Raw genomic sequence first — 56,423 nt, 5'->3', positions numbered from 1 at the left:
TAAGCATGCCCGTTGGTGATATCCAGCCACGCGTCGCGGAATACAAATTCGACACCGCCACAGATCAGCACCAGAACGGCGATCGCCACCACATAGGGCGTCACCCGGATCCGGTGGTTCGCGGCGGCGAGCAGCGCGAGCTGAAACAACAGTACCGGCAGCGCGATGTTGCGAAGATAGATCGCGGCCGCCTTCGGCTCACGAGCGAGCCCGATGACGAAATAGATGCCCATCACGGCGAGCACCGCGGTGCTCGTCAGCAGAAGCCGGTTCAGCGCAGGCGGTCGCTGCGACACCACGGCGCGCGCGAAAGCGACCAGCCACAGCACCGCACAGATCAGGAAGTTGTAGCCCTTCAGGAATTCCAGTTCAGACGGCCCGGTCAAGAGAGGCGAGAACAGCGACACAAACACGTTCTGAAACATCATCAGAAAGATCGCGATCACCGGCCCCTGCGCCGGCATCGCGATCGCGATCGCGATCGCAATCAGCGTTTCCACTCCGATCGCCAGCATCGGACTGGCGACGTGCAGCAGCGGCGAACACGCCGTGGCCGTAACCGCGACCACGAAGGTCAGAACGATCCTGGCGAGCGGTTCGCCGGCGTGGTCGGCATCGGCGTTCGGAAGCGCTGCAGGTCGCGCATCACGAACAGCGGACGTATCGGCGAGCCGCATGATTCGTGCCTCTGTTGCGCTGGACGGACGAGCCCTCATCGATAGCAGGCAACGCCAAAGAACCGGTTAACCATCGCGGGTTCAACTCCACTCGGTGGGTGCGGGTGGCGGCCACGTTAATCATTCGGCAAGAAACGCGGGGTGTGAGCCGCCCGCTCGCGGCCGTTGCGCTTGATTCGCGGCACACGCGCATACTACGAAAATGGCTCAATCGAAGGCGTCACCGAACAAGGCGTCACTGAACCAGACTGGAGCGCGCGATCATGCGGAGCATCGGACAGATCATCGGCGACTACGACAATCCGAAGAGCCTCGGTTCGAAGTTTCGACGTCGTCGCAGCGCGCCGTTGCGACGAATGATCGAGAGCGTTCACGCCGAAAAGGGCGAGGTGCGAATTCTCGACGTCGGCGGCATGGAATACTATTGGGACATGCTCGGCCCGGACTACCTCGCCCAGCACAAGGTCACGATCGACCTGCTCAACCTGAAAGACGACATCCGCCCGGTGAAGAATCCGGAGTTCTTCCGGGCGATCGAAGGCAACGGCTGCGACTTGCCGTTCCCCGACAACGCCTATGACATCTGTCATTCGAATTCGGTGATCGAGCACGTCGGCAACTGGCACAACAAGCTGTCGTTCGCCCGCGAGACGACGCGTGTGGCGCCACGTTATTTTCATCAGACCCCGAATTTCTGGTTTCCCTGGGAGCCGCATCAGAGCATGGCGTTCTACCACTGGCTGCCTGCGCCGATGCAGCTCTGGATCGCGCGGCATCACCGGCTCGGCTGGGCCAAGACCAAGGCGCAGACGGTGACCGACGGGATGTGGGCGGTGGAACACGCCAGCATGCTCGACCGCGCCATGGTCGACAGCCTGTTCCCCAACGCCAAGATCATCGTCGAGTACTTCGTCGGTCTACCGAAATCGTTCGTCGCGATGCGCGCTTGAAATCCTCGAGTTCTGGCTGCCTCGGAACCGAAGATCGGCATGCGATCGGCCGCGGCGAGCTGATCGTTCCTAGTTGAGTATTTTCGCGCGAAGTTGAAACGGGTTCGCGTGAAAAGGAGCTGTCAAAAAGCAGTAGCTCGAATTCCAATTCGATCGAGGTTGGAAACGTTCCGGTCCGCGTCGGCTAGGCGTAGGCTGGACGAAAGAGCTACTGCTTTTTGAGCGCGTCGCCAACCGAGGTGTATTTGGCGGTCACGCTGGTGCCGAGTGCGGTGACAGCGCCGACGATCACGATGCTAAGACCCGCGGCGATCAGGGCGTATTCGATCGCGGTGGCGCCACTGGTATCGGCTCGAAAACGCTCAATCAGTCGTCGCACCGAACTCTCCTGTGTTCGCACGTCACCCTGTCCCGACTTCGGCGGAACCTGGCGGAACACTAGCGGTGACAGGTTACAGGATTCTTGATGGCAATCCGACAAAGCTGCCTTACGGATCGGCGGCCGGGTGCGCCGCGGGCTGCGCCGGCACCAGTTCGGGCCCTGCCGCGGTCAGGGCCGCACGACGATCCAGCACCGCATGATGGAATTGCTCCAGCACCAGACCGAAGGGCTCGAGATCCTCGATCGCGCCGTCGTCATAACAATCCAATGTGTGGCGCAAGATCTGGTCGATCTCGTGCTGAAGCGCTTCGAGCGCCTCCAGCGACTCCGCCTTGCGCGCCTTCGCGACCATGGCCAACGCGTGATCGCGCATCTTGGCGCCGGCTTCGCGTTCGTCGCGGGTCAAGTAACTGCGGAACCAGGCGCCGGCCGAGCCGAGGCCGGACAGCAGCAACACCAATCCCCAGATGTAGTCGCTGTTGCGCTCCATGAACGTGCGGTCGGTGCCGTCGATGAATGCGGCGGCGCCGCGATGCGCCGGGATCGCCGCGTCCTTCTCGGTGTCGGGCGCTTCGATCTTGCCGGCGAGCGGCATCTCGCGTGCAATCTGCTGGCGGGCGGCGAAGATCTGCCGCGCCAGCTTGGTCACGGTCACCGACGACAGCGACTGCCGCGCGATGATCAGATGATTAACGCTCACGGTGTCGACCTTGTCCTCGGGCCGCGCCGGCTTGGTAGAGAAGATGCTGCCCGGGATCTCTTCGGACTCGTAGATGGGATATTTCTTGGCGATCGCATCGCCGATGTCGATCGGCAGAAACCGCAGATCGCCGCGTGCTTTGGCGGTGGCGGCGATGGCTTCGCCGGTGATCTTGCTGTCGAGCGGGCCGACAGCCAGAAACGCATCGAGCGAAGGATCGCGCGCCATCTCGGCGAGTTGCCCGGTGGCGAACTGCTCCTTCTGCACCTTGTCGGACGCTACGCCGGATTCGGCCAGAATGATGTCGAATAGTTTGACGTTAGCAGGCGTCCGCCCGATCACACCGACCCGGCGGCCGGCCAAATCCGCGATGGTCTTGACCGACTTCTTGCCCTTCCCGGCCGACGACGGCGCCCACAGCACGACAACGTTCTTGCGCAGCACCGCCACCGCCTGCGCGTCAGCCGGCAGATCGAGATCGGCACGGGTCACCGCGAGGTCGGCCTTGTGGTCGCGAAACGCTTCGATACTCGGCGTCGCCCCACCGGTGACCAGCGGCACCAGCCGGACCGCGGCGCGGTCCCGGGCAAAGGTTTGGGCCAGCGCCTGCACCAGCTTCAGATCATCGCCGCCGCCCGGTCCGACCGCGATCTTCAAGCTCACCGGCCGCAATTCATAGAACACCAGGGCCAGCACACCGACCGCGACCAGGATGAAAGTCAGCACTGCCGCCAGCGCAAAACGGGCGCGATTGCGGCGGCGCCGATTCCGGAAAGTGTCGCTGCGACTGCCGTCCGGGGATGCCATCCCGTCACCCGCTTCTCGCGCCCGAGCGGCGCCAGCCAACGCCCTGCGCCGAGCTTACGGCCGTTGTGCGGCAGAGTACTGAATTTTCAGTTGCGGGCTAACGGCAAATGCCAGGGCCTTTGGGCTCCCTATTCCGAAAGCGAGAGCGTCGGTTCGGGGCCGGCGAGCTTCCGCTCTTCCATCGCCACAATGCACAACGCCGACGCAGCCAACATCAGCGCCGCCGCACCGAACACCCAGCGGAATGCCGCCACCATGTCGGCAGCAGCAACGTTGCCGGTGACGTGGCGATGCTCGCCGCCGCCGAGCTGGATGTCACCGCCCAGCGCGATCAGCAGGATCGCCGTGAACGCCGCGACCGTAAACGAGGCCATCAGCGCCCGAAAGAAGTTCATCGCGCCCGTCGCGGTGCCGATCTGCGGCCGCGGCACTGCATTCTGGATCGAGACGACGCTGACCGGAAACACCGTGCCGAGTCCGAGCGAACACAGCGACAACAGCGCCAGGAACAGCCATAGCGGCAGCGGCGTCAGAATCGCGATCGCCGAGGCCATCAGCGCCGCGAAGCCCGTGCCGAGAATCGCGATCCGCTTGTAGCGCTCGACATGCACCATCGCCCGACCGGTGAACGCCGCGCCGAACACCGAGACAGCCGCGATCGGGATCAGCGCCAAGCCGGATTGGCTCGCGGTCAGGTGGTACACCGCCTCGTAATACAGCGGCATGTGCACGGTGAGCGCGATCATCGCGCCCATGGTGAAGGCGCCGCCGGCCATCGCCCATGGCACCACGCTCCCGCTCATCAATGGCAGCGGCAGGAACGGCTCGCGCGCCCGAAGCGCATGCCAGACGAAGCTCGCCGCCAACAGCACCGCTGCGCCGGACAGCGCCAGGATCGTCGGCGACAGCCATGAAAAGCGGTTGCCTCCCCAGGTCAGCACCAGCATCACCGCCATTGCCGACGCCATCAGCAGCACACCGCCGAGCCAGTCGACCTTGCGGCGGCGATGATACACCGGGATCTTCGCCATCTTCGGCAGCAACAGCGCCAGCGCGCCGATGGCGAGCGGCAGATTGATCCAGAAGATCATCGACCAGTGCAGGTGTTCGGCGAAGAAGCCGCCGAGGATCGGCCCACCGATCCCGGCCGACACCCAGACACCGGAGAAGTAGGCCTGATACTGGCCCCGCTCGCGCGGCGTGACGACATCAGAAATCACGGTCTGCACGATCGGCATAATGCCGCCGCCGCCCAGCCCTTGCAGGGCGCGGCCGAGGATCAGCACGAGCAAGCTCGGCGCCAGCGCGCACATCACCGATCCGGCGACGAACAGGCTCAGCGAGACGATGATCATCACCCGCCGGCCATAGATGTCGGCCAAGCTGCCGAACACCGGAGCCACCGCCGTCGACGACAACAGATAGGCAGTGATCACCCAGGACAGGCTCTCGACGTCGCCGAATTGCCGCCCGATCGTCGGCAGAGCAGTGGCGACGATGGTCTGATCGAGCGCGGCAAGAAACATCGCCAGCAGCAAGCTCAACAAGATCGCGCGAACTTCGCCCTGCGTCAGCGCGCCGGCCGGCGCCAGCGGCGGTGCGTCGCCGAGATTGATCACTTCGGTGGGAATGCTGGAGAGTTCGGCGGCAGCTTCGTCGGACAGGAGATGATGTGTCGTGTCCGCAGACGTGCGGCTCTGGCGTTCGGACATGCTCATGCGGGCGCGGAATCTCGTCGGGCTGAAACGATGCGGGAATTTCGCCAGTGCATCCCACTAGCGCATCCTCGGCTGGAACGACAGCAACGTCAGCGCATGGGTGCGCCGCGTACCGCTGTCGGCGCGCGGAATCAGCGTATGATAGCCGCATCGGAGGAATGTTCCGCATAGCAGAATACACCCACGCTCGGTGGGGTCGGAGGTCCAGCATGATCGGCTTCAAGCGACGTCTCCTCATCACCTGCGCCGGCGCACTGGCAATCGCCGGATCGTTACTGCCGCCAGTCGCAGACGCCTGCACCCGCCTGGTCTATCTCGGCGCTGACAATCAGGTGATCACGGCGCGGTCGATGGATTGGGCGCGTGACATCGGCACCAATCTCTGGATCTTCCCGCGAGGCATCAAGCGCTTCGGCGAAGCCGGCCCCAATTCGGCCCAATGGACCGCGCGCTACGGCAGCGTTATCGCGTCGGCCTACGACGTCGCGACCTCGGACGGCATCAATGAAGCGGGTCTCGTCGCCAACGTGCTGTGGCTGGCGGAATCGCAGTATCCGCCGCTCGGCGGCTCCAAGCCGGGCCTGGCGCTGTCGCTTTGGCCGCAATATGCGCTCGATAACTTCGCCACCGTCGCCGAAGCGGTCGATGCGCTGGCGAAGGAACCGTTCACGGTCGTCACCGATAATATGCCGGGCGAGCAACGCCTTGCCACGGTACACCTGTCGCTGTCGGATGCCTCCGGCGACAGCGCCATCATCGAATACATCGACGGCAAGCAGGTGATCCACCACGGCCGGCAATTCCAAGTGATGACCAATTCGCCGACCTTCGATCAACAGCTCGCGCTGGCTTCGTACTGGCGGCAGATCGGCGGCACAGTGATGCTGCCGGGCACCAATCGCGCGGCCGACCGCTTCGCGCGCGCATCCTTCTATGTCGGCGCTATTCCGAAGACGCCCGACCCGGTGGAATCGATCGCCGCCGCCTTCAGCGTGATCCGCAATGTGTCGGTGCCGTTCGGGATCTCGACGCCCGATCAGCCGAACATCTCCTCGACCCGCTGGCGCAGCGTCGCCGACCACAAGCGCAAACTGTACTTCTTCGAATCCGCGCTGACGCCGAACGTGTTCTGGGTCGATCTGACCAAGATCGAGTTTGCCGCCGACAAGGGCATGGTGAAAAAACTCGACCTCGGCCCCGGTCAGCGCAACACCTTCGCCGGCGAGGTGCACGATCGCTTCAAGCCGGCGGAACCGTTCAAGTTTCAGGGACTGTGAGGTCGGTCGACAGCGCAACAACAGGGACGAACTGCAGTCTCCGAGAGCTTCTCCCGGAGACGAAACGTCGGGGTCGTTTGATCTTGTTGATGCGACGCAGATCGGCGTCGATCCGCGACTGCCAGCCGGGGCCTCCGGCCTTGTAGGTGTCGATCACCTCTGGCGCCAGCCGCAGCGACACCAGCCGCTTGGTCAGCGCCTTGTTCGGTCCCGGTGAGATCGGGAAGCACTTCGGCGAACGGCTTTGCTTTTTGGCGAAGCCGCCAGCATGGACCATCGGCGGGCGAGCGCCTACATCATCCGGGCCCCCACCTGGAGTTCGCATGCCCCGTTCCGATCCCGCCGCGCCGGAGGACGCATCCGGCGCAACGCTCGCCAACTGGCGCGAGCTGCCGTTCAGCCGCTGGTCGTTCCGTAACATTGATGCCCTGATCCCGACCGAGACGATCCTCAACGCGCCGGACGATATCTGGCCCCTTGCTACTGCACCGCGCGAACTCACGGGGTTTCGCGTTCGCGCCCAGGGCGGAGAAATGCTCGACCTCGACCGCTTTCTGGCCGCCACCGACACCGATGCGCTGGTCGTGCTCAAGGACGGCACGATCGCCTTTGAAGCTTACGCCAACGGCACGACAGCAGCGACACCGCACATCATCATGTCGGCGTCGAAATCGATCACTGGGCTGATCGCCGGCATCCTCAGCGAGCGTGGACATCTGCAGCTCGAAGCCGAAGTGACGGCGCTGATACCGGAAGTGGCCGGCACCGCCTATCAGGGCGCAACACTGCGGCAGATGCTCGACATGCGGACCGGCATCCTGATCGACCTCGACGCCCAGCGGGCCTATGCGGCCGCCGCAGGCTGGGATCCGGTGCCGCCGAACGAGCCTCCGAGCGATTTGAAGACGTTCTATCGCAACTTGGCGATCAAGCCGCAGCCGCATGGCGGGCCGTTCCGCTACGTCTCCGCCAACACCGATCTGCTCGGCTGGGCGATCGAGCGCGCCACCGGCAGCCGCTTCGCCACGTTGGTATCCGACCTGTTGTGGCGCCCGCTCGGCGCCGAGCAGCCGGCCTCGATCACCACCGACAGGCAGGGCCAAGCTCGCACCACCGGCGGCTTCAGCATGGTGGCGCGCGATTTCGCGCGTATTGGACAGATGGTGCTCGACGACGGCCTGCGCGACGAGCGGTCGATCGTCCCGTCGTCATGGATCGACGATCTGTGGAGCGGAGGCGATCGGGCTGCCTGGCAGCAAGGCGAGTGGCAAAAATTGTTTCCGTACCGGAATTTCAGCTATCGCGGCGGCTGGTACGTGATCCACGACGAACCGAAGACGATGTTCGCGATGGGCATCCACGGGCAGAACCTGTTCGTCGATCGGGCCAGCCGGCTGGTGATCGCTAAGCTGTCGTCGCAGGGGGCGGCGGTCGATAACGCCGCTTGGGCGGTGACGCATCGCGCGCTGCCGGAATTCCGTCGCTGCCTCGGTTGAGCGGCGATGCAGGATCCAAACAGCAAACCAACTACAAATGAAGAATAAAGAAAGGCCCGGTCGCCATTCGGCGCCCGGGCCCAAGTCTAGGGAGGAAACGCCCCAAGGAAGGGGACCGCGACGAACCGCATCGCGGATGTTCAGTATGTGACACACTTCCCGCGTGTATTCTATTTAGGCAAATCCCGAGTCCGGGAATGCCCTATTGGTAGTTCTACGGAGGCCCCGCGCAGCCTCTGCCAGCTCAGAGCATCACCTTGTCGAGCAGATCGATCAGATGCGGCTGGCCGTCCGCGACGATCTTCACCTTGGCCGCCAGTTCCGGATTGTCGGCGAAGAATGCCGCCAACCCCTGCTCCTCGGCCGACCAATCCGCCCGCACGCCGCCCTTCGGCGGCGTGGCCCGGTTCGCCTCCTTCGCTTGCTGTTTGACCCAATCTGCCTCGCGCCCCGCATCGATCTCTTCGATCGGATAAGTCAGGTGGATCGTGTAGGCGTTGTCGGCTCCGCGCGCATCGAGCAGCATCTGCAGGGTGGCCCGCTCCGGGTTGCCGTAGTCGCCATTGCCGGAGAACACGTAGTGATCGGCGGTGATGCGCTCGAAGAACGAGGTCTCCAGGTTGTTGTCGCTGCCGTGATGCGGCACTTTGAGAATGTCGACGTGCAGCGTCTGGCCTTTGGCCAGCTTACCGGCCATCTCTAACCCCTCGATGATCTTGTCGCCGCGGGCGTCGCCGGTCAGCAGCATGGTCTTGCCGTCGCATTCGGCGAGCAGCACGATGCTCGACAAGTTCGGCACCGATTTGTCGACGAAGGCGGCCAGCATCGCCGACGCGGTCGGTCTGGTGCCGTCGTTCTTGCGCTGCCGCAACCACTGATCGTGCATGTCCTGCAAAGCCTGGAGTTCTTTTTGCATCGGGCCGGCAACGGTGATGGCAACGCCGCTGAGATCGACCGGCGCGAGGTCCGGCGAAGTCAGGATCAGCTTGCCCTTGAATTTGTGGTTCGGCTTCCAGCCGAGATCGGCAGCGTCGTCGCGCAGCGTGCGCCCTTGCGGCACGCTGGCCAGCACGGCTTGTGCCGCAGCCTCCTCCTCGCTGTCGCCGATCTCGACGCCGGCAAACAGATTGGCATCGGTGCCGGCCAAAATCGAGGCCGTGCCGAATCCGCTCGTCAGTTCGTCGGGCTTGGTCGACAGCAGGTCGTCGAAGCTGTTGTGCCATAGACTGGTGACGGCGAGTCGCAGGCCCGCCGCCCGCCTGCGCTGCTCATGGGTCAAATCGAGAATGCCGCGAATATGATCGTCGTCGATATGGCTGACCAGCACGACGTCGACCGGCAGCGGATCGGCGGTATCGAGCAGTCCGACGCGTTCGCGGGCGGCGCGCAGCCTCTGCAGCCGCGGTTCGAGAGACTTGGCGTACACCGTCGCCGGGCCGCCATCGATCAGCATCAGGCGCGGCCCGTCCTCGGTGCCGTAATGCAGCATCAGGCAGTCGCCCTGCCTTGCTCGCAGCACATCGAGACTGAAATACATCGCCATACTCCCCGTGCACTCATGTGCCTTCAGATCGACTGGAACGCACGCAAGACGTCCAGCATGCCGTGCCCCTGGAAACTGCGTTCGCGTCCTAGATCCGTCGCGCTGGCGCAGAGGATCTGCTTCACCCGCCGCGGCTGGCCGACCAGTTCTTCGTAGCGCGCCAGAAGCATCGCCGCCGCGCCGCTGACATGCGGCGCCGCCATGCTGGTGCCGGACTCCGGCGCCCATCCGTGGTTCAGCACGGTGGAGTAAACCCGCTCGCCCGGCGCCACCAGATCGGGCTTCAGGCGACCGTCCCCGGTCGGCCCGCGGCTGGAGAAGAAGCTGATGCCGTAAGTCTGCGGCCAGTTGCCGTGGGTGGAGCCGACGGTAATGACCCCGTCGCCGTTGCCGGGATCGGTGATGCTGAAGGCGGCGTAGTTCTCGAACGGACCGTCGACGGTCTGGAATTTCTGAAAACCACGATTGCCAGCCGCAGCGACCACCACGACGCCGCTCTCCACCAGCCGTTCGCATTCGTTGCACACCGGCGTCCGGCCGCAGGCGTAGTTGCGGACATTGTGCGGAATCGACAGGCTGAGATTGACGCCGTGCACGGTGATGTAGTTGTGCCGCTCGTTGATGTAGCGGATGTATTGCAGCGCCGCGATCACCGCGAATTCGGTGTCGGCGGCGGTCTTGCCGAGCACCCGGAAATCGTACAACCGGATATCCGGACACATGCCGTCGTACGCCGCGCCGGCACTTTTGCCGTCTGCGCCAATGATCCCGGCAACGTGGGTGCCGTGCGGATTGCTCGGCGGCGGCGGATCTTTCAGCGTGATCAGCTTCTCGACGTCGGCCCAATTGATTGGACGCCGGTTCTCTGCGTCCGCCGCGACCTGTTTGAGATATTTCTGCGTCGCCTCGAACGACAGACCGGTGGTTCGCGCGATGCGATCGACCTCGGTAGGCCCGACATCGTCGACCTCGCTGGTGACGATCTCGCGGATCCGGGTGAAGTCGAAGGTCTTCTTCACCCGGCCCGCAAGCGCCGGATGACTTCCGTCGATCCCAGAATCGATCACGCCCCAGACGATCCGGTCGCAGGCCACACGAAACAACGACTGTGCCGCGTCGGCCTTCACCGCGGGGACCGAGCGATCCAGCGCGGTATCGGCACGGCGGTTCAGCGACACCTGGAAGATGAAGCCGCTGGCCAGCGCCTCGTCGTCGAGCTCGCCCATTTCGGCACTCTTGCGGACCAGTTCGTCCCGGTTTTCCTCGACCTTGGGATAGGCGCTGAAAATCTCATTGACGATCTCGGCCGCATACGGCGCATACAGCGCGAAGGCCAGATCCTCGTCGAGCTCGGGCAAGGCCGGTAGCGTCACCGTGCTGCTTGCGTCCTGCGCCGGCAGATGGTCTTCGACGCGACGCGCCCGCTTACTGATCCAGAAGATCAGCCCGGCGAGCGCGATGTAGCGCTCGAGCGAGGAGTAATTCTCGCGATCGATGCTGATCCCTGCTTTGCGGGTCGCGCCGGGCGGCGTCTGCAGCAGCTTGACCAGCGCGGCCCGGCGCTCCTCGACCTGCTTGATCCGGCCGGCTCCTTGCTGCTGCCGCCACCACAATGTCAGCGGCACCAGGATGCACAGCACCTCGTCGAAATACAGCTCGGCCGCGACCAGCCCCTGCAGATAGGCGATCTTGGCGGACGCGAGCCGGCGCGACAGATGCCCATCGATCATCTGGTCGCGCGATCTGTTCCAGATCGGCCGGCCAAGCCGGATCATGCCGGCGACGTCGGCGGCCGTCGCCTTGAAGTGCGGGGTGATCAGCACATCCTGGCGTGCGCCGGGATCGAGCGCATAGGCGGCCCAGACATCGCCGAGCAGCGGCGAATCCTGCAGTACCCGGCGATCGTCGGCGGGACCGAGCAGGATCGTCTCGACGATCTCGCCCGGCAGCGAGAACTGCTTCGGCCGGCCGTCGTCGCCGCTCGGCCAGGAGGACACGTCGCGCCCCGCCATTGCTTCACTCCTCGATCACGAGGCGACCAGCACCTGTCCGGTCGCGGAGTCGGCGCGACCGCGCCGGTGTCACACGCCCGATTGCGGATAAGGAAACTGTTTCGGCGTCGGCAACCCGGCATCGACATGCTTGCGCAGCGCCGCATCGCAGACCGCGTAGCCCCAATTGATCAGCCGATCCTGGGTGACGTCGTCGAGCCGCTTCAGCCGGGTGGCGATCTCGGCGAGCTGCATGGTGCGGAGGTGCGGACACGGCAGCGCATCGGCGAGCTGATAGTCGGTGATGTCGGTGCGGATGCCCCAATAGGCGCCACGGCGCACATGCGATTTGAACGAATCGATCAGTTGCCGCTTGCGCAGCGAGCGCACCTGATTGTCGACCAGATTGAGCACCCGATAGGCGTGCTGCGCCCAGTCGGTCGCGGGCTCCTCCTCGGCAGCCACATGGCCGCCGGCATCGCTGACCAGGACGGTGGTGTAACGTTTCCACACGGTCTCCAAGCCGAGATTGTCGTACACTCCGCCGTCGGTCAGAAACACGCGGCTGGTGAACGGCTCGCGTTGCAGATCGTCGCCCGAGTTCGGTGTGAATTTGCTGGGGTCGAGCCGAATCTGGAACGGCGACAGCACCGGCGGAAATGCTGACGAAGCGGTTACCGCCTGCGCCAACGTCACCGTCGGATTTCGCACCTCGCCGACCCGATAGTCGCGCATATAGGGCTTGGCGAACCGCCACAGCACGCCCGACTGCACATTGGTGGCGTTGATGACGAAACGCGGTGCGTCCGGCAGATCCTGCAGCGTGGCGCCGTGAAACAGTCCGTTGTCGTAGGCCTTGGCGATCTCGTCGCCAATCGACACGCCCGGCAGCGCAATGCCCCACAGGATCGAGCCGGCATCGATCGTCTCGCCGGCGAAGGCGCGCAGCGGCGCCACCACCTCGCGCACGAACTCGGTCGTGGTGCTGCCCGACGCGAAACTCAATGCCGGCCATTTCAGTGCCAGCAGGCCGGCAGTGATCGAGCCGCCCGAAACGCTGGAAATCCGTTTGACGGTCTTCAGGACGCCGGCCTCGTGCAGCCGCCACAGCACGCCGATATGAAATACCATCGCGCGATAGCCGCCACCGGAGAGGCACAGCGCGATGCCGTCCTCGAGTTTCGGAGCGACGATTTCGGTCGGAACACGCCCTACGGGTGAATCGGTCATGCCCTTGCCCTCGCAAATCGGCTGGACGACCTGTGGATTCAAATCACGATACGGCGCCCCAACGTGCGCCAGCAACATTACTACCAATCAAGCAGCGGAATATGACTTATGATTGGAGATTAGCATTGGCCATCCCAACTGTAAAGTAATCGACAGATACACCCGGTGTCATCGGCAGAAGGACAGCAAGTGCACAGGCTGGACTTGACGGCTACCAGCGCACCGGCAAAGCTGTCGGCGGGAGGATGCGTCATCCTGCGTCGCGATCGATCAGCGTGCAGGCTGTACGGGTGGTCCCCATCGACCGACTTCAATCGTGCCGATCAATCCGGGAAGCCGCCTGATGACGACTATCGCGCCCCGATCCATCGTCTCCGCAGCACTGCTGTCGGCCGTGCTGGCTTTCTCCGCATTGCCACAACTCGCCGCCGCCCAATCCGGTAGTGCCGGCGGCAGCATCGGCAACACCGACAAGACAATGTCCGGCTCACGCAAAGCCGTCCGCGAGTCCGCCCCGGCGCGCCCGTCCCGCGCCGGCCGGTCCGAGTCCCGCGAGCGACGCAGCACAAGACGCAGCAGCGGTGGTGGCAGCGGCGATCATTTCGACGGCGCTTGGCTGGTCGCCAGCGTCGGCCGGCCGTGCGGCGCGGCATCGGAAGCCGTGCTGATCAGCAGCGGGCGGATCGTCGGACAATACACCTCGGGCCGGGTCTCAGCGGGCGGTCAGGCCAGCGGCTCCGGCTCGTCGGGCGGGGTGAGCTGGACTTCGACCGGCCGCTTCTCCGGCCGCCACGGCTCCGGCACGTTCCGACGCTCGGACGGATGCGTCGGCACCTGGACCGCGTCGAAACAGTAACGTCTCGTCGCCTCAGCGACCTGAGCCGTCGGCACAGACTGCGCCGATGATGCGGCATCCTTTTCCGGATTTTGCGCAGGAGCTCAGCGCCGCGTCCTTGGCGAGCTGAAGGCTCTCGCGATCGAGCAGCGCCCAGGAGTCGCGCGAGACCGCAAACGCGCCGCATCGCGAGCCATAGAAGCTGAGCTCGACCGCGCACGGCGCGGGACCACAGTTGGAGCGTGCATCCGTCACCGCATCCTTGCGGCTGCGATGATTCCAGGAGATGCCCCATTTCTCCTTGTCGGGATCGTAGACGATCGAGCCCCATGGCCGCAAATCCACCGTCTGGCGCAACCGTTCGAGCAATCCCTCGGTCGGCTCCCCGGTCTGCGGCAGCTCGGCTTTCTGCTGATACTTGGTGATGGCGCGGCGCAGGCCGTTGCTCGGGTCGGGCTGGTCGGGATCGAAATTCAGCTCGTACAGTCGCTCGCGCAATTCGCGCAGCTCGACCGCGCCAGCCAGCGGCGTCCGATCACGGTCGGTATGTGGCTCGCTCAGCCGCGCTTCCTGCGTGGCTGAAGGGCCAGACGGTTGCGGCGCGACGAAATAGAAGGTGCCGTCGATCGGCGACGACGACACCCATGGCTGCTGCGCGCCGGCATTCGCCCGCATCACCGCCAGGCCGACCTGGTTGAAGGTCTGAAAGATGTCGAGCCCCGAGCGCCGCACCGTCATCGACAGCGCACGCGTGTACGGGCTGTGGCCGTCCGCGCCGTCGAGCGCGACGCTGCCGGGCTGGGTCGCATAGGAGATCAGCGTGCCGTCGGGTGCGCGCATCTGCGCCAACCCGCCGCCGCCGGAGCGCAGCCCGCGCGCGCCGAACGGGTTGTTGCGGCAGGCATCGAGGATCACGATCTTCAGCCGCGTCCCCGCCCCCTGCATCTGCCGCAGCACGACGTTGACATCGACCATCTGGAAATCGACGTCGACCTCCCGCACCGGGTTGGCTGCGACCGGCACCAGATAATTGGCGCCGCCGACCTGCACGCCATGGCCCGCATAATAGAACAGAGCGACGTCGGCGCCCTCGCTCTGCCGGCCGAACGCCTGAATCGCGATGTCGAGCGCCGGTTTGTCGAGATCGAGCTGGGCGCGACCGCCGACCAGATCGAATCCGATCGCCCGCAACGTGTCCGCCATCAGCGCCGCATCGTGCTTTGGATTGTCGAGCCGGGCGACGTGCTGGTAGCCGGAATTGCCGATCACCACGGCAACGCGTTTGTCAGCGGCCGCCGGCGAATGCCACAGCGCCCCCAGCACCATCAGCGCAAGTCCGGTCGCGATCCGCCCCATGCCAGATCCGTTCAGTCTAGCTGCGACCGCTAGCCTAACCGGATTCCACGACGCGGCAAACGTCAGTTTCGTACGCATGGTACAAGACGCGGCTTCCAGAACGACCTCACAGGCTCGGACGCGTGTCGTTATCCCCGGCTTGCGGCGCTTGATTGGAGCGATTCAAAGAAGGACCGCTTCGTCGACTCGCTGTCGTCACGCGCCAGCCGGTTCAATGGAATCAACGCGATGATCCGCCGTGCCGATCCCTGCGGCGCTTTGGTTCAATGAGCTTTGATCAATTCCAAACCGACTTCGCGCAATAGCTTTGTAGCAGCGTTGATACACGTAACGGCATTCGATTACTCCCCTGGATCGACTTGGGGGTGAGCGATGAAATTCATCAATGCTGGCGCCAATGCCGGTCGCAATTCTGTGGCCAACGCACTGTTGCTGACCAGCGCGTTGATTGCACCATTGGTGTGGCCGTCGGCGCAGGCCGCCGCGCAAACCTCCAAGCCGCAAGCGACCGAGCTGCCGGCGGTCGAGGTCGCGGCACCGGAGGCCAGTCGGCGCCAGGCGCAACCCGCACGCGACAGAAGCCGCTCCGCAGCCGGCCGTTCGCGCCGCAACGCGCAGCGTGCCACGCAAGCGCCGCAGCCGGTGCAGCCCGTGCAGCGCGCTGTGTTCGAACGCGGCACCGATCCGGTGCCGGGCTTCGTGCCGAGCGTCAGCGCCAGCGGCACCAAGACCGACACCAAACTGATCGAGACGCCACAATCGGTTTCCGTGATCAGCCGCGACAATCTCGACGCGCGCGGCATCGACACCGTCGCGCAGGCGCTGCAGTACACCGCCGGCGTCGCGGTGCAGACCGGCGGCGCCGATCCGCGCTACGATCAGGCCCGCATCCGCGGCTTCGAGACCAACGGCTTCTCCAATTTCCGCGACGGCCTTCGCGACACCGCCAACGGCTCGGCGTACTTCTCGGTGTTCCGCAACGAGCCCTATGGCGTGCAGCGCATCGACGTCGTCAAGGGACCGAGCTCGGTAATGTATGGCCAGAGCCCGCCCGGCGGTCTGATCGACCTGATCAGCAAGCGTCCGACCGATCAGGCGTTCGGCGAGGTGGTCGGTCTGGTCGGCAGCGCCGACCGGCTGCAGGGCGCGTTCGACGTCGGCGGCCCGATCGACAAGGACAAGTCCCTGCTCTATCGGCTGACCGGCGTGCTGCGGGATTCCGACGCGCAGATCGCCAAATTCTCCGACAAGGTCAAGGACGACCGCGCCTATATCGCGCCGGCGGTGACTTGGCGGCCGACCAACGATACCACGCTGACGATCCTCAGCGACTTTCAGCACGACGTGTTCGGCAATGCGTTTCCGGTTTCGGTCGGCGTCGTGCGCGGCGGCAAGATCGTCGACGTCAAGGCGCTGCCGTTGTTTCTCGGCGACCCGTCGTACAACACCTTCGATCAGACCCAGTATCGGATCGGCTACCAGTTCGAGCACCGCTTCAGCGACGATCTGATCGTGCGCTCGAGGGCACGCTACGGCCATGTCGACCTGGAATATCGCTACATCACCTTCGCCGGCACGCCGCTCGATACCCAGACCGTGTTCCCGCGGGTCTCGCGCAAGGTGCTGGAGACCAGCGACAGCTTCAACATCGACAACCACGTCATCGCCAAGGCCTCGACCGGCGCGCTGCAGCACACCGTGCTGATCGGCACCGATTATCAGGCGTTCGAACTGAGCGGCGACCAGTTCGGCGGCACCGCACCGTCGCTGAGCCGGATCAACCCGGTATACGGCCAGCAGATCGCGATTCCGACGACGCTGCTGCAGAGCTACAAGCAGAATCTGAACCAAGCCGGCATCTATCTGCAGGACCAGATCAAGCTGCAGAACTGGATCCTGACGCTCGGCGGCCGCTACGATGCCGCCCAACAGACCACCATCAACCGCCTGAACGGCGTGCCGCAGCCGAACGACGACACCGCCTTTACCAAGCGCGCCGGCCTGACCTACGTGTTCGACAACGGCATTGCGCCCTATGTCAGCTATTCCGAATCGTTCCTGCCGACCGCCGGCATCGATTTCAGCTCCAACGCCTTCAAGCCGACCAAGGGCAAGCAGTACGAAGGCGGCATCAAATTCCAGCCGAACCGGGATCTTTTGTTCACCGCAGCGGTGTTCGACCTCACTCAGGACAACGTGCTGACGGCCGACCCGCTGCACCTCAACTACAGCATCCAGACCGGCCAGGTGAAGTCGCGCGGCCTGGAGCTGGAGATGCTGGCCAAACCGCTGCCCGGGCTGAACCTGCTGGCGACTTACACACTTCAGAACGTCAAGAACACCGAGAGCAACAACGGTGATGTCGGCAAGGTGCCGGTGCTGATCCCTCGCCATATGGCGTCGGCCTTCGTCGACTACACCCTGCAGAGCGGGCCGCTCGCCGGCTGGGGCTTCGGCGCCGGCTTCCGCTATGTCGGCGAGTCCTACATGGACATCCTCAACACGCTGACCAACGACGCCTACACCGTGTTCGACGCCGGGCTGCATTATCGCCAGCCGAAGGGCATCAATCTGGCGCTCAACGTCAAGAACATCGGCAACGACGACCATGCGCAGTGCACGGTGACCGGCGGCTGCCAGTACATCACCCCGCGGGTGATCACCGCGACCGCGAGCTATCGCTGGTGACCGGGACGCGCGCCCTTCGGATCTGGAGCAAGGTCCACACCTGGACCTCGCTGATCTGCATGGTGTTCATGCTGCTGTTGTGCCTCACCGGCCTGCCGCTGATCTTCCATGAGGAGATCGGCGAACTGACCGACGAGCACTTCGTCCCGCCGAAACTGATGCACGCGGAGCCGGCCGCGCCGGTCGACGACATTGTTCACGCGGCTCAGGACTCCCGCCCTGGCAGCCATGTGCTGTTCGTCAGCTGGCGCGACGAACAGCCGGGCGTGGTCGTGGTCACGATGTCGCCGACGCCGAAGCCGATGCGCGGCCAGTTCTATCGCCTGGTGATGGATGCCCACACCAAGGCGGTGCTCGGCGAAGAGAAGCCGCAGCGCGGCGTGATGGACATCATCCTGCTGCTGCACAAGAACCTGTTGCTGGACCTGCCCGGCGAACTGTTCCTCGGCGCGATGGGCCTGTTGCTGGTGGCGTCGATCGTCTCCGGCGTCGTGGTCTATGCGCCGTTCATGCGGCGGCTCGACTTCGGCACCGTCCGTCAGCGGTCGCGGCGGCTGAAATGGCTCGACCTGCACAATCTGTTCGGCATCGTCACCACGGTCTGGCTGTTCGTGGTCGGGATCACCGGGGCAATCAACACGCTGGCGATGCCGATGTACGACTATTGGCGCGGCCAGGTGCTGCCACCTCTGCTGGCGCCCCACCGCGGCGAACCGGTGGCGCAGGCGTCCTCGCTCGACCAGGCCATCGCGCGGGTCCGCGCCGCGCTGCCCGACGGGAAACTCACCTCGATCACGATGCCGACCGCGGAGAATTTCGGCAGCCCGCGGCATCTGGTGGTGTGGATGAAGGGCGATTCCGCGCTCACGGCACTCATTGCCACGCCAACGCTGGTCGATGTCGATCAAACCGTGCCGGTGCTGGTGCCGCAGATGCCTTGGTACTTGACGTTGCTGCAGATGTCGCGGCCGCTTCATTTCGGCGACTATGGCGGCCTGCCGCTGAAGATCGTTTGGGCACTGCTCGACCTCGTCTGCATCGTCGTGCTAATCACGGGGCTTTATCTCTGGATCGCCAAACAGCGCTTCGGCGGCAGCGTCCGCAGCCGTACCGCGGCGACATCTGAAGCCAGGCCGGCATGACCACACCCCGCAGAGCCTCCCACACCACCGCGCAAATCTTCGCCGCCCCGCTCGCGATCGGCGTCATCACCGCCCTCGGCCTGACGACGGCCCTGCTCGGCGACGGACTGTGGGACTGGATGTCCTGGATTGCGCTGGCTTTGCCCGTCGCCGTGGCGGTGGTGTACTGGCGCCTTGGCGCAAAACCAGCCCCGTCTCGATAGAGCCACGGCCCGTCCACACGCACAAAGTCATCGCCCGGCTCGTCCGGGCGACCCAGTATCCCAGAGCGCTGCTGTATTCGTCTCGTGGGGTCGAACAAGCCGAACGCGACCACTTTGGAATACTGGATCCCCGCTTTCGCGGGGATGACGACGCAGAGTGGGGCTACGCCGGTCATGTCATGCATGCGACCGCTCTCCTGACAGCTCCGACGACTTCACCAATTCACACCCGCCCTCTGCAATTGGCCGCGTCTGGCCGCTGTCAGTCGGGGGCCTTTGCGGCGATGAATACGCGTTTGCCGGCGGTCGCGAACGCCTTGCGCACGGCTTCAAGGAGGAAGCGTGCTTGCGCTGACGGCGTGCGCTCCTTCAACGTCAGCACGCCCATCCGGCGATGAATCGCCGGCCCCTCGAGCGGCCGCACCGCTAACCGGCGCTCGTCGAACATCGCCAGGGTCAGCGCCGGCAGCGCAGTGACCCCAAGTCCGGCCGACACCAGTGTCACCGCCGAGAGGATCTGCTCGACCTCGTAGCGCGGCCGGACAGCGATGCCGGCCTGCGCCATCGCAGCATCGGTGAAGCGGCGCACCGAGGTGGTCGGCAGCAATGCGATGAACGGGTAGTCGGGAAGATCGCTCCATTGCGCGGTCTTGTGCCGCGCCAGCGCGTGGCCGCGCTCGCACACCAGAAAGAACGGATCGGCGCCCAGTTCCTCGTAAACCAGCTCCGGATAAGAGCCCGCCTGAATCGTCACCGCGAAATCGACCACGCCGTTGCGTAGCATCGCCACTGCGCGGTCCTGGAGCACGTCGTGAACGGCGATGTCGATCTCCGGAAACTGCTTGGCGAACGCGCGCAGTGCGCGCGGCAGCACAGTGGCGGCGACCGACGGCAGCACTGCCAACGACACCCGGCCGCGCTTGCCGGCAGCGCGCACCGCGATACCATCGAGCGCGGATTCGAAATCGCGTACCAGATCCTCGGCCACCGCCGCGAGATCGCGGCCGTCCGGAGTGAGAAGCAAAGAGCGCGTGGTGCGGTCGAACAACTTGAAGCCGATCTGCGCTTCGATCTTGGCGATAGTGCCGCTCAGGCTCGGCTGCGAGATCCCGAGCTTGTCGGCGGCCTCGCTGAACGAGCGCGCACGGCTCGCGGCGACGAACACCTGTAGCTGTCTCAAAGTAATATTCATAAGTATCGATTATATATCGGACTTTCTTCATCGTTGACACCTATTTTCCCGCACGTCATCGTTGTCGCCGAAAAGAACACGAGGAAACGCGATGGGCATGCTGATCGGCGGCGGCGCGGGATTTTCGGGCGACCGCATTGATGCGCCGGTGGCGGTGGTGCGCGACCTGCGCGCGGCGGGAACGCGCGCCGCGATCATTTTCGAGACACTCGGCGAACGCACGCTGGCGCTGGCGCAATTGCGGCGGCGCGAGAACGCCTTGCTCGGCTACGAACCGAAGCTGAAGCCTCTGCTGGAGCCGGTGCTGAAGGACTGCCTCGACGCCGGCATCACCATCGTCGGCAATTTCGGCGCCGCCAATCCGCCGGCGGCCGCGCGGTTGATCGCCGATCTCGCCGCCGCGCATGGCACCAAGGCCCGGATCGGCGTGGTCACCGGCGACGACATGCTTGGCCGCGACGGCCTTGCGATCCTGCGCGCCGCGAGCCCCGACCTGCCGCGCGACGATCTTCTGGTTTCCGCCAACGTCTATCTCGGCGCGGCACCGATCGTGCAGGCGCTCGGCGAAGGCGCGCAGATCGTCGTGACCGGCCGCGTCGCCGATCCGTCGCTGACGCTCGGCCCGCTGATCCACGCTTACGGCTGGTCGTTCGACGACTGGCTGCGGCTCGGCCGCGGCACCATGGCCGGGCATCTGCTGGAATGCGGCGCGCAGGTTTCGGGCGGTTACTTCGCCGATCCAGGCTTCAAGGACGTGCCGATGCCGGACGACATCGGCTTTCCGATCGCGCAGATCGAAGCCGACGGCGGCTTCGTGATCGGCAAGGCGAAAGGCGGCGGTCTGGTCGATCGCCGCACCGTCACCGAGCAGTTGCTATACGAGGTCCACGACCCGGCCGCGTATCTGACACCGGACGTGGTCGCCGACATCAGCGACGCCAGCATCATCGAGCTTGGCGGGGACCGCGTCCGCGTCGACGGCGTCCGCGGCCATCGCCGTCCCGACACGCTGAAGGTTACGGTCTGCTACGACGGCGGCTATCTCGGTGAAGGCGAGATTTCGTATTACGGCCCGAACGCGCTGGCGCGGGCCCGGCTCGCCGCCGACGTGGTGCGCCGCCGCTCGCCCGACAGCTTGAAGATCCGCTGCGACGCGATCGGCGTGCTCAGCGTGCTCGCCGACGACGGCGGCGCCGCATGGTCGATGATGGGTGATGCCGATCCACGCGCCGCGCGCGACGTGCGGCTGCGCGTCGCCTTCGCAGGCCCTGACAAGGCGTCGGTCGAGCGTGGGTTGGCCGAAGTCGAATCGCTGTACTGCACCGGCCCGGCCGGCGGCGGCGGCATTCGCCTGGCGATGCGGCCGCGGATCGCCGCGACCTCCTGCTACGTGCCGCGCGACGCGGTCGCGCCCAAGGTCGAGATCATGGAGGCGGGCCATGCGTGAGCTGCCGCTGCACGCCCTCGCCCACGCCCGCGCCGGCGACAAGGGTGACCGCCTCAACATCTCGCTGATCGCCTACGCGCCGGAGCTGTACGAGCTGCTCGCGCGCGAGGTCACCGCCGCAGCGGTGGAAGCGATGTTCGCCCATCGCAGGCCGACCGCGATTGCGCGCCACCTGCTGCCGAAGCTATCCGCGATGAATTTTGTGCTGGACGGCGTGCTCGACGGCGGCGTCACCCAGGCGCTGAACCTGGACTCCCACGGCAAAACACTCAGCTTCCGCCTGCTCGAGCTGACGATCGCCGTCCCCGACGATCTCGTTCAATTCGCCAAGACGTAGACGACCAAAATCAAAACAAACGAACAGCCAGGAGGAACCCATGCTCAAACGTCTCGCCGTCGCCGCCGCGGTGCTATGCGCCGGCACCACGTTGGCGTCCGCACAGCAGAAGCTGCTGATCGGATCGACCAGTTCGTCGTCGTCGCAATACGGCTACTTCGTCGCGGTTTCGCAGTTGATCAATTCGAAGGTCAAAGGCGTCGACAGTGCCGTGGTCGAGACCGGCGCCACCGTGGACAATCTGCGCCGGCTCGACCGCAAGCAGATCGACCTCGGCCTGGTGACGACGAACACCGGCTATCAGGCATTCGCCGGCAAGGAGTCGTTCGCCGGCAAGCCGGTCGATGTCCGCCTGTTGTGGGTCTACACGGCCGCGCCGCAGAACGTGATCGTGCGCGCCGACAGCGGCGTAAGCTCGCTCGCGGGTCTCGCCGGCAAGAAATTCAATCCGGGGCTACGCGGCTCCTCCACGGAGAAGACCACCGAAGCCGTGTTCAAGCTGCTCGGCGTCAATATCGATGCGGTGCGCGGCTCGACCTCCGACATCGTCGACGCCGTCAAGGACAACCGTGCGATCGGCTACGTCAAAAGCGGAGCCGGCAACAAGCTCGACGGCTCGACCCTCGACATCGCCACTTTCACGCCGATCAAGGTGCTGTCGCTGACCGACGATCAGGCCAAGAAGATCGAGACCGAGATGCCCGACCTCGGCGTCGTCGAAGTCCCGGCGGGCGCGGCCGACGGCGTGCCGGCCTACAAGACCTGGAGCTTCGGCCTCGCCGTGGTCGGCCGCGCCGACTTGCCGGAGGACGAGGTCTACAACATCGTCAAGGCGGTGATGGAAGACAGCAGCGTGCAGTCCAACGCGCTCGCCGAGCTGAAGGGCGCCGACATCGCCAAGATGACGGTGGACTACGGATCGATCCCGCTACATCCGGGCGCAGCGAAGTATCTGCGTGAGAAGGGCCTGTCGATTCCGCAGCGGATCGCGCCGAAATGACCGCCGAAACCGAACTCAACGAGGAAGGCCGGACGGTGCACAAGCCGTCCGGCGCGCGGGCCTTCGGCGTGCGCTGGCTATCGGTCGCGCTGTCGCTGTTTGTGCTCTACACCGCGGCGTTCGGTCAGTTCGACAGTCTGATTCAGCGCCCGGTGTTCACCGCGCTGGTAGTGGCGATCACCGCCCTGCTCTATCCGCTGGGCATCGGCACGCGCTGGCGACCGCTTTGCATCGTGGTCGATGCTGCCATCATCGCTGTCGCAGTTGCTGCCAGCGCCTATGTGGCGTTCAACCACGACCGCATCATGGTCGATCTGCCGAACGCCGAATGGTACGACCGCGTCCTGACCTTCGGCCTGGTATTGGCGGTGCTGGAGACTGCGCGCCGCGCCGTCGGCCTGATCTTCCCAGCGATCGTGGTCGCCGCACTGCTGTACGCGTTGTACGGCCACCATCTTGGCGGCCCGCTGGCGCACCGCGCGTTCGATGCCGACTTCATCACCGAGACGCTGCTGCTCGGCGACCTCGGCATCTGGGGCCTGCTCACAGGCGTTGCCGCCACCACCATCGCCGCCTTCGTGCTGTTCGGCAGCGTGCTGCTGTTCACCGGCGCCGGCCAGACCTTCATGGACCTGGCGGTGCTGCTCGGTGGCCGCTCGCCCGGCGGCGCGGCGAAGATCGCCACCATCGCCTCCGGCCTGTTCGGCACCATCAACGGCAGCGCGGTCGCCAATGCTGCGACCGTCGGCAACTTCACCATTCCGCTGATGCAGCGGCTGAAATATCCCTCGGCCTTCGCCGCGGCGGTCGAGGCTGTCGCCTCCACCGGCGGCCAGATCGCTCCGCCAGTGATGGGCGCCGGCGCGTTCGTGATGGCCGAGATCATCGGCACCAGCTACGCCGGCATCATGCTGGCGGCCGTGCTGCCGGCGGTGCTGTTCTATCTCGGCGTGTTCCTCACCATCCACGTCCGCGCTGTCAGCGGCGCGCTGCCGGTGGTGCCGGAAAACGAAATTCCGCAGTGGCGGCGCGTGCTCACGCCCGCGCGCGTCGCTCCTATCATCACTGCGTTCGGCGGCCTGCTCGCCGGCGTCTTCCTCGGCCGCTCGGTGCAGACGTCGGCGTTCTGGGGCATCGTCGGCCTGATCGCCACCTACGCGATCGTGCAGGTGCGCAGCGTCGCCGATCTCAAGGCGCTCGGAGCCATCACGCTGGACTCGCTCGCCGACGCCGGTCGCGGCCTGGTGCTGATCGGCGTGCTGCTGATCGGCGCGCAGATCCTGGTGGCGATGGTCAACATGACCGGTCTCGGCATTTCGCTGTCGAACCTGATCGCCTCGCTCGCCGGCGAGTCGATGTTCGTGCTGGCGCTGCTGGTGGCGCTGATCTGCCTGGTGCTCGGCATGGGCATCCCGACCACCGCGGCCTATGTGCTGGTCGCGGCGGTGCTGGCGCCGGCGCTGATCAAGGCCGGCTCCGGCACGCTGGTGGCGCACATGTTCGTGTTCTACTTCGCCACCATCTCGGTGATCACCCCGCCGGTCTGCGTCGCGGTGTTCGTCGCCGCCGGCATCGCCAAGACGCCGTGGCTGCCGGTCGGCATCGAGGCCTGCAAGATCGCTGCGGTGACCTACGTCGTGCCGTTCCTGTTCCTGATGTATCCGGGCATGCTCGGCGCCGGGGGGCCCCTGGCGATTGCGGATGCGACGATCTCCGGCATCCTGTTCGTGGTGGCGTTCGCGCTATTGTTCGGCGGCGCGCGGATCACTGGGCTGCGGGCGCTCGACGTCTTCGCCACGGTGGCGATGGCGGGGCTGGCGATCGCGCCATACCGGATCGGCCTCCTCGCCTCGGTGCTGGTCGGGATTGGCCTGTGGTGGGCGTGGCGCAAGCGCAGCAGCGGCGATCAGCCGGCACTGGCGTAAGTCCCTGCTTCGGATGCAGGATCTTCATATCGGTCGGGGTGCGGTTGCGCCCCGACCCGGACCAGCCTCAGCGCAGGAACAACCCGATCGTCAGCGCAATGCCGAGGGCGACGACGCCGACACGCAGCCATGTCTCGTTGACCCGGCGCAGCACCCAGACGCCGAGCAAGTAACCGACCGTCGACGACACCGCCAGCACCAGCGCCTCCAGCCATTTCACCTCGGGCGAGAACGCGAACATCGCCACCGCCGATGCGTTCATCGCCGCCGCCAGCGCGTTCTTGGTGGCGCCGGCATTGCGCGCGGTCATGCCGGCGATCGACAGCGCCGCCATCATCAGAAAGCCGATGCCGCCGCCGAAGTAACCGCCATAGACCGAGATTAGAAACTGAATGCCGATCAGCACCGGCGCGCCGACCTGCCCGGCTTGCGCGGTCGGCTTGCGGCCGAAGCTGCCCCAGGCGAACATCGCGGTGGCGAACAGCACCAGCCACGGGATCATCTTGGCGAACACCGTCGGTGGCGTGATCAGCAGCAGCAGCGCGCCGGCCGCACCGCCAGCGAGGCTTGTGAACACCAGCGCGCGGAAGCTGACCTCGCCGACCCCGCGCACCATGCCGCGGCCGGCATAGCCCGAGGCGAGCTGCCCGGGAAACAGCGCGACCGTGGAGGTGATATTCGCCGACAGCGGCGTCAGCCCCGCAAACAGCAGCGCCGGCAGTGTGACGAACGATCCGCCACCGGCGAGCGTGTTCTGAACGCCGGCCCACAGGCCAGCGACGGCGATGATGATCAGCGCGGTCATGCAAGTCCTTCGTCGGAAGTGGCGGCGGGCGCCGCCGGCGGCGAGAGCAGCGGAGCTACCTCGGCCGTTGTTTCAGCTTGGCGCGTTTCGGCAGCAGGGCCGGCCACGACACGATGTGATCTTCGAGCTCCTCGACCGGGATCTCGGTCTCGGTTCGCTCGACCCGCCCCCGCACCGAGACCCCAGCCTCGTGCACGGTGTTCGGATCGCCGGAGATCAGCGGGTGCCACCAGTACAGGTCGCGCCCCTCGGCAACGAGCTTGTAGGCGCAGCTCGGCGGCAGCCAGGTCAGCTCGCGAACCTCTTTCGGGGTGAGCCGGACGCAGTCCGGCACCCGGTCAGACCGGTTCGGATAATCCCGGCAGGCACAGGCGCCCGCATCGAGCAGCCGGCAGCCGACCTCGGTGAAATAGATCCGCCCGGTGTCCTCGTCCTCGAGCTTTTCCAGGCAGCAGCGCGCGCAGCCGTCGCACAGGCTCTCCCATTCGGTTGGGGAGAGCTGTTCCAACGTCTTGGTCTTCCAGAAGAAACCGTCCTGGGCGGACGGCCTCTTGGGACGCGCGGTCATGCCTGAATGCTGCTTTGCGGTGATGAGGCCGCCGTTCTGGGCGAGTTTGCCCGGCGGCGCAAGCGCTTAGCAGGCATGGCCGCATGCGGAACCGCTGCCCCGTTCCCCGAGGCACCGAAAAATCCCTGCACGACCATTGGTTTATCGGGCATGCTCGGCTACAAAGAATCAGATTCCCGAAGCCTGTCGCCTCGCCTTGCGATCGCCGCAACATTGCGCAAGACGAACAGCGCCTGCGCGGCGTGCTGATGTGATTGGTCGAACCCGGTGCCGAAGATTCTGCCAGACAATTGGAAGCAGCGGGTCCGGAACTGGTTTCTGGATCTCGACGCTCGCCTCGACTCGACGCTGTTCTCCTCGGCGGTCGGTATCCGAGAGCTGTGGGAGCGGTTCTCGACCTATATGGACCGCTTCTATGTCGGCGGCTGGAAGCGTTGGGTGTTCATCGAGCCGCTGTCGGAAGCCGCCTCGATCGGACTGCTCGGCCTGATCGCGCTGCTGGCGCTGGCGCAGCCGGCGTTTCGCGAGACCGCCGACGAGGATTGGCTGAAGAAGTCCGACCTCGCCGTCACGTTTCTGGACCGCTACGGCAATCCGATCGGCAGCCGCGGCATCAAGCACAATGACGCGATCCCGCTCGAAGACTTTCCGGACAATCTGATCAAGGCCACCCTCGCCACCGAGGACCGGCGCTTCTACGACCATTTCGGCATCGACGTCGCCGGCACGCTGCGCGCGCTGGTCACCAACGCCCAGGCCGGCGGCGTGCGCCAGGGCGGTTCGTCGATCACCCAGCAGCTCGCCAAGAACCTGTTCCTGTCGAACGAGCGCACGCTCGAACGCAAGATCAACGAAGCGTTCCTGGCGATCTGGCTGGAAACCCGGCTGACGAAGAACGAGATCCTGAAACTGTATCTCGACCGCGCCTATATGGGCGGCGGCACGTTCGGCGCCGACGGCGCGGCGCATTTCTACTTCAACAAGTCGGTGCGCGACATCAACCTCGCCGAGGCCGCAATGCTCGCCGGCCTGTTCAAGGCGCCGACCAAATACGCCCCGCACATCAACCTGCCGGCGGCGCGTGCCCGCGCCAACCAGGTGCTCGACAATCTGGTCGACGCCGGCTTCATGACCGAAGGCCAAGTGTTCGGCGCCCGGCGCAATCCGGCCTCGGTGGTCGACCGCCGCGACGAGAATTCGCCGAACTACTATCTCGACTGGGCGTTCGACGAGGTCCGCAAGATCGTCGACACCTTCCCGAAGTCGTATACCGAGCGCGTGTTCGTGGTTCGCACCGCGATCGACATGAACGTGCAGCGCGCCGCCGAGGGCGCGATCGAGAACCAGCTCCGCCAGTTCGGCCGCGATTATCACGCGACGCAGGCTGCGACGGTGGTGGCCGATCTCGACGGCGGCGTCCGCGCCATGGTCGGCGGCCGCGACTACGGCGCCAGCCAGTTCAACCGCGCGGTCGACGCCTATCGCCAGCCCGGCTCGTCGTTCAAGCCATACGTCTACACCACGGCGCTCTTGAACGGCTTCAAGCCGAATTCGATCGTGGTCGACGGCCCGGTCTGTCTCGGCAATTGGTGCCCGCAGAACTACGGCCACTCTTATTCCGGCTCGGTGACGCTGACCCAGGCGATCACCCGCTCGATCAACGTGGTACCGGTGAAGCTGTCGATCGCGATCGGCGGCAATCCGAAGAACCAATGGGACTCGGCCAAGAAGGGCCGTGCCAAGATCGTCGAGGTGGCGCGCCGCTTCGGCCTCACCGCGCCGCTGCCGGACACGCCGTCGCTGCCGATCGGCGCCGACGAAGTCACCGTCGTCGAGCACGCGGTGGCCTACGTCACCTTCCCGAACAAGGGCATGGCGGTGACCCCGCACGCGGTGCTGGAAATCCGCACCGGCGCCGGCGATCTGGTGTGGCGCTGGGACCGCGACGGCCCGCAGCCGAAGCGCGCGATCCCGGCAAACATCGCCGCCGACATGGCCGGAATGATGAGCCACGTCGTCACCGAGGGCACCGCGCGCCGCGCCCGGCTGGACGGCATTCCGGCCGCCGGCAAGACCGGCACCACCAACAATTATCGCGACGCTTGGTTCGTCGGCTACACCGGCAATTTCTCCTGCGCGGTGTGGTACGGCAACGACGACTACTCGCCGACCAACCGGATGACCGGCGGCTCGCTGCCGGCCCAGACCTGGCACGACATCATGACGGCCGCGCATCAGGGCGTGGAGGTCAAGGAACTCGCCGGCGTCGGCATGGGCGAGAAGCTGCCGGCCGCGCCCGGCGCGCGCCCCGCCGGCGCCGAGACCGCAGACGTCAAGCAGGCGCCGCCGGTACTGACACGGCGTGGCGCCGAGATCCTGGTGCGGGTCGAGAAGATGCTCGACGAGACCTTCCACTCGCTCGATGCGACGCCGGCAGCGGCGCCGACCCAGACCGGCCGCAAGGTGTCGTCCGGTGCGGCGGGATTCCCCGACAGCTTGGCGGCGGCATCGGGCGACGCGCCGGCCGCGCGCAAGAATTGAGCGCGACGATGATTGCCTTGACGACATCGAGGATGGCTGCGACGTGCGCCTGATAGTCCTCACTCTCCTGACGCTGCTGATCGCCGCCGGCGTCGGCCTCGGCGCCACCTGGACCACCGCCACCATCGGCACCGATCTCGGCTCGCTGACGATCGGCGCCTGGACCGCGCGGCCGCGCGTCGGCACCGCCGAAGTCGACCCCTACACCCGCGCGGCGATCGTGCGCAGCGGTGCATTGCCGGTCGGTGCCGGCGACGGCATCTCGTTTCTCGCCACCGCCGACGACGCCAAGCGCCCGCTCGATGGCCGCTGCGACGTCGAAGTCAGCGGCGTAACGCCGGCGGCGCGGTTCTGGACGCTGACGCTGTACGATCCGCGCGGTAATCTGGTCGCCAACACGCTGGAGCGCTACGGCTTCACCAGCCAGGAAATCATCCGCGACGCCGACGGCAAGTTCAGGATCCGGATCGCGGCACGGGCCCGCGGCGGCAACTGGCTGCCGACCGGCGGCGTCGACCGCTATTGGCTGATGCTGCGGCTGTACGACACGCCGGTCGGCATCGCCACCCGGACTCAACGCGATGCGCCGATGCCGGCGGTCGCTACCATCGGCTGCCCATGATCCGCTTCGCCATCGCCATCATCGCCGGTCTGGTGCTCGGCGGCATCGTGCACCTCGTCACCATCCTGGTGCTGCCGCGGATCGCCGGCCAGGATGCCTACGCCCGGCTGACACCGCTGACGCAGGTCAACGCGGTAACGCAAATGCCGGAGGTCACGCCGAACGGCGCGCCGCTGCCGCTGCTCGATCCGGCGTTCGCGATGGCGGTGTGCCGCTACGATCTGTCGAACGGCCCGATCAAGCTGGCGGTGCCGGTGAGCCAAGCCTACACCGCGGTGTCGTTCTACACCCGCAACGAAGTCGCCTACTACGCGATCAACGACCGCTCCGCCGGCCGCAAGGTGATCGAGCTCGACCTGATGACCGCCGAGCAGCACGCCGAAATGCCCGAGGAAGAGGACGTCACCGCGGCCGACCGGCTGATCATCGACTCCCCCACTCCCACCGGCCTGATCGTGATGAAGGCGCTGGCCTCCGAACCCGGTCTGATGCCGCAGGCACGCGCCGCGCTGAAAGCCGCGTCATGCAAAGTGCAGCCGGAGCCGCGGGCCAAGTCGCAATCCTGATCGCAGCACCGGCAACCCGTCAGGCTGATCCTTCAGTGCCCTTGGCGCGCGGAAACGTTCCCAATTCCTCGATGTTGTAGCCTTCCGGATAGGTCCGGCCACCGATCTCCTGCCACTTCGGCGCCCGGCGCTTCGGCAGCAGCTTCAGGATCGCACGGCGCAAGCCGAGTCCGCCCAAGCGACGCACAGAGTGGTTCGCTGAGCTGCGCAAGGTCTTGCGTAGAGAGGCTGAGGGGCTGCGATCGGAAGGCGGCGCCGCTCTATCCCTTGCGCACTACCGCGGCGCCTTGCGCCGGCGGCCTGGCGGTCAGACCGATAGTGTTGGCCTGTGCTTCGAGTTCGGCGATCAGGCGGTCGGCATCGGCGGCGATGCCGTCCGGCGCCATGATCACCAACCGCTCCAGCGCCCAGCGATACGATGAGGCGCGCCGGCGCAGGCATTGCTGCACCCATTGCACGATCAGCGCGTTCTCTTCCATCCGCGCCACCGCGTCCTCGCGCTCATGCGGCGACAGATCGGAGATGTACTTCAGACTGGCGTTGCGCTTCTGATCGAGCTCGAGCACCCGCGCCGCGGTGAACTGAAACGGCTCGAACATCGTCAGATCGTTGCGCACGTCCTGGATCAGCTCGTTGTAGCGCGAGGAGTGCGAGCGATGCGGCTCGTCGATCAGCAGTTTGCCGTAGGCGGTGCGGTCGAACGGAGGCTGCTGCCGCCACGGCGCGGCAATCGGCTGGTAGTCGCCGAACACGCTCTTCCACGCGGGGCGCGCGTGCGGCGGCTCGATCAGCGGATACGCCATGTCGCGCATCGTGCGCTCTTGGTCGGTGAGCTGAAACGCCGACGCCTTCAGGCCGATGCTGCCGGTCGCCTCGGCGCCGATCCACCGGTGCATATCGTCGGTGACGAAGTCGCGCCGGGTGCGGCCGAAATCACCCCCGGCACAGCCGCCGAGCGCGAGCGTAACCAGCATGGGAATGAGGAGAACCGCCCGGGCGGCCCCGCCCCGGATCAGGACCGGACGGCCGACCGCGGACATCGAAGACCTGGCCCGGTTCAGGAGCGGGCGCGGCGGCGGCGGCGCCGGCCGGGCGCATCGCCCTGCTTCGGCCCGCCATCGCTGCCAGCTTCGGCGTGCCGCTCGATCCGGATCACCGGAAGGATCGTCACGGTGGCGGAGCGATCGGACGACACGACCATGGGCGAGCCCGGCCGCCGCGATGCCGCATCTGCCGGAAATTCAATGATGGTGCCCATTGCGGTCTCTCCGCATCCTTTCCCGAGCCGATCAGCGTGCGCCGCATTAAGGAGCCGTTATGGTTAATGCACTGTTAATGGCGGAGCGCCGCGCGGTTGCAACCGCGGCGGGTGCAGTGCTAGCGTCGAGCTCGGGGATGGGAACCTGACGTCGACATGAGGCTTGTGACCTCCATGATCGAGATTCCGCCCGCCGATCTCCGTGCCCGCCCCCTCCCTGCTTTGGGCGCCCAGCCGATCGCGATCGCGGCCGCAGCGCTGCTGCTGATCGTCGCCGGCATCGGCACGATCTTCCTCTGGCGCATCGCCAGCGGCACCAGCCCCGAGCAGGAGCGCCTCGCCAACGGCCGCCAAGTGCAGGCCCGCGTCGCGCAGACCTCCGAACAACTCGTGGAGCGCACCAAGGGGCTGGAGCTGACCCAGCAGCAATCGATCGACCAGTTGCAGGCGCTGCAGGATCAGCTTCAGCAGATCCAGACGCTGGTCGCGGCGCAGCGGAGCGAGATCCGCAAACTGTCCGAGCAGGTCGGGCAGATCGGAACCGATCTCGACAGTCTGCGCCAATCCTTCGCCCAGGCGCAGCCGGCCGACACCGCAGAGCGGCCGGCCGTGCGCAGTAAGCCGGCCGCGCGCGCCCATCGCGCCACCCGCAGCAGGGCGGCCAAACCGCGCGCAGCCAAATCGCAACGTAAATCCGTGAAACCGCGCCGATAGCTCGAATTGCACACCGCCGCTTAACCAATTTGCGACCAAGTTCGCAGGTCAAGCAGCGAGTATGTGTAGGAGTTGACGATGCGTAAATTTGCGGTGTTGGCGGCCGGCTGTAGCGCGCTTGCCGTTCTGGTCGGACTCGGCGCCGGCCGCGCTTGGTTCAGCCTCCCCTCCGGCAAGATCGACGCTGCTCGCGCCTCGGCAACCTCTGAAGAAGTCATCACCGGCACGATCGCGTCGCGTTGGCCAGTCCCCGGCGGGGCACCGCCGAGCGCTGCCCAGGGGCCTGCACCGACCATCCAGCCAGCCCGCGCGACGACAGATCCGGCGATCACCGCCAAACCCGCTGCGCTCACCTCTCCCGCCCCCGCTCCGTCGCGGCAGGCCTGCTCCAATCCGAACGCGCTCGGGATCTCGCGCACCGTCGAGATCGACACCACCGGCGGCCCAGGACTCGGCATGTCGCAATATCGCGACTACGACTTCCTGCAGCCCGGTGAAGTCGCGCTGACGTTCGACGATGGCCCGTGGCCAGTGAACACCCCGGCAGTGCTGGCCGCGCTCGCGGCGCAATGCGTCAAGGCGGTGTTCTTCCCGATCGGCAAACATGCGAGCTGGCACCCGGCGATCCTCAAGCAAGTGATCGCCGCCGGCCACACCGTCGGTTCGCACACCTGGTCGCACGTCAATCTCGCCAGCAAGCCGTTCGCCGAAGCCAAGAGCGAAATCGAGAAGGGCATCAGCGGCGTGGCGCAGGCGGCCGGGCAGCCGACCGCACCGTTCTTCCGCTTCCCGCAACTGCGGCAGACGCCGGAGCTGAAGGCGTATCTTGGAGAGCGCAACATCGCGGCGTTCTCGATCGACGTCGATTCCGAGGATTTCCGGATTCACAAACCCGACCAGCTCGTCGCGGGCGTGATGGCGAAGCTGAAGAAGGCCGGCAAAGGCATCCTGCTGATGCACGACTTCCAGAAGTCGACCGCGCAGGCGCTACCCGAACTGCTCGCCCAGCTCAAGGCCGGCGGCTACAAGATGGTGTTCATCACGGCCAAGGACAAAGTGACGACGCTGCCGGAATACGACGCCCAGGTCGCCCCGGCCCAGCCCACTGCCAGCGCCGCGAAGCCGATCGCCAAAGTGATCCGCACCGTCGATTAGCAACGTCCCTTTACCGGAAGTGCGATCTCGACCGAACGGGCGCGCCAAGCGCCCGTTCGCGTATCGGCAGCCTTAACAAACCGTTGAGCTTAACGTGCTGTTAAAGCGATCGAACTAATCTACCGGTAACTCGTACCGTTTTGCATCACCATGGCCACATTCACACCCTTTCCCGGATACGACGGGCTGATGTCGTTGTCGCGCCGCGAGGGCGTCGACATTCGCCCGACGCTGCTCAGGGTGCTGACTGATCTTTACGTGCAGAGCCCCTCGCACACCGACGATGAAGAACGGCAATTCGTCGAACTGACGTCGCGGCTGATCGACGAGGTCGACGACGCTACTCGCGCGGTGGTGCGCGAACGGCTGTCGATCTATCCGCACACCCCGCGCGCGATTGCGCTGCGGTTGTCGTTGTCGCCCGCGGCGGATCAGCGTGTGCCGCTGGCCGCACCGATCCCACCGGCGGATATCACCTCCCCGGCCCGGCCGGTGCCGCGCACCCCGACCGAAGCCGAGCAGCGCGCCGCCAGCCTGTCGATGCAGCCGGAAGACGCCGCGCAATTGTCCGAGATGTTCTTCTCGGCGACTGGCCCCGAGCGCACGCAGATCCTGCACAATCTCGCCGAAACGCCGCTGCGCCCGGCCGCACGGATTCATCCGCCGCGGGCGATGCGCGCGGCCGAAGTGCTGCACATGGCGGCCTTCGTGTCCGACGTCGAGAACTTCACCGCCGAACTCGGCGAAGCGCTGCTGCTCACCACCGCGACCGCGGAGCGCGTCGTCGCCGACGAGAGCGGAGAGGCACTCGCCTGCGCGCTGAAAGCGCTCGGCATCAAGGGCCAGGTGTTCGAGCAGGTGCTGATGTTCCTCGACCCGTCGAAGGGGTCGTCGGTCGAGTGGGTGTACCGGCTGTCGCGGCTGTACGATCGCTTGAGCGAACGCGCGGCGCTGATCATGCTGGCGGCATGGCGCGGCGCCACCGTCGCTTCCACCCGCGCCAAATATCGCGCCGCGCTCTACGACGACGAACGGCAGCGCGCGCGCAGCGCGACCCCGCAGGCCCGCCCTGCGGTGCAACCCGGTGCCACCTGGTCGCCGCGGATCGGCACTACTCGCGGTTAGCTACTTCGCCAGATCGAGAAAGTGCCGCCCGGCGCGGTCTTCGGTCTCGACGATCCACACGTCTGGATCGAACCGGATTTCCTTGGCAAGACGCGCATCGACGTCCGCTTCGGGCTGCGGCGTCGGCGATGCCGGCACGAACACCCGCTCGAATGGGCGCTCGTCGTCGTATGCGGTTTGTGGCGCAGGCACGTACAGCATCGCCTGCCGGTCCAAGGTCACGACCTTGACGAACACCGCCCCCGCGTCCTCGGCCCCGCGCCGGCTCACCGCACCGAACACGCCCTCGGATTGGCAGCGGCGCAGATAGGCCGACACCCAAATCGCACTCTTCAGTCTCATAGAGCGGCTTGTAGAGGATTTCCGGGACTTGGCAAATCGGGGTGACGATCATGCCCTGCACAGGGATCGCGCGGGAATTGCCGAGCATCCAGCTCGATCCATCGCGAGAGTTCGTCGCCGGTTCGTGCGACGAAGGCGAGGCAAACTCGCAAGCGGGAGCTAACCGTTCCGCAGGTTCGCTGAGCGAGAACGCGCATCCCTCTGCGCGTCACCCTAATCGATCGAATGTCCAATCATCAGTCCGAGTTCGCGCACGACACGGTCGGAAACCTGGCCGGTGACCGGCAGATTGCGCGAGCGTTCGAACCGAGCGATCGCAGCGTGGGTATCTGAGCCGGCGGTGCCGGTCGGCTTGAGCTGGCCGTAGCCGTATTGGGTCAGCGCGCGCTGCACTGCTGCGATCCGCCGCGACGATGTAATCATCTCGCCGAGCGGATCGCGCCCGGCGCCGGGGATCGCTGCCGGCGGGCGTGGCACGTTGGCGGAAGCGTTGGCGCTGTGCGAGACAGTGGCGCGCACCAGATTGCCGAGCGGATCTTCGGTCTCGGCGGCGCGACCGCGCGCCGAGCGCGGCTCGGCCCGGCGGGTGTCGGCGGCTTTCGCCTCGACCTGCTTGGTTTCAACCGCCTTGGTTTCCGCCGCCCTGGATTCCGAGGGCTTCAGCTCGATCGCGGTGGGCTCCAGCAGTTTCTGGTCGAGTGCCTTGGTGTCGGGGCGTTGTTCAGCGTCGAACGGACGCGGGCGCGGCAGCGTGACGATCGAGACCGACGCCGGCGGCGCCGTCTTGCCGAACATCGGCGACGGATGCTGCCCGGCCTGCATGAAGATCGCGTTGGTGACGACCGCGATCACAGCGGCCGAGGCGAACATCGCCGCGACGAAATCCCTCGGGCTCGACAGCATCAGCCGCATTGCCAGACCACGCTCCTCACTGTCCGCGACCACCGCCGCCGCGGCACCGCGGCGCGACGATCCGCCGTCCTTTCGCTTCTTAGGCACTCTTCTTCACCTGGTAGTCTTGCGCCGGCGAGTCCGCCGACGCCGTCGGATTCAACGTCGTGACGTTGCTGGATGTCGGCAGCGCCAGAGGCAGCGCCACCGTGACGGTGGTGCCGCAATCGATCTGGCTCTGCACCTCGATCTCGCCGCCGTGCATCCGCACCAGACTCTTGACGATCGACAGCCCGAGGCCGGTGCCCTCGTGGCGGCGCTGATAGGTCTTGCCGGCCTGGAAGAACGGATCGCCGAGCCTCTTCAGATCCTCTTCGGCAATGCCGACGCCGGTATCGGTGACACGCAGCACCAGCCGCGCGCTCTCGACCGCAGCCGACACCGTGACCACGCCGCCGCGCTCGGTAAACTTGATCGCGTTCGACACCAGATTGAGCAGGATCTGCTTGAAAGCGCGTGGGTCGCCGACAACGTCCGGCAGATTCTCCGGCGCGCGGGTGACCAGATCGATGCCGCTGTCGCGCGCTTTCAGCGCCAGCAGATTGCAGCAGTTCAGCAGCGCCGGCCGCGGCGCGAACGGCTCCGGCACGATTTCGAAATTGCCGGACTCCATCTTCGACATGTCGAGGATGCCGTTGACCACCGACAGCAGATGCTGGCCGGAATCGTTGATGAGCTGCGCGTATTCCTTGCGCCGCTCGGCGCCGAGCATCAATTCCTCTTCCTGCGCGATCATGTCGGAGAAACCGATGATCGCGTTCAGCGGCGTGCGCAGTTCGTGGCTCATGGTGGCGAGGAAACGGCCCTTCGCGGCGTCGGCGCGTTCGGCCTCGGCGCGTGCCTCGTCGAGCGCCTGTTCCTGCAGCTTACGTTCGGTGATGTCACGCATCACCGCGACGACTTCGGTCTCGCTCGTATTCGCCGTGGACAAAGCCGGCTCCAGCGGCCGGCAACGCATCTCGACCCAGACGAATTCGGCGGCCGACGGCCGTCCGCGCTCGTCGCGCGCCACCTGACGGCGAAGGCGAAATTCGACGCTGCCGGCTTCGCGGCCGCGCGCCGCGTCCGACATCGCTTTCAGATAAGCGGGGCGATCGGCGACGTGAACGCGATCGAACAGCCCGTGTTCGGTGAGTTGCGACGCCGCGACGCCGAGCAGCCCCTCCGCCGCCGGCGAAATGAAGCTCACCGCACCGTTGCGATTGTGGCGCGAAATGACGTCGCTCATGTTGCGGGCGAGCAGCCGATAGCGCTCCTCCTCGACGTCGAGCAAAGCGCGGTTGGTGCGCGCCAGCCACGCCGCGCCGTAAGCAAGACCGGATGCGTACAGCGTCGCCGTAGCGATTCCGAATGCCGCGAGCGTGGCGCTCGAGACTGCACCTTCTTCAGCCACCGGCAATGCACCGAACAGGTCGAGCCCGATCAGCAGCGCGGCGCCGCCGAGCGCCAGCGATACCGCGAAGGTGACGACGCGGCGCGACGCCGACAGCGCCGCTTCGATCGGGATAACCACCAGCCACACCGCCGCGAAGGATTGGATGCCGCCGGTCAGCGCCGAGACGCCAATCACCAGCGCGGTGAGCGCCAGCGACGACAGGAAATGTGCGTCCTCGTAGCGCCCGGTGCGCGACAGGAACCAGGCGACCAGGATCGGAACGATCAGCCAGGCAAGCGCCGCCGCTTCGAGCGCGGTCGGAGCGCCGCGCAATACCAAGTACAATGGAAAGGCTGCGAAGGCGGCCAAGCTACCGAGCATGCGCGGTGCGATGAAGGCACGATGCCGCGCGCTCGCAAGCGCGTCGCGACGCGCCGACGGATGCAGCAACGCATCGAGACATTCACCGATGATTCTGGATACTGCCACGCTGCTCGCGCTCGCTGATCGCCTCATAACGGGAGGCGTTCGGCGCCTCTCGTGTGGTTGGCCGAAACTGTCAGAGCGACCTTAAACGAACACTAAGGCGATCGCAGAGTGTGGCCCGCCTTCGCCTCAACGTGCCTTCGCGCACCGCATTCGGACCGCATGGTGAACGCATGGTTTCAAAGCGCGCAGCGATATGGTTTCGAATTGGTGGACGCCGAACAGTCGGCCGTCGAGAAGCCCAGCTCCGTCAATCGAATATTTACGCCGAATCGGCTCGGCGGAATTTTCTGCGGATTTCGCTCGAATTCTAACTACGCAAAAAACTCCGAATTCATCGCCGCGCCCGTAGGACGGAGTTCGATTGCGAGACCAATCGCAACGGGGTTTGGACGACGGGGTCGCGAGATGTTCTTTTTGCTTCGCTTGGCGTTTTGGATCGGAGTGGTCCTGGTATTTCTGCCGCGCGAGTCGACACCGGATTCGGAGAAGCTGCCGCAGATCGGCGCCTCCGAGGCGGTGTCTGCGGCGAGTGCCGCGGTGTGGGACTTCAGTCAATTCTGCAAGCGCCAGCCGGCGGCTTGCGAGGTCGGCGAACAGGCCGCAACGGTGATCGGTCATCGCGCGCAGGAAGGCGCGCGTAAGCTGTATCAGATCATCACCGAGAAGCGGGGCGAGCCGACCGGTGCGATCGGCGCAAGCGATGCGCCCGATCCGTCGCTGGCGCCGCGCGACACGCTGACGGCCGAAGACCTAAAGATCGAGTGGAAGCTGCCTGGCGCCGAAACGGCAGCGGTCAATGCGGGCGGCAAGCCGACTGCCACCAATTAGGGCAGAGCTCGACGATCGAAGCAGGCGATTCGCGCTTTCGAGCGCGCCTGCGAAGCCATATATCTGTGGGCACAGGTTCCATTGCGCGCGAACCGCGACCGACAGATACGGGGCACGATGACGATTGACGAGATCAGGGACAATTTCGCGCTGCTCGACGAGTGGGACGACCGCTACCGCTACGTGATCGAACTCGGCCGCACGCTGGAACCGATGCCCGAGGACGAGCACTCTTCTGCGAACAAGGTGCAGGGCTGCGCCAGCCAAGTGTGGCTGTCGCGCAAACTGACACGCAACGCGGCCGGCGAGCCGGTGCTGACCTATCTCGGCGACAGCGACGCGCACATCGTCCGCGGTCTGATCGCGATCCTGCTCACACTGGTGTCGGGCCGCACGCCGCAGCAGATCCTCGCCGCCGAGCCGATCGCGGTGTTCGACGAACTTGGCTTTCGCGAGCACCTGACGCCGCAGCGTTCCAACGGCCTGCGGTCGATGATCGAGCGGATCAAAGCGGACGCTCGCGAGACACTCGCCGCATCGAGCTGACCGGCGGCGGCTCTGCCGCCCTTCACGGCACCACGAACGCCGCATCCTCGGCCAGCCAGCTCCGCAGCCGCGGTTTGGCGTCCTCGATCCGCGGCGCAAGGCCGTAGTGCCGCGCCAGCCGATCGAGCGCGAGCTGCAGCACCACCTTGGCGGAGCGCGACGGCCAGCCGCGTTCGCGCTCGACGTCCTCCAGCCCGCGCAGGAAGCAGCAGACGTCGAGCAGGATACCGGAGAACTCCGGCCCGCAGGCGTCCAGGGCGTGATGCACCCGCTGCCGCGCCGCCACGACCAGATCGGTCATCTCTCCAGCGCCGCCACTGTCGGCGCGCCCTGTCGGCGCTCCCCAATTTGACGTCACGCGTGGTGTCAGGTTGCCGCGGGTGAAGTCGGCGCGAAGCCGTTCGCCGGCAACGAATTGCTCGGCGCTGATCATGGCGCGGCCGTCGCGCCCTTTGCGGCGCGCCAGCCAAGCGAGCGGGCTTTCGCTATCGTCGATGGTGACGCGTGCCAGCCCCTCGGCGGTCATGATGTCGCGCTCGGCCAGCGCCAGATGGCTGGCGCGGAAACCGTCGACCTCGGCCTTGCCGTGCTCGCGAGCTGTGACGGACCTCCGTCCGCGGCGCCTGGTGTGCATGTCGTCCGTCCTTTCCCAGACTCGATCTAGGAAAATATTCTCACAACACGTCGACGGCGACAAGGGCGTCACCACACGATGTTCGGATTTTTTTTCCTCGTCCCACAAGTCAGCCGTGGCTTCAGAACCCAGCGCTCCACCCGGCTACGGCGCGGCGCGCCACCGCCTCCAGTTCGTCCCGGCTGGCACCGTCGCGGGCCAGGATCGACATACCGACCTGGATCGCCTGGATAAGCCTGGCCTGGCCATGGACGTCGGTCGAGGCCGGCAGCTCGCCGGTCGCCACCGCCGCGCTCAGGCGCGCCTCGAGCCGGTGCAGCGTCACAGCGCGAGCCTTGCGTACCAGCTCGCCCAACTCCGTGTGCCCCTCGCTGCCGACCGCCGACAGCGTCACCATACAGCCAAGCGGATGATCGTCCGGTCCGCCGGTCAGCACAGCAGCAGAGTCCAGCAGATAGGCCGTCACCGCGTCGCGCGCGGTCGGCGCGGTGTGAAACCGGCCCCAAACCAGATGCTCGTAGGTGGCCTCGTAGTACCGCAGCGCTTCGGCATAAAGCGCATCCTTGGCACCGAACGCCGCGTACAGGCTCGGCGCCCCGATTCCCATCGCCTCTGTCAGGTCGGCAATCGAGGTCGCCTCATAGCCTTTCGCCCAGAACAGCCGCGTCGCCTGCGCAAGCGCCCGCCCCCGATCAAACGCACGGGGCCTGCCACGCGGCCGCGTGGCGCGATCGTCCAAGGTCGAATCTGATTTTTGCATCACTCGCTATATAAATCACTTGACCGGCGTCCGGCAATTCACATAGCAATTTACGTATCGATCATTATAAAATAGAGGACGATATGGTTGAGCTGACGGGCAAGCGGGCATTGGTCACGGGCGCCTCGCGCGGCATCGGCGCGGGAATTGCGATCGAATTGACCGCCAAGGGGGCTGACGTCGCGATCACCTATGAACGGTCGGCCGATCGCGCCGCTGAGGTGGTACGGGCGATCGAAGCCAAGGGCCGCCGCGGTCTGGCGATCCAGGCCGACAGTGCCGATCCGGCCGCGGTGAGGCATTCGGTGGAGGTAGCAGTGTCCGGCCTCGGCGGTCTCGACATCCTGGTCAACAATGCCGGCATCGGTCGTGTCGGACCGATCACTGGACTCAGCCTCGCCGACATCGACGCGCTGCTGAACATCAACGTGCGTGCAGTGGTTCTGGCCTCGCAGGCTGCGATCCCGCACCTCGGTCAGGGCGGACGGATCATCTCGATCGGCTCGACACTCGCCGAGCGGGTGCCGTTCGCGGGCTCGACCGTCTACGCGATGACCAAGTCGGCGCTGCACGCCTTCACGCGCGGACTGGCGCGGGAACTCGGGCCGCAGAGCGTCACCGTCAATCTGGTCCAGCCAGGATCGATCGATACCGACATGAATCCGGCCGATGGCGAACAGGCCGATCAGCTCCGCAGCCTGACGGCGCTCGGACGCTACGGCAAAGCGGAAGAGATCGCGGCCGTGGTCGCCTTCCTGGCCAGCCCGGCTGCCGCCCTGATCACCGGCGCGATGATCACCGCGGACGCAGGCTTTTCAGCTTGATGCCGCGTTACTTCCGCCGCCGGCGCTGCTGGCCGAGTCCCATTTTCTTGGCGAGCTGCGAGCGCTCGACCGCGTAGTTCGGGGCCACCATCGGGTAGTCCGCGGGAAGCCCCCACTTCTCGCGGTACTGCTCCGGCGTCATCTTGTACTGCGTGCGCAGATGCCGCTTCAGTGACTTGAAGCGTTTGCCGTCTTCCAGGCAGATCAGATACTCCGGCGTCACCGACTTCTTCACCGGGACGGCCGGCTTCGAAGGCTCCTGGGGCGCCGCTTCCGGGCGGCCGGCTGACAGACGCTGCAGCGCGGCGTGAACCTGCCCGATCAGCGCCGGGATCTCGCTGGCCTGGGTCGCATTGTGGCTGACATAGGCCGAGACGATCGACGCGGTCAGCTCGACGTAGCTTTTGCCCGTGGTGTCACTCATCGGCCGTCCTTCGTCGCTCGTTCGAACACGCCCGCGGCGGCCCGCGGGCGCGTTGATTAAATTGTCCGGGATACTCGGTGCTAAACGGAAGATCGCCGCCACGCGACGACTCTAACCTTGCTGATACCGAAGTTTATTTACGGTGGTGCAGTGGAGCAAGGTAGACCAATAGACGAACCGTGCGCCGGGCGCGCATCAGCTCCGCTGTTCGAGATGCTCGCGAAGCTCGTCGATCGACTCGAACCGCATCATGCCTTCCGGCATCTGCGCCTCGATCGAGCCGTCGGAGTACAACGAATAGGCCATGCCGTCGACGACGCCGGACTTCAGCACCGTGACCTGCTGCATTTCCTCACTGCGCGGCGCCGGGGTCGGCTCCAGCAGACCTGAGCGTTCCTGTGCAGGCTCGTCGGCGTCCGCAGCGGATCGCATCCGCGGCCAGGCCTCCTCGAAGGTGGTCGCCGCCCCGCCGAGCAGATCTGCGGAGGCCCCATCCCCGCCGGACTGGGCCGCGCGATCCCGCTCGCGCCGCGAGGACGCGAACAACAGATTGCGCCGCTTCGGCGGAGTTGTCTCGTCCTCCTCGGCCTCCAGGGCAGCTCGACGCCCGCTGTCGCCAGGCGGCGGTGGAGGCGGCTTGATCTCGAGGGGCGGGGCGACCCGCTGACGCAGCCGGTCGCGCGCGCTGGCTTCCTGCTGCCAAGGCGCCGCCCCCGCAGGCTCCGCTGCCGCGGACAGAGGCTGCGCTGGCGGCAACGACGGCTCCGGCCGCTCGCCTGGAAACAGCGCGTCGCTGTCCGTGTCCGCGGCGGGCGGCAACGACAATTTCGCTCGCGTCGGAGCCCTGGCCACGCTCGGTTCCGTCTCATCGGCCGCCAAGCCGGCGCCGATCAGCCGCAGCTCACGGATCACTGCCGACAGCCCCAGCAGCAGCGCACCGGTGCACGCGCCCACCACGCCCGACAGGATCAACGTGTTGCCGAAGCTGAACTCCTTGACCGGGACGCCGACCATGATCGACGCCGCTCCGGCCAGCAGGAAGACGATGCCGGCGACCAGAAGCAATATCATTCTCAACTCCACGCCGGGGCGGATCGCCACGGCAGCCCTCGTTACGATAGCGTCATCCGTCCCAGATCGGCAATCGCCGCAAACCTTTGCGAACAACTTGTTGGCACGGCGGTTGCGAGCCCCTGCCGCTTCCCGCCGACTCGGAACGCCACCCGGCCACATGCCTGCCGCGCTTCGGTCGACGCTTGCTGCAAGACATTCGCAGCACTAGGCTTCCGCCACGTCAACGCGTCGGACAACGGCGCCCACAGGAAGAGGAAACGCATGTCGCCAGCCGAAGCCGCACGCCTGAGAGAAGTTCCCGCCGACATGACCGAGGCCGAATGGGAGCAACGGGTCAATCTGGCCGCCTGCTACCGTCTGGTGGCGCTGTACGGCTGGGACGATCTGGTCGACACTCATATTTCGGCCCGGGTGCCCGGCCCCGAGCACCACTTCCTGATCAATCCCTACGGGCTGATGTTCGACGAGATTACCGCCTCCAGCCTGGTCAAGGTCGACCTCGACGGCAACCAGCTCACAGAAAGTCCGTACAAGATCAACCCGGCCGGGTTCACCATCCATTCGGCAATTCACGAAGTCCGCGAGGACGCCGGTTGCGTCATCCATCTGCACACCCCGGACGGCACCGCGGTGGCGAGCTGTATGGACGGCCTGCTGCCGATCAACCAGACCGCGCATTTCGTCACCGGCGACCTTGCCTATCACGACTACGAAGGCGTCGCGCTCGATCACGACGAGCGTCCGCGCCTGCAGCGCGATCTCGGCGACAAGAACCACATGTTGCTGCGTAATCACGGCACGCTGACGGTCGGCCGCACCGTCGCCTCGGCTTTCGAGCGGATGTATCATCTCGAGCGCGCCTGCACGATGCAGGTCCGCACTAAGATGCTCGGCCCGACCGCCTATCCGCTCGAGCAGATGGTCATCGACAAGAACCACGACCTGATCGCCAACCGCGACTCGATGGAGCTGCGCTCGACGAAGCTGGTGTGGCCGCCGCTGCTGCGCAAGCTCGACCGCATCGACCCGAGCTATCGGAGCTGAGACCTATCCCCATCATGGCGAGCGCCAGCGAAGCAATTCAGCGAGTCCACCAAGATTATGGATTGCTTCGCGGGCATCTCATCTTGGCAGTGACGCTCTGATCGTCGAAGGTTGAAATCCGACGCCATGATGATATGATTATTGCATCACCCTCTACGCTATTGGAATCCAAACGCCGCCCAATTCCGGGCGGCGTTTTTGCTTCGGCATACCGCGGATCCTGCAGCCGCTCCGATTTGTGACATAATTATTTCGCCGCACTCCCCACCACCGTCGCCACACTAGCGAACGACACAGCACACACGCGCAAGTAATCAATCGATTCTCGATTTGCCTCTCTTCGACAAATCTCGTTTGTCGATTTACCGAATGTTGTCGTCTGCGGTCCATGGGTGACGCGCCGACAACTAACAAGTCGGCGAGATACGAACACACAACGTTCGCAAAACTGTCACGAGCTCCGGCCACCCAATGCGTCAGTTGCACTCCGCCTCGAAACGCCTCCTGAAATCGCCCTTCAATCGCATCAAGATCGGCCTCCGTATTCAGATCGCATTATTGGGTCTGATCGGGGTCGCACTGGTTGGCGCGGCCTGTCTCGTCGGCCTGCGTTCGGCCGCCGATGCCGAGCGTCGATCCGACGCTAGCGTCGCGCTGCGCTTCGACGTGATGCAACTATCGTCGGACTATCTGCAAGCCGGACTGATCGCGCACGAATTCCTGCGCACATCCGACGAAAAGCTGATCGCGAAGCACGATGCCGTCGCAGCGTCGGCGAAGAGCAGACTGCAGGACATCGAGCGGCGCCTCGGCCAATCGGACGGCGACGAAGCGACCAAGCAATCGACCGCGCTGCTGGCCGGCTTGAATCTGTATCTCACGCGTTTCCAGAATCTGCTGTCGGCCAAGCACGTGCTCGGCCTCACCGAGCAGGATGGTTTGCAAGGCAGACTGCGCGATGCAACCAAGCGGCTCGAAGCGAAGCTGGCCGAGATCGACGATCCTCGCCTATCGGTGCTGATGCTGACGATGCGACGCCTGGAAAAAGAGTTCATTCAGAAGGGACGTGAGAAGGACGGCGATGCCCTGATCGAGCGCGCCTCCGACTTCGCCGCCGCGCTGACCAAGAGCGATCTTGCTCCCGACCGGGCGAAGGAACTGACTGCGCTGATCGGCGGCTACAAGTCGAGCTTCCTCGCCTTCATGGTCAGCCAGCAGAGTCTGAACGAAGAAATCGACGACTTCGCCTCGGTGTTCGCCCGCAACCGGCCGACTCTGGATGCGCTGGTGGCGAGCGCGGAGACACGCTATCGGGCCTCGCAGGCGAGCGCAGCCGAGGTCCAAAGCCTGCTCAACTGGATCGTCGGCGGCGTCACCTTGGCAATGGCGGCGCTCGCCTTGCTGGTTGGGCAGCGCATCGCCAACTCGGTGACACGCACCACCGCGGCGATGCAGCGGCTCGCCGCAGGGGATTTCGAGGCGGTGCTGCCAGGATTGGAGCGCAGCGACGAGATCGGCGAGATGGCGCGCGCTGTCGAAGCCTTCAAGGCTGCATCGCAACGAGCGGCGCGCGACGAGACCGAAGCCAAGATCGCGCAGCAGCAGATCGAAGCCGACCGTCGCAAGGCGGACATGACCACGCTGGCCGACGGCTTCGAGATCGTGGTCGGCAAAGTGATCGAGACTGTCTTCCAAGCATCGTCCTCGCTGGAAGCATCGGCAGGCTCGTTGACGCAAACCGCGGAGACGTCGCGCCAGCTCACGATCGCCACCGCTTCGGTGTCGTCCGAAGTCAGCGCCTGTGTCGGAACGGTGGCGGCTTCGGCCGAGCAATTGCTCGCCTCGGTCGATGACATCGGCCGACGGATCGTCGAGTCGACCACGATGACGGCCGCAGCGGTGCAGCAGACCCGGCAAACCAGCGAGCACGTCCTGCAACTCGCGCGCGCCGGCGATCGTATCGGCGACATCGTCGGGATGATTCAGACCATCGCCCGGCAGACCAATCTTTTGGCGCTCAACGCCACGATCGAGGCCGCGCGCGCCGGCGATGCCGGCCGCGGTTTCGCCGTGGTCGCGTTTGAAGTCAAAGCCCTCGCCGAACAGACCGCAAAGGCCACCCAGGACATCCAGCGGCAGGTCGCCGACATTCAGCAGGCAACTCGCTCGTCGGCCGGTTCGATCGACGAGATCGTCGGCCTGATCGAACGCATCTCCGAGACCATCTCCACCATCGCGTCGGCGATCGAGCGGCAGGGCCACGAGACGCGGGCGATGTCCGACAACGTCACCAAGGCCGCCGCTGAGACGGTTCACGTCGGGACCAGTATCGAACGGGTCCAGCGCGGCGCCGAACACGTCGAGAGCGCCTCGCGCGACGTGTTCGCTGCGGCAAAGTCGCTGGCCACCGACAGCGACGTGCTAAGGCGGGAGGTCGCCGACTTCCTCGGCTCGGTGCGTTCGGCTTAGCGCGCCGGCGACCAAGAGCTTCGATCACTGCCGCATTGCGGACCTGCGGCCGTAGCCGATCAACACGACATAAACCAATGCGGCGGCCAGCGTGGTGTGGCCGCTGAACTTGACCAGGCCGAAGCCCCAGCCGGAGGCATCGACCAGCACGGCGAGCGCGGCCAGCAAAGCGCAGCCGCCGGCGGCGCGGAGCGCGAGCACGACCGGCCGCCGCAGCGACCGACGCAGGATGTCGTGCTGCGGGCGGCGCAGTCCGAACGCCAGCACGGTGAAGCCCAGCAGGCAGAGAAGCTGTGCCAGCGCGTGGCTCATGTCGCGGCCTCGTTAGAGATGGCAGTTGTCCCTCCCCCCTTTGCCGTGCGACGCGTCGGACGGACCCGAGCGCCATGCCGCGCGGTGCGGATCGCCAGCAGCGCGTGCAGCAGCGCCAGCGCCAAGCACATCAGGTCGATGCCGGCGAACACCCAGTCTCCGCTCGCAAGGCTGTGCCACAGCGGGCGCTGCGTGGTCGCAGCATTCAGTACCGGGATCAGCGCGAGCAGCGCAGCAGCGGTCCAGAGCTGCTCGATCCACGCCGCCTTGGCGGGCCGTAGCAACGCATGCAGCAGCATCAGCCCCCAGGCGATGAAGAATAGGTGGACCTCCCAGAACGGCCGCTCCGCCATTGCAACCGGCAGCAACCGGTTCGCCCACAGGAATGCCGTCATGGCGATCGACAGTCCGGCGATGCTGGCGATGTTCAGCCTCTCGACCAGACGGAAGCCGAAATACGGCCGCTCCGGATCGGGCAGCTTCTGACGGCGCTTCACCGTCCACATCACCAGGCCGGTGCCGACCATCGCGGTGCCCATGAAGCTGACTAGGAAATACAGCCACCGCGTCTCGAGGTCGCTGAACCGGCCGAGATGCAGTGCGTACATCACGCCGCGGGTTTCCGCCGCCGCGCCGACACGATCGTGTACGGCCAGCAGTTTCCCGGTGACGCCGTCGAACTCGATGTAGTCGGGACTCATCGACACCCGCCCCGCATCGCCGCGGGTCACCGCGATGCGCGCAGTCGCATCGCCTGGATTGGAGGCGTTGACGCGCCCGACGTCGGTCGTCCCCCAGCGCTGCTGCGCCTGCCGGACCATCGCCTCGATCGAGCCCAGTGGCACCGGCTCGCCGCTCGGCTTGCCGGCCTGGATAAAGGCACTGAGTTCGGCAGTGAGCTGCTGTCGTTCGGCCGGCGTTTTGATGGCTGCACGTTCACCCCATGGCACGTAAAGCGCCATCAGCGTCACCAGCCCGGTGTAGGTGATCATCACATGGAACGGCAGCCCGAACACCGACAGCGCATTGTGGGCATCGAGCCACGAGCGCTGGCCCTTGCCCCAGCGGAAGGTGAAGAAGTCGGTGAAGATCTTCTTGTGGGTGATCACGCCGGCCAAGATCGCCACCAGCATCGACATCGCCGCAAGGCCGGCGAGCAGCCGTCCCCAGAACGGCGACATGTAGTAGAATTGAAAATGGAAGCGATAGAAGAAATCGCCGCCGAGCGTATCTCGCGCCTCGACACGGTGGCCGGTGATCGGATCGAAGTGGTCCTGTCCGAACGCGCGCGCCCCCTTCCCGCCCGGAATCCGCCAGAACGCGTAGACTGCATTGCTGCGCTCGTCGGGAAGTTTGATGCTCCACTGCGAGGCGTTCGGCGCGATCCGCCCGATTTCGCTGGCGGCCCGCTGCGCCACCACCGCCAGATCAAGCGGCTGGGTCAGGCGCGGCAGCTCCGGCCGCATCCATTGCGACAGCTCTTCCTTGAAGTACGACACCGTGCCGGTGAGAAACATCGCATACAGCACCCAGCCGAGCAGTAGCCCGGTCCAGGTGTGGAGACCGGACATGCTCTGCCGGAAGCCTCGGTTCTTGGCATGCTGATCGTGCGGCATCGTCACGTCCCGGGCGGCTTCACGACGCAGACCACGCCAACGGTGCCAAAACCGCAGCGACGATCGCAAGGCCGATCCAAGCTCTCAGCGCGCTACGCGCCGCGAACGCCCAGATCACAACCACGGCACAGACCGTAAAACTCGCGAGCTGGCCGGTGAGCACCGCCTGCGGCTTGCTGATCGGCAGCGCCAGCACCGCCACGCTGCAAAGCGCCGCAAGCCCGTAGCCGCCGAGCAGCGCCGCGACGATGCGCGACGTCAGCGCACCGATCGACCGGAGGCGATGCGCCCGCGCCGTCATTTGCGCGGCGCAGCCGGCGTCGCAGGCGGACCGGGCGGAAGCGGCGAGAGCCCATCCGCCTTCTCATAGGTCACGGTGGTGGCGTAGCTGATTGCGTCGTATTTCTCTCCCGCACGCTCGCCCGCGGTGCGATCGGTATAACCGACCTCGGCGACGTAGACGCCTTTCCACGGCATGTCGAAAGTCACGAGCCCCTGCGCGTCGGTGTGCGCCTCCTTCGCCCAACCCGACTGCGTCGTCAGCGTCACCTTCGTCTTCGGCTTGGGCTGATCCTTGAACACCAGCCTGAACTGACCCGGCTGCCCGGTCGGGACCAAATCGAGCGGCAGCTTCGGCTGCTGCGCGGCGAATCCGGTGATCAGCCGCGCGGCGGGATAGAACCAGTTGCGGCTCTCCTTGTCCTGCTGCTTCCAGGTGTAGAGCGGATAGCCGGCGTCTTCGGCGACGATGCTGTCACCGGCCGCCGCAGCGAACGGCAGTTTGAAGCCGCTCGCGGTCTTGCTCGCCTCGGCCTTCTGCTCGCCTTTGGCAGACACCAGCGTGCCGGTCACCTTGGCGAATTTGTCGAGCAGCCCCGGCGAGGCTTCGCGCAGGTTCTCGCCGAACTCGCCGAACCGCACCAAGGCCGCGCCGTCCGCCTGCTCGATCCAGATCTGATGCGCCTGCGCCGACGTCATCGCACCGAGCATTGCCAACATCGCCAGAGAGAGATTTTTCATTCCGATCACCTTGTTTCGAAACGTGGGTGCCCGGCACGAGGCCGGGCACGGTGTTTGCCAAACCGCATATGCGATCAGAAGTCGAATGCAGCGGACAGCAGGTAGGTCCGCGGCGCGCCGACGGTGACGAACGTTCCGGTGGTCAGCCAGTAGTTTTCGCCGGTCACATTTTCGATGCTGGCGCGGAAGGTAACCGGCTTGCCGGTGATCGCGGTCGTGGTGTAGCGCGCACCGATGTCGAGTCGAGTCCAGTCCGGGAAGCGCTGCGTCGGCAGGTTGGCGCTCGTCAGATACGAGCCCGAGGTGTAGATCACGCGGCCGTTGAGCGCGAGCCCACGCACCCACGGCGTGTCCCAGTCAAGGCCGGCGGAGACGGTCGTATCCGGTACGCCGGCCGCATCGTTGCCGCGCTCCAGCGGATTGCTCGGATTGGTCAACTCGGGCTTGAGGAAAGTCGCGCTGGCCATGCCGCGCAACCCGGGAAGCAGCAGGCCGTACACCGACAGCTCGACGCCGCGGTTGCGCTGCTCGCCATCATAGGCGAGTTCGTTGGCCGCATTGCGGATCGAGTTCGGCCGCGTGATCTGGAACACCGCTGCGGTGGTAGTGATGGTGCCCCAATCGACCTTGATGCCGGCTTCCTGCTGTTTCGACTTGTATGGCGCCAGCACCGCGCCGGTGTTGGCGTAACCGGCACCGACGATGGTGCCGCGGGTCAGGCCTTCGGCGTAGTTGGCGTACAGCGACACGTTGTGCCACGGCTTGATCACGATACCGGCGAGCGGCGTCGTGGCGCTGGCATCATAGCCGCTGGTCAGCGCTCCGGTCGTGGTGTTGAAGCTGTCCACCTTCACGTTCTGCTGGCGAGCGCCGAGCGTCAGCAGCACCGTGTCGTTCAGAAACGACATCGTGTCGGCAATCGCAACGCTGGTCAGCGTCGTATCGGACGATTTCTGCGGAGCGTTGCGCGCGCCCGTCACCAGCGGCAGCGGCGACGGATTGTAGATGTTCGACGGCACCGACTGCGCCGCGGAGTTGGCCACATAGGCATTGCCGGCTTCCTGATTGAAGCCGGTGTAGGCGACATTCACCGAGTGGCCGATGAAGCCGGTGTTGAATTTGGCCCGCACGCCAGCATTGCCGCTGACCGTCTGGGTGTACGAGTCGTAGTAAGCGTTGATCAGCCGGAAATTGCCGAACTGATCGATGCCACCGGTATAGCCGGAGACTCGGGAATCCGGGAAGGTCTGGTAGTTCTCACCCTGCCGATAGCCGAGGCCGGCATAGGCGGTCAGCCAATCGGTGATGTCGTATTCGAGACCCGATGCGATAGTGTGATCCCGCTGGTTCAACACCGTTCCGGGGTACCAGTTGCTGCGCGCGTCCGGCGGCGCGGGAATGAACGGAACCCCCGTCTGGATGGACATCTGCGGGCGGAAGTTCTTCGTGTCGTCGTTCTGGGTGATGGCATCGAGCGTCCAGCGCAGCCGGTCGCTGCGATAGTCGACCGACAGTGCGGCGACGCCGCTGCGCCAATTGCCACCGTCGACCGTGGCTTCGCCGTTGCGCGCGACGCCGTTGAAGCGGACGCCCCATTCCTTGTTGGCGCCGAACCGCTGGCTCGAGTCGAGCTGAACGCCGTAGTTGCCGGCGCTCATGAAGAACGGCGTGACCCGCGCGAACGGCACCTCGGTGGCGCGCTTGGTCACGATGTTGACGGCGCCGCCGATACTGCCGCTGGGAGCGATGCCGTTGATCAGCGCGCCGGGCCCCTTGAGCAGCTCGATCCGCTCGATGATCTGCGCCGGCACGCGGCTCGACGATACCAAGCCGTACAGACCGTTGAGGCCAATATCCGTCGCACTGACCGAGAAGCCGCGGATCTGGAAAGTGTCGTCGAAACCGTTCGGGCCGGTCGACAGCCGCACCGAGGAGTCGTTGATCAGCGTGTCGGCCGCGGTGCGGGCCTGCTGGTTCTCGATCAGTTGCGAGGTGTAGTTCACGGTCGAGAACGGCGTGTTCATCACGCTGGTCGAGCCGAGCAGGCCGAGCGTGCCGCCCTGCGCCACTTGGCCGCCCGCATAGGCCGGCGCCGGGGCGCCGATGGTGCGGGTCGAGCCCATCGTGGTCGGCGGCGCGGCTGGAGGCGGCGGCGGCTCGGCAGCTCGGCGCGGCGCCACCCGCGCCGCGCGCTGCGGCGTGGCGCGCGGCTGCGCGGTGCGCGTGGCGGACCGAGCGCGTTGCTGCGGCGCATCGACCGAGACCGGCGGCAGCACGCGCCGCTCGGCTTCCTGCGCCCGCACGGGCGACGCACTCAGGCTCGCCACAGTGGCCGTGACGACGCCTGCCGCGACGCCCAAGTAAAGACGATTCTTGTTGTTCTTGAAGTTGCTCACTCAACGCCCCCAATTCCAATGATTGGGGCCGGGGTAGGAGACGCAGACGAGAGAGGCAACGAGGTACGGTTTAGAATCGATATACGTCGATCAGAGCACCGCACTAACAACTTAGAACGAATCTATTGTTCCTGCTGTGACCTATTTGCGCGGCCTGCGCGTCATTGCCGACGTGGCCGAGAAGCAATCGCCTGCCAGGCAACGCCTATGACCGCGTTGCGCCACCGCAGGCGACCGCGCACATCAATCTAGAACGATTCCGAGCTTGCGCGGCTTCGTCGAGGATCAGGACGAAGCTCGCGCAACGCGAGGTGACGTTGTGACGCGGCGTTAGTTTACCGCGGTGCATCCGCCAACGCGCCGAGAATCCGCACCCACGAGCGAATCCCTTTCTGAAAACTGTTCAGATCGTATTTCTCGTTCGGCGAGTGGATATTGTCGTCGTCGAGACCGAAGCCGATCAGCACCGAGTCGAGACCGAGCGTGCGCTTGAAATCGGCGACGATCGGGATCGACGCGCCGGAGCCGATCAGCACCGCTTCCTTGCCCCACTCCTCGGTCAGCGCGCGGCTCGCCGCGGTGAGCGGCTTCATGTCCCACGGCAGCGCGATCGCTGCGCCATTGGAGTGATCGAGAAACTCGGCGCGGCAATCGCCCGGCAGCCGGGCGGTGACATAAGCGCGGAACGCATCGCGGATCTTGTTGGGGTCCTGCCCTTCGACGATGCGGAACGACACCTTGGCCGAGGCTTCCGCCGCGATCACGGTCTTCGATCCCTCGCCGGTGTAACCGCCGACGATGCCGTTGATGTCGCAGGTCGGTCGCGAGATCAGCTGCTCGATCAACAAACGATCATCCTCACCGGCTGGAATCGACAGCCCGATCGCGCCGAGGAAACTCTCGGCCGTCAGGTTCAGCCCCTTCCACTGCGCCAGGATCTCCGGAGGCAGATCCTTCACGCCGTCATAGAAGCCCGGAATGGTGATGCGGCCGTGCTCGTCGTGCAGGCCGCCGAGAATCCGCGTCAGCACCCGGATCGGATTCTGCGCGCCGCCGCCATAGACGCCGGAATGCAGATCGCGGTTCGCCGCCTTGATCTTCACCTCTTCATAGACGAGGCCGCGCAGCGAGGTGGTGATCGCCGGCGTCGCCGGATCCCACATCCCGGTGTCGCACACCAACGCGAAGTCGGCGGCGAGGTCCTTCTTGTGCGCGTCGAGGAACGGCACGAAGTTCTTCGAGCCGACCTCCTCCTCGCCCTCGATCACGATAGTCAGATCGATCGGCAGTTCGCCGGTCGTATCCTTCCACGCCCGGCAGGCCTCGATGAAGGTCGAGAGCTGGCCTTTGTCGTCCTGCGCGCCGCGCGCCACGATGATCTTGCGGCCATCGGCATGGTCGGTCACAACCGGCTCGAACGGCGGACGGTGCCACAGCTCCAAGGGATCGACCGGCTGCACGTCGTAGTGGCCGTAGAACAGCGCGTGCGGCCGGTTGCCGGTGTTGCTCTTGGCCTTCGCCACGATCGCCGGATGACCGGCGGTCGGCCTCACCTCGGCAATGAACCCGATCGAGGCGATGTCTGCCGCCAGATGCTCCGCCGCCGCCTTGCAATCCGCCGTGAACGCCGGATCGGCCGAGATCGACTTGATCCGCAGCAACGCGAACAGCCGCTGCAACGCGGAGTCGAAATCGGCATCGGCGCGGGCGAGCACCGTTTGAACGTGAGAGCTGGCGGACATGCAGTGTTCCTCTATGTGAACTCGTCATGCCCGGCCTTGTGCCGGGCATCCACATCTTGCGGCAGGAACCGCGGGTTGACATGGACGGCCGAGACGAACCCAGCCATGACGAATGATAGGCAATTGGCTCCAACTATGAAGACGTCCGGATGCAGCCCGTGTCTGCATTCCGGCTATCTTCTCGTCTCACCGCCGCAACATGCCACCCAGCGTGCCGCGAACGATCGAGCGACCGACCGAGCTGCCGAGCGAGCCGCCGACCTTCTTGCCGAGTTCGGCGGCGAGGCCGCCGACCACGGTGGTGGCGACAGTGCGGGCGACGCTGCGCGCCACCACCTGACCGGTGGTGAGCTTGCCGCGCGGTGTATTGGTGCCGAAGATCGTCGAAACCATACTGCCGAGCTGGCCGAACAGACCGCCGCTGCCAGGCTCCGCCTCGTCGCCGGCAGATTTGCCTTCGATCCGCGCGCGCAGCTTCTCATAGGCGGATTCCGAATCCACCGCGGTATCGTATTTGCCCTTCACCGGGCTCGCGGCAATGATCGCCTTGCGCTCCTCGGGCGTGATCGGTCCGATCCGCGCCGAGGGCGGCCGCACCAGGACGCGTTCGACCATCGCCGGCGTGCCGTTGCCTTCGAGAAACGACACCAGCGCCTCGCCCTTGCCGAGCTCGGTGATCACCTTGGCGGTATCCAGCTTCGGGTTCGGCCGGAAGGTGTCGGCCGCGGCCGCCACTGATTTCTGGTCGCGCGGCGTGAACGCGCGCAGCGCGTGCTGCACCCGGTTGCCGAGCTGCGCCAGCACGCGGTCCGGCACGTCGATCGGGTTCTGGGTGATGAAGTACACGCCGACGCCCTTGGAGCGGATCAGCCGCACCACCTGTTCAATTTTGTCCATCAACGGCTTGGGCGCATCGTTGAACAATAGATGCGCCTCGTCGAAGAAAAACACCAGCTTCGGCTTGTCGGGATCGCCGACTTCCGGCAGTTCCTCGAACAGCTCCGACAGCATCCACAACAGGAACGTGGCGTACAGCCGCGGATTGCTCATCAGCTTGTCGGCGACGAGAATGTTGACGAGGCCGCGCCCCTGGCTATCGGTGCGGATGAAGTCCTTGAGCTGCAGCGCCGGCTCGCCGAAGAACTTCTCGCCGCCCTGATTTTCCAGGACCAGAAGCTGACGCTGGATGGTGCCGACGGTCTGCTTGGTGACGTTGCCGAGCGACTGGGCGGCCTGGCGGATATCGGCATTGACGTCGCCATTGTCTGCGACCTTCTGAGCGATCGGCGCGATCGCATCGAGCATCGCGCGCAGATCCTTCATGTCCATCAGCGGCAGGCCCATGTCGTCGGCGACACGGAACGCAACGTTGAGCACGCCTTCCTGCACGTCGTTGAGATCGAGCATCCGCGACAGCAGCAGCGGCCCCATCTCGGAGACGGTGGCGCGCACCGGATGGCCCTGCTCGCCGAACACATCCCAGAACACCGTGGTGAATTGATCGGGCAGGAATGTCAGCCCGATGTCCTTGGCGCGCTTGAGGATGAAGTCCTTGGCCTCGCCGACCTCGGCGATGCCGGACAGATCGCCTTTGATGTCGGCCGCGAACACCGGCACGCCGGCCCGGGCAAAGCCCTCCGCCATCACCTGCAGCGACACGGTTTTGCCAGTGCCGGTGGCCCCGGTCACCAAGCCGTGGCGATTGGCGAGATTCAATGACAGCCACGCCGGCTGCTCGCCCTTCCCGATAAAAATCTTGCCGTCGGTATCACCACTCGCGATGCCGCTCGCCGCCATCTTGTCGTTTCCTCGCTCAGAAATTCCCGGCGATCGGTCGCCCGGTGCCGCACGCATCCTGCCTGTGCCATCGGAACCATTCAACGACGATCGCGGCGAGACGTTGTCGCGATATTCACCCTACCACGCGCAACAACGTCTGGTGCGTAGATTCCAGCTTGCTCGAAAGCGTATGGGGCACCGCGGTTTTGCAATGTTGCAACACTGACGAATCGAATCACGCGCGACGACTGCCACGATCACGGGGGTCGCTTGTGTTTCGTGGCAGAGCGGATCAGGATGATCCGACAACATGGACCGGCATTTGAGAGCCGGCGTGGCGGGGGCGTGATGGACGAGTTGATTGAAAGGCTGGCCGACAAGGCCGGTCTGGATAGGTCTGTTGCCGACAAGACCATCGGCATTATTCTCGCCTTTCTCCGCAATGAAGGACCGCAGCAACCGGTCCAGGCCTTGATCGACAGCATTTCCGGCGCTGAAGCGGCAATCGAAGCTGCGGACGCGTCGCTCAGCGGTCTGAGCCGCCTGATCGGCGGCGGCGGTGTTATGGCGATGGGCACCAGACTGCTCGGGCTCGGGCTCAGCGTCTCCGAGATCCAGATGATCGCCCGCGAACTATTCAAGGCCGGCCGCGACAAAATCGGAGCGGACCAAATGGGCGCCATCATCGAGGGCACGCCCGGGCTCCGCCAGTTCACCTGAACCTTGTATCGAGTGCCATGACATACCCAATTTCCCAGCTCGACGGCATCACCGAGGTCGCCGCGAGCAAATTGAAATCGGTAGGAATTCGCACCACCGAAGCGCTACTCGAAGCCGCCCGGACCGTGAAGGGGCGTAAGGCGCTCGCCGCGAAGACCGGCCTCACCGAGCAGCAATTGTTGCAATGGGCCAATCTCGCCGACTGCATGCGGGTGCCCGGCCTCGGCAAGGCCAAGGCCGATCTGCTGCGCGCCGCCGGGGTCTCCACCTTGCGCGAGTTCACCCACCGCAATCCGGCGCGGCTGGCGCAGAACATGAAAGAGGCCAATCTCCAACGTAAACTGGTGCGCGCTCTGCCGTCCGAAAAAGAAGTAGGGCAGCTGATCGAAGAGGCACGGAAGTTGCCGCTGAAGATTAGTTACTAGAGGTGGAAGAACGTAATTTGACGACATGCGTTTGGCGGAGCACTGCGCGCCGCCGTTGAATAAGTACATGCCCGACTCGCGAATCCAAAAGCCGATCTAGACTGAATTCATCCGCCCCTCTGGAAGACCGCCCATTTTCTTTTGACTCCAATCAAAGCAAGCAAAGGCGAAATTGTAAGAGACTTCGAGCGCTCTCACAGAGCGACACGATACAATTGTCAAAAATTCAATTACCTACGCTGCTACCTATACAAAATTGACTTCTGTCGAAATCAGGAAGCCAAAAATGCACGCCATTCGCGCCGCATACTGCTTTGTGGCATTCTTTATAGCAATTCTTGCTGTTAATCCGGCATCAACTCAGAGTGCCCCGCAGAAAGTCTGACCTGCCCCTGAATTTTTC

Annotated in this window: 53 protein-coding genes (1 of these 53 running past the window's edge); 24 read left to right on the top strand and 29 right to left on the bottom strand. The window is 65.4% G+C overall.

The features are described 5' to 3' along the window. Positions 1-677 carry the start of a hypothetical protein gene (locus tag M9H71_RS20910; protein ID WP_455406839.1) on the bottom strand. Its footprint begins 874 nt before the window's first position, so only the first 677 of its 1,551 coding nucleotides appear in the window; the start codon lies at positions 675-677; the stop codon falls past the left edge of the window. 263 nt (positions 678-940) lie between these two features. On the opposite strand from M9H71_RS20910, the gene M9H71_RS20905 reads away from it, so the two are divergent. After that, positions 941-1,627 (top strand): methyltransferase domain-containing protein, encoded by a 687-nt coding sequence (locus tag M9H71_RS20905; RefSeq protein ID WP_455406838.1) that lies wholly within the window; start codon positions 941-943, stop codon positions 1,625-1,627. 208 nt (positions 1,628-1,835) lie between these two features. On the opposite strand, the gene M9H71_RS20900 is transcribed toward M9H71_RS20905, so the two are convergent. The 3 genes from M9H71_RS20900 to M9H71_RS20890 all read right to left on the bottom strand — a co-directional run bounded on the left by M9H71_RS20900 (position 1,836) and on the right by M9H71_RS20890 (position 5,234). Next, complete coding sequence (locus M9H71_RS20900; RefSeq protein ID WP_455406837.1) at positions 1,836-2,006, bottom strand: Flp family type IVb pilin; 171 nt, start codon at positions 2,004-2,006, stop codon at positions 1,836-1,838. 109 nt (positions 2,007-2,115) lie between these two features. Further along, positions 2,116-3,516 (bottom strand): TAXI family TRAP transporter solute-binding subunit, encoded by a 1,401-nt coding sequence (locus M9H71_RS20895; RefSeq protein ID WP_455406836.1) that lies wholly within the window; start codon positions 3,514-3,516, stop codon positions 2,116-2,118. Between the two features lie 128 nt (positions 3,517-3,644). Then, on the bottom strand, positions 3,645-5,234 hold the full coding sequence (locus tag M9H71_RS20890; RefSeq protein WP_455406835.1) for an MDR family MFS transporter: 1,590 nt from the start codon (positions 5,232-5,234) through the stop codon (positions 3,645-3,647). Positions 5,235-5,443: 209 nt separating this feature from the next. Between M9H71_RS20890 and M9H71_RS20885 the strand changes: the two genes are divergently transcribed. Further along, the gene (locus M9H71_RS20885) at positions 5,444-6,511 is read left to right on the top strand and encodes a linear amide C-N hydrolase (RefSeq protein ID WP_455406834.1); all 1,068 of its coding nucleotides are present in this window, start codon (positions 5,444-5,446) and stop codon (positions 6,509-6,511) included. Here M9H71_RS20885 and M9H71_RS20880 read toward each other — a convergent pair. Further along, complete coding sequence (locus M9H71_RS20880) at positions 6,492-6,788, bottom strand: BrnA antitoxin family protein (RefSeq protein ID WP_455406833.1); 297 nt, start codon at positions 6,786-6,788, stop codon at positions 6,492-6,494. The genes M9H71_RS20885 and M9H71_RS20880 overlap by 20 nt on opposite strands. 46 nt (positions 6,789-6,834) lie before the next feature. Between M9H71_RS20880 and M9H71_RS20875 the strand changes: the two genes are divergently transcribed. Next, positions 6,835-8,007, top strand: coding sequence for a serine hydrolase domain-containing protein (locus M9H71_RS20875; protein WP_455406832.1), 1,173 nt, complete (start codon positions 6,835-6,837; stop codon positions 8,005-8,007). A 244-nt stretch (positions 8,008-8,251) separates the two neighbouring features. Here the strand turns inward: M9H71_RS20875 and M9H71_RS20870 are convergent, their stop codons facing one another. From M9H71_RS20870 to M9H71_RS20860, 3 genes are all read right to left on the bottom strand, one after another. Beyond that, positions 8,252-9,544 carry a hypothetical protein gene (locus tag M9H71_RS20870; protein ID WP_455406831.1) on the bottom strand — a complete coding sequence of 431 codons (1,293 nt, stop codon included), beginning with the start codon at positions 9,542-9,544 and terminating at the stop codon, positions 8,252-8,254. Between the two features lie 29 nt (positions 9,545-9,573). Beyond that, a complete protein-coding gene (locus M9H71_RS20865; protein ID WP_455406830.1) occupies positions 9,574-11,562 on the bottom strand; it encodes a S8 family peptidase in 1,989 nt (662 codons plus the stop codon). A gap of 69 nt (positions 11,563-11,631) precedes the next feature. Continuing rightward, the gene (locus tag M9H71_RS20860) at positions 11,632-12,771 is read right to left on the bottom strand and encodes a patatin-like phospholipase family protein (RefSeq protein WP_455406829.1); all 1,140 of its coding nucleotides are present in this window, start codon (positions 12,769-12,771) and stop codon (positions 11,632-11,634) included. Between the two features lie 343 nt (positions 12,772-13,114). Here M9H71_RS20860 and M9H71_RS20855 point away from each other — a divergent pair, with 343 nt between their 5' ends. Further along, positions 13,115-13,627 (top strand): hypothetical protein, encoded by a 513-nt coding sequence (locus M9H71_RS20855; protein WP_455406828.1) that lies wholly within the window; start codon positions 13,115-13,117, stop codon positions 13,625-13,627. 12 nt (positions 13,628-13,639) lie between these two features. On the opposite strand, the gene M9H71_RS20850 is transcribed toward M9H71_RS20855, so the two are convergent. Then, entirely contained in the window at positions 13,640-14,962 is a 1,323-nt protein-coding gene (locus tag M9H71_RS20850) for a caspase family protein (protein ID WP_455406827.1), read from the bottom strand. A gap of 372 nt (positions 14,963-15,334) precedes the next feature. Here M9H71_RS20850 and M9H71_RS20845 point away from each other — a divergent pair, with 372 nt between their 5' ends. The 3 genes from M9H71_RS20845 to M9H71_RS20835 are packed head-to-tail and all read left to right on the top strand — an operon-like array spanning position 15,335 to position 18,995. Continuing rightward, entirely contained in the window at positions 15,335-17,650 is a 2,316-nt protein-coding gene (locus tag M9H71_RS20845) for a TonB-dependent siderophore receptor (protein ID WP_455406826.1), read from the top strand. Then, positions 17,647-18,792, top strand: coding sequence for a PepSY-associated TM helix domain-containing protein (locus M9H71_RS20840; protein ID WP_455406825.1), 1,146 nt, complete (start codon positions 17,647-17,649; stop codon positions 18,790-18,792). Before M9H71_RS20845 ends, M9H71_RS20840 begins: the two co-directional genes overlap by 4 nt. Beyond that, complete coding sequence (locus M9H71_RS20835) at positions 18,789-18,995, top strand: hypothetical protein (protein ID WP_455406824.1); 207 nt, start codon at positions 18,789-18,791, stop codon at positions 18,993-18,995. The genes M9H71_RS20840 and M9H71_RS20835 overlap by 4 nt, the downstream gene beginning before the upstream one ends. A gap of 262 nt (positions 18,996-19,257) precedes the next feature. On the opposite strand, the gene M9H71_RS20830 is transcribed toward M9H71_RS20835, so the two are convergent. Next, a complete protein-coding gene (locus tag M9H71_RS20830) occupies positions 19,258-20,175 on the bottom strand; it encodes a LysR family transcriptional regulator (protein ID WP_455406823.1) in 918 nt (305 codons plus the stop codon). A gap of 103 nt (positions 20,176-20,278) precedes the next feature. On the opposite strand from M9H71_RS20830, the gene M9H71_RS20825 reads away from it, so the two are divergent. From M9H71_RS20825 to M9H71_RS20810, 4 genes are read left to right on the top strand one after another with little or no spacing between them, the layout of a single operon-like run. Beyond that, a complete protein-coding gene (locus M9H71_RS20825; RefSeq protein ID WP_455406822.1) occupies positions 20,279-21,634 on the top strand; it encodes an acyclic terpene utilization AtuA family protein in 1,356 nt (451 codons plus the stop codon). Further along, positions 21,627-21,971: an AtuA-related protein gene (locus M9H71_RS20820; protein WP_455406821.1), complete on the top strand. Its 345-nt coding sequence runs from the start codon at positions 21,627-21,629 to the stop codon at positions 21,969-21,971. Before M9H71_RS20825 ends, M9H71_RS20820 begins: the two co-directional genes overlap by 8 nt. A gap of 40 nt (positions 21,972-22,011) precedes the next feature. Beyond that, complete coding sequence (locus tag M9H71_RS20815) at positions 22,012-22,971, top strand: TAXI family TRAP transporter solute-binding subunit (protein WP_455406820.1); 960 nt, start codon at positions 22,012-22,014, stop codon at positions 22,969-22,971. After that, positions 22,968-24,896, top strand: a complete 1,929-nt coding sequence (locus M9H71_RS20810) for a TRAP transporter permease (RefSeq protein ID WP_455406819.1) — start codon at positions 22,968-22,970, stop codon at positions 24,894-24,896. The genes M9H71_RS20815 and M9H71_RS20810 overlap by 4 nt, the downstream gene beginning before the upstream one ends. A gap of 67 nt (positions 24,897-24,963) precedes the next feature. Here the strand turns inward: M9H71_RS20810 and M9H71_RS20805 are convergent, their stop codons facing one another. Both M9H71_RS20805 and M9H71_RS20800 read right to left on the bottom strand, forming a co-directional pair. Beyond that, a complete protein-coding gene (locus M9H71_RS20805) occupies positions 24,964-25,701 on the bottom strand; it encodes a sulfite exporter TauE/SafE family protein (RefSeq protein WP_455406818.1) in 738 nt (245 codons plus the stop codon). A gap of 55 nt (positions 25,702-25,756) precedes the next feature. Then, complete coding sequence (locus M9H71_RS20800) at positions 25,757-26,269, bottom strand: YcgN family cysteine cluster protein (protein WP_455406817.1); 513 nt, start codon at positions 26,267-26,269, stop codon at positions 25,757-25,759. A 267-nt stretch (positions 26,270-26,536) separates the two neighbouring features. Between M9H71_RS20800 and M9H71_RS20795 the strand changes: the two genes are divergently transcribed. From M9H71_RS20795 to M9H71_RS20785, 3 genes are read left to right on the top strand one after another with little or no spacing between them, the layout of a single operon-like run. Beyond that, positions 26,537-28,810: a transglycosylase domain-containing protein gene (locus M9H71_RS20795; RefSeq protein ID WP_455406816.1), complete on the top strand. Its 2,274-nt coding sequence runs from the start codon at positions 26,537-26,539 to the stop codon at positions 28,808-28,810. 43 nt (positions 28,811-28,853) lie between these two features. Continuing rightward, positions 28,854-29,432, top strand: a complete 579-nt coding sequence (locus M9H71_RS20790; RefSeq protein WP_455406815.1) for a DUF1214 domain-containing protein — start codon at positions 28,854-28,856, stop codon at positions 29,430-29,432. Then, complete coding sequence (locus M9H71_RS20785; protein ID WP_455406814.1) at positions 29,429-29,998, top strand: DUF1254 domain-containing protein; 570 nt, start codon at positions 29,429-29,431, stop codon at positions 29,996-29,998. The genes M9H71_RS20790 and M9H71_RS20785 overlap by 4 nt, the downstream gene beginning before the upstream one ends. A gap of 19 nt (positions 29,999-30,017) precedes the next feature. Here the strand turns inward: M9H71_RS20785 and M9H71_RS20780 are convergent, their stop codons facing one another. The 3 genes from M9H71_RS20780 to M9H71_RS20770 all read right to left on the bottom strand — a co-directional run bounded on the left by M9H71_RS20780 (position 30,018) and on the right by M9H71_RS20770 (position 31,256). Further along, on the bottom strand, positions 30,018-30,161 hold the full coding sequence (locus M9H71_RS20780) for a hypothetical protein (protein ID WP_455406813.1): 144 nt from the start codon (positions 30,159-30,161) through the stop codon (positions 30,018-30,020). A gap of 97 nt (positions 30,162-30,258) precedes the next feature. Further along, complete coding sequence (locus M9H71_RS20775) at positions 30,259-31,038, bottom strand: hypothetical protein (protein ID WP_455406812.1); 780 nt, start codon at positions 31,036-31,038, stop codon at positions 30,259-30,261. Positions 31,039-31,055: 17 nt separating this feature from the next. Beyond that, entirely contained in the window at positions 31,056-31,256 is a 201-nt protein-coding gene (locus tag M9H71_RS20770; protein ID WP_455406811.1) for a hypothetical protein, read from the bottom strand. A gap of 174 nt (positions 31,257-31,430) precedes the next feature. Between M9H71_RS20770 and M9H71_RS20765 the strand changes: the two genes are divergently transcribed. The 3 genes from M9H71_RS20765 to M9H71_RS20755 all read left to right on the top strand — a co-directional run bounded on the left by M9H71_RS20765 (position 31,431) and on the right by M9H71_RS20755 (position 34,250). After that, positions 31,431-31,970 carry a hypothetical protein gene (locus tag M9H71_RS20765; RefSeq protein ID WP_455406810.1) on the top strand — a complete coding sequence of 180 codons (540 nt, stop codon included), beginning with the start codon at positions 31,431-31,433 and terminating at the stop codon, positions 31,968-31,970. A 78-nt stretch (positions 31,971-32,048) separates the two neighbouring features. Further along, the gene (locus tag M9H71_RS20760) at positions 32,049-33,125 is read left to right on the top strand and encodes a polysaccharide deacetylase family protein (protein WP_455406809.1); all 1,077 of its coding nucleotides are present in this window, start codon (positions 32,049-32,051) and stop codon (positions 33,123-33,125) included. A gap of 150 nt (positions 33,126-33,275) precedes the next feature. After that, the gene (locus tag M9H71_RS20755; protein WP_455406808.1) at positions 33,276-34,250 is read left to right on the top strand and encodes a DUF2336 domain-containing protein; all 975 of its coding nucleotides are present in this window, start codon (positions 33,276-33,278) and stop codon (positions 34,248-34,250) included. On the opposite strand, the gene M9H71_RS20750 is transcribed toward M9H71_RS20755, so the two are convergent. The 3 genes from M9H71_RS20750 to M9H71_RS20740 all read right to left on the bottom strand — a co-directional run bounded on the left by M9H71_RS20750 (position 34,251) and on the right by M9H71_RS20740 (position 37,407). Further along, complete coding sequence (locus M9H71_RS20750; protein ID WP_455406807.1) at positions 34,251-34,592, bottom strand: DUF1491 family protein; 342 nt, start codon at positions 34,590-34,592, stop codon at positions 34,251-34,253. Positions 34,593-34,805: 213 nt separating this feature from the next. Further along, on the bottom strand, positions 34,806-35,591 hold the full coding sequence (locus tag M9H71_RS20745) for a peptidoglycan-binding domain-containing protein (protein WP_455406806.1): 786 nt from the start codon (positions 35,589-35,591) through the stop codon (positions 34,806-34,808). Continuing rightward, a complete protein-coding gene (locus M9H71_RS20740) occupies positions 35,584-37,407 on the bottom strand; it encodes a PAS domain-containing sensor histidine kinase (RefSeq protein ID WP_455406805.1) in 1,824 nt (607 codons plus the stop codon). Before M9H71_RS20740 ends, M9H71_RS20745 begins: the two co-directional genes overlap by 8 nt. A gap of 405 nt (positions 37,408-37,812) precedes the next feature. Between M9H71_RS20740 and M9H71_RS20735 the strand changes: the two genes are divergently transcribed. Beyond that, complete coding sequence (locus M9H71_RS20735) at positions 37,813-38,235, top strand: DUF5330 domain-containing protein (RefSeq protein WP_455406804.1); 423 nt, start codon at positions 37,813-37,815, stop codon at positions 38,233-38,235. A gap of 117 nt (positions 38,236-38,352) precedes the next feature. Further along, positions 38,353-38,781: a SufE family protein gene (locus tag M9H71_RS20730; RefSeq protein WP_164602932.1), complete on the top strand. Its 429-nt coding sequence runs from the start codon at positions 38,353-38,355 to the stop codon at positions 38,779-38,781. A 22-nt stretch (positions 38,782-38,803) separates the two neighbouring features. Here M9H71_RS20730 and M9H71_RS20725 read toward each other — a convergent pair whose 3' ends face one another. Beyond that, on the bottom strand, positions 38,804-39,415 hold the full coding sequence (locus M9H71_RS20725) for a DUF6456 domain-containing protein (protein WP_455406803.1): 612 nt from the start codon (positions 39,413-39,415) through the stop codon (positions 38,804-38,806). A gap of 121 nt (positions 39,416-39,536) precedes the next feature. Beyond that, entirely contained in the window at positions 39,537-40,175 is a 639-nt protein-coding gene (locus M9H71_RS20720) for a TetR/AcrR family transcriptional regulator (RefSeq protein WP_455406802.1), read from the bottom strand. A gap of 83 nt (positions 40,176-40,258) precedes the next feature. Between M9H71_RS20720 and M9H71_RS20715 the strand changes: the two genes are divergently transcribed. Beyond that, entirely contained in the window at positions 40,259-40,999 is a 741-nt protein-coding gene (locus M9H71_RS20715) for a 3-oxoacyl-ACP reductase family protein (protein ID WP_455406801.1), read from the top strand. Positions 41,000-41,006: 7 nt separating this feature from the next. On the opposite strand, the gene M9H71_RS20710 is transcribed toward M9H71_RS20715, so the two are convergent. Both M9H71_RS20710 and M9H71_RS20705 read right to left on the bottom strand, forming a co-directional pair. Next, positions 41,007-41,423, bottom strand: a complete 417-nt coding sequence (locus M9H71_RS20710; RefSeq protein WP_455406800.1) for a MucR family transcriptional regulator — start codon at positions 41,421-41,423, stop codon at positions 41,007-41,009. A 195-nt stretch (positions 41,424-41,618) separates the two neighbouring features. Beyond that, positions 41,619-42,494, bottom strand: a complete 876-nt coding sequence (locus M9H71_RS20705; protein ID WP_455406847.1) for a hypothetical protein — start codon at positions 42,492-42,494, stop codon at positions 41,619-41,621. A gap of 264 nt (positions 42,495-42,758) precedes the next feature. On the opposite strand from M9H71_RS20705, the gene M9H71_RS20700 reads away from it, so the two are divergent. Beyond that, positions 42,759-43,541, top strand: coding sequence for a class II aldolase/adducin family protein (locus tag M9H71_RS20700; RefSeq protein ID WP_455406799.1), 783 nt, complete (start codon positions 42,759-42,761; stop codon positions 43,539-43,541). Positions 43,542-44,012: 471 nt separating this feature from the next. Beyond that, positions 44,013-46,010: a methyl-accepting chemotaxis protein gene (locus M9H71_RS20695; protein ID WP_455406798.1), complete on the top strand. Its 1,998-nt coding sequence runs from the start codon at positions 44,013-44,015 to the stop codon at positions 46,008-46,010. Positions 46,011-46,034: 24 nt separating this feature from the next. On the opposite strand, the gene M9H71_RS20690 is transcribed toward M9H71_RS20695, so the two are convergent. The 7 genes from M9H71_RS20690 to M9H71_RS20660 form a co-directional block, all read right to left on the bottom strand. Continuing rightward, the gene (locus M9H71_RS20690; protein ID WP_455406797.1) at positions 46,035-46,322 is read right to left on the bottom strand and encodes a DUF3325 family protein; all 288 of its coding nucleotides are present in this window, start codon (positions 46,320-46,322) and stop codon (positions 46,035-46,037) included. Then, entirely contained in the window at positions 46,319-47,938 is a 1,620-nt protein-coding gene (locus M9H71_RS20685) for a PepSY-associated TM helix domain-containing protein (protein WP_455406796.1), read from the bottom strand. Before M9H71_RS20685 ends, M9H71_RS20690 begins: the two co-directional genes overlap by 4 nt. A 19-nt stretch (positions 47,939-47,957) precedes the next feature. Next, positions 47,958-48,239, bottom strand: a complete 282-nt coding sequence (locus tag M9H71_RS20680) for a DUF3649 domain-containing protein (protein ID WP_455406795.1) — start codon at positions 48,237-48,239, stop codon at positions 47,958-47,960. Then, positions 48,236-48,958: a cobalt ABC transporter substrate-binding protein gene (locus tag M9H71_RS20675; RefSeq protein WP_455406794.1), complete on the bottom strand. Its 723-nt coding sequence runs from the start codon at positions 48,956-48,958 to the stop codon at positions 48,236-48,238. The genes M9H71_RS20680 and M9H71_RS20675 overlap by 4 nt, the downstream gene beginning before the upstream one ends. A gap of 74 nt (positions 48,959-49,032) precedes the next feature. Then, positions 49,033-51,354 carry a TonB-dependent receptor gene (locus tag M9H71_RS20670; protein ID WP_455406793.1) on the bottom strand — a complete coding sequence of 774 codons (2,322 nt, stop codon included), beginning with the start codon at positions 51,352-51,354 and terminating at the stop codon, positions 49,033-49,035. A 335-nt stretch (positions 51,355-51,689) separates the two neighbouring features. Further along, positions 51,690-53,096: a M20/M25/M40 family metallo-hydrolase gene (locus tag M9H71_RS20665; protein ID WP_455406792.1), complete on the bottom strand. Its 1,407-nt coding sequence runs from the start codon at positions 53,094-53,096 to the stop codon at positions 51,690-51,692. A gap of 186 nt (positions 53,097-53,282) precedes the next feature. Then, positions 53,283-54,893 (bottom strand): helicase HerA-like domain-containing protein, encoded by a 1,611-nt coding sequence (locus M9H71_RS20660; RefSeq protein ID WP_455406791.1) that lies wholly within the window; start codon positions 54,891-54,893, stop codon positions 53,283-53,285. Positions 54,894-55,223: 330 nt separating this feature from the next. Here M9H71_RS20660 and M9H71_RS20655 point away from each other — a divergent pair, with 330 nt between their 5' ends. After that, positions 55,224-55,595: a DUF2267 domain-containing protein gene (locus M9H71_RS20655; RefSeq protein WP_455406790.1), complete on the top strand. Its 372-nt coding sequence runs from the start codon at positions 55,224-55,226 to the stop codon at positions 55,593-55,595. Positions 55,596-55,612: 17 nt separating this feature from the next. Beyond that, a complete protein-coding gene (locus M9H71_RS20650) occupies positions 55,613-56,020 on the top strand; it encodes a DUF4332 domain-containing protein (protein WP_455406789.1) in 408 nt (135 codons plus the stop codon). Positions 56,021-56,423: the final 403 nt, after the last annotated feature.

This window comes from Rhodopseudomonas parapalustris (genome assembly GCF_053772255.1).
Note: the sequence above shows the minus strand (reverse complement) of the source record. Positions and strands in the feature narration are given on the sequence as shown.

Bases quoted from the DNA above. Each gene is read 5' to 3' on its own strand.
- M9H71_RS20650 (WP_455406789.1), top strand. From the start codon at position 55,613: ATGACATACCCAATTTCCCAGCTCGACGGCATCACCGAGGTCGCCGCG.
- M9H71_RS20810 (WP_455406819.1), top strand. From the start codon at position 22,968: ATGACCGCCGAAACCGAACTCAACGAGGAAGGCCGGACGGTGCACAAG.
- M9H71_RS20760 (WP_455406809.1), top strand. From the start codon at position 32,049: ATGCGTAAATTTGCGGTGTTGGCGGCCGGCTGTAGCGCGCTTGCCGTT.
- M9H71_RS20875 (WP_455406832.1), top strand. From the start codon at position 6,835: ATGCCCCGTTCCGATCCCGCCGCGCCGGAGGACGCATCCGGCGCAACG.
- M9H71_RS20685 (WP_455406796.1), bottom strand. From the start codon at position 47,938: ATGCCGCACGATCAGCATGCCAAGAACCGAGGCTTCCGGCAGAGCATG.
- M9H71_RS20660 (WP_455406791.1), bottom strand. From the start codon at position 54,893: ATGGCGGCGAGCGGCATCGCGAGTGGTGATACCGACGGCAAGATTTTT.
- M9H71_RS20895 (WP_455406836.1), bottom strand. From the start codon at position 3,516: ATGGCATCCCCGGACGGCAGTCGCAGCGACACTTTCCGGAATCGGCGC.
- M9H71_RS20675 (WP_455406794.1), bottom strand. From the start codon at position 48,958: ATGAAAAATCTCTCTCTGGCGATGTTGGCAATGCTCGGTGCGATGACG.
- M9H71_RS20905 (WP_455406838.1), top strand. From the start codon at position 941: ATGCGGAGCATCGGACAGATCATCGGCGACTACGACAATCCGAAGAGC.
- M9H71_RS20825 (WP_455406822.1), top strand. From the start codon at position 20,279: ATGGGCATGCTGATCGGCGGCGGCGCGGGATTTTCGGGCGACCGCATT.
- M9H71_RS20690 (WP_455406797.1), bottom strand. From the start codon at position 46,322: ATGAGCCACGCGCTGGCACAGCTTCTCTGCCTGCTGGGCTTCACCGTG.
- M9H71_RS20705 (WP_455406847.1), bottom strand. From the start codon at position 42,494: ATGATATTGCTTCTGGTCGCCGGCATCGTCTTCCTGCTGGCCGGAGCG.
- M9H71_RS20750 (WP_455406807.1), bottom strand. From the start codon at position 34,592: ATGAGACTGAAGAGTGCGATTTGGGTGTCGGCCTATCTGCGCCGCTGC.
- M9H71_RS20725 (WP_455406803.1), bottom strand. From the start codon at position 39,415: ATGCACACCAGGCGCCGCGGACGGAGGTCCGTCACAGCTCGCGAGCAC.
- M9H71_RS20730 (WP_164602932.1), top strand. From the start codon at position 38,353: ATGACGATTGACGAGATCAGGGACAATTTCGCGCTGCTCGACGAGTGG.
- M9H71_RS20850 (WP_455406827.1), bottom strand. From the start codon at position 14,962: ATGGGGCGGATCGCGACCGGACTTGCGCTGATGGTGCTGGGGGCGCTG.
- M9H71_RS20765 (WP_455406810.1), top strand. From the start codon at position 31,431: ATGATCGAGATTCCGCCCGCCGATCTCCGTGCCCGCCCCCTCCCTGCT.
- M9H71_RS20820 (WP_455406821.1), top strand. From the start codon at position 21,627: ATGCGTGAGCTGCCGCTGCACGCCCTCGCCCACGCCCGCGCCGGCGAC.
- M9H71_RS20720 (WP_455406802.1), bottom strand. From the start codon at position 40,175: ATGCAAAAATCAGATTCGACCTTGGACGATCGCGCCACGCGGCCGCGT.
- M9H71_RS20735 (WP_455406804.1), top strand. From the start codon at position 37,813: ATGTTCTTTTTGCTTCGCTTGGCGTTTTGGATCGGAGTGGTCCTGGTA.
- M9H71_RS20880 (WP_455406833.1), bottom strand. From the start codon at position 6,788: ATGGTCCATGCTGGCGGCTTCGCCAAAAAGCAAAGCCGTTCGCCGAAG.
- M9H71_RS20710 (WP_455406800.1), bottom strand. From the start codon at position 41,423: ATGAGTGACACCACGGGCAAAAGCTACGTCGAGCTGACCGCGTCGATC.
- M9H71_RS20715 (WP_455406801.1), top strand. From the start codon at position 40,259: ATGGTTGAGCTGACGGGCAAGCGGGCATTGGTCACGGGCGCCTCGCGC.
- M9H71_RS20890 (WP_455406835.1), bottom strand. From the start codon at position 5,234: ATGAGCATGTCCGAACGCCAGAGCCGCACGTCTGCGGACACGACACAT.
- M9H71_RS20680 (WP_455406795.1), bottom strand. From the start codon at position 48,239: ATGACGGCGCGGGCGCATCGCCTCCGGTCGATCGGTGCGCTGACGTCG.
- M9H71_RS20770 (WP_455406811.1), bottom strand. From the start codon at position 31,256: ATGGGCACCATCATTGAATTTCCGGCAGATGCGGCATCGCGGCGGCCG.
- M9H71_RS20700 (WP_455406799.1), top strand. From the start codon at position 42,759: ATGTCGCCAGCCGAAGCCGCACGCCTGAGAGAAGTTCCCGCCGACATG.
- M9H71_RS20865 (WP_455406830.1), bottom strand. From the start codon at position 11,562: ATGGCGGGGCGCGACGTGTCCTCCTGGCCGAGCGGCGACGACGGCCGG.
- M9H71_RS20695 (WP_455406798.1), top strand. From the start codon at position 44,013: ATGCGTCAGTTGCACTCCGCCTCGAAACGCCTCCTGAAATCGCCCTTC.
- M9H71_RS20845 (WP_455406826.1), top strand. From the start codon at position 15,335: ATGAAATTCATCAATGCTGGCGCCAATGCCGGTCGCAATTCTGTGGCC.
- M9H71_RS20785 (WP_455406814.1), top strand. From the start codon at position 29,429: ATGATCCGCTTCGCCATCGCCATCATCGCCGGTCTGGTGCTCGGCGGC.
- M9H71_RS20870 (WP_455406831.1), bottom strand. From the start codon at position 9,544: ATGTATTTCAGTCTCGATGTGCTGCGAGCAAGGCAGGGCGACTGCCTG.
- M9H71_RS20665 (WP_455406792.1), bottom strand. From the start codon at position 53,096: ATGTCCGCCAGCTCTCACGTTCAAACGGTGCTCGCCCGCGCCGATGCC.
- M9H71_RS20885 (WP_455406834.1), top strand. From the start codon at position 5,444: ATGATCGGCTTCAAGCGACGTCTCCTCATCACCTGCGCCGGCGCACTG.
- M9H71_RS20655 (WP_455406790.1), top strand. From the start codon at position 55,224: ATGGACGAGTTGATTGAAAGGCTGGCCGACAAGGCCGGTCTGGATAGG.
- M9H71_RS20755 (WP_455406808.1), top strand. From the start codon at position 33,276: ATGGCCACATTCACACCCTTTCCCGGATACGACGGGCTGATGTCGTTG.
- M9H71_RS20815 (WP_455406820.1), top strand. From the start codon at position 22,012: ATGCTCAAACGTCTCGCCGTCGCCGCCGCGGTGCTATGCGCCGGCACC.
- M9H71_RS20855 (WP_455406828.1), top strand. From the start codon at position 13,115: ATGACGACTATCGCGCCCCGATCCATCGTCTCCGCAGCACTGCTGTCG.
- M9H71_RS20775 (WP_455406812.1), bottom strand. From the start codon at position 31,038: ATGTCCGCGGTCGGCCGTCCGGTCCTGATCCGGGGCGGGGCCGCCCGG.
- M9H71_RS20800 (WP_455406817.1), bottom strand. From the start codon at position 26,269: ATGACCGCGCGTCCCAAGAGGCCGTCCGCCCAGGACGGTTTCTTCTGG.
- M9H71_RS20835 (WP_455406824.1), top strand. From the start codon at position 18,789: ATGACCACACCCCGCAGAGCCTCCCACACCACCGCGCAAATCTTCGCC.
- M9H71_RS20805 (WP_455406818.1), bottom strand. From the start codon at position 25,701: ATGACCGCGCTGATCATCATCGCCGTCGCTGGCCTGTGGGCCGGCGTT.
- M9H71_RS20860 (WP_455406829.1), bottom strand. From the start codon at position 12,771: ATGACCGATTCACCCGTAGGGCGTGTTCCGACCGAAATCGTCGCTCCG.